Source organism: Natronomonas sp. CBA1123, assembly GCF_009741925.1.
GTDB lineage: Archaea > Halobacteriota > Halobacteria > Halobacteriales > Haloarculaceae > Natronomonas.
Genome location: NZ_WPCC01000013.1, coordinates 1 through 53,230, shown reverse-complemented (window position 1 = coordinate 53,230; position 53,230 = coordinate 1). Strand labels below are relative to the sequence as shown.

60 protein-coding genes, 2 tRNA genes and 3 pseudogenes (1 of these 65 cut by a window edge) are annotated in these 53,230 nt (G+C 64.8%); 36 read left to right on the top strand and 29 right to left on the bottom strand.

What is annotated here, in order from left to right; translation table 11 throughout:
- The 3 genes in view from GJ631_RS08230 to GJ631_RS08220 are tightly spaced (at most 49 nt apart) and all read right to left on the bottom strand, a layout consistent with a single transcriptional unit that may run on beyond the window.
- On the bottom strand, window positions 1-1,020 hold the 5' portion of the coding sequence (locus GJ631_RS08230) for a beta-ketoacyl synthase N-terminal-like domain-containing protein (RefSeq protein ID WP_156708690.1). 147 nt of this gene lie to the left of the window's left edge; 1,020 of the gene's 1,167 nt are visible here — the first part of the coding sequence; the start codon lies at window positions 1,018-1,020; the stop codon falls past the left edge of the window.
- A 49-nt stretch (window positions 1,021-1,069) separates the two neighbouring features.
- Window positions 1,070-1,309, bottom strand: a complete 240-nt coding sequence (locus GJ631_RS08225; protein WP_156708689.1) for a hypothetical protein — start codon at window positions 1,307-1,309, stop codon at window positions 1,070-1,072.
- Complete coding sequence (locus GJ631_RS08220) at window positions 1,309-1,704, bottom strand: nuclear transport factor 2 family protein (RefSeq protein ID WP_156708688.1); 396 nt, start codon at window positions 1,702-1,704, stop codon at window positions 1,309-1,311. Before GJ631_RS08220 ends, GJ631_RS08225 begins: the two co-directional genes overlap by 1 nt.
- Before the next feature lie 306 nt (window positions 1,705-2,010).
- On the opposite strand from GJ631_RS08220, the gene GJ631_RS19225 reads away from it, so the two are divergent.
- Window positions 2,011-2,136, top strand: coding sequence for a hypothetical protein (locus GJ631_RS19225; RefSeq protein ID WP_255453921.1), 126 nt, complete (start codon window positions 2,011-2,013; stop codon window positions 2,134-2,136).
- 69 nt (window positions 2,137-2,205) lie between these two features.
- Here the strand turns inward: GJ631_RS19225 and GJ631_RS08215 are convergent, their stop codons facing one another.
- Window positions 2,206-3,984, bottom strand: a complete 1,779-nt coding sequence (locus tag GJ631_RS08215; protein ID WP_156708687.1) for an acyl-CoA dehydrogenase family protein — start codon at window positions 3,982-3,984, stop codon at window positions 2,206-2,208.
- A 141-nt stretch (window positions 3,985-4,125) separates the two neighbouring features.
- On the opposite strand from GJ631_RS08215, the gene GJ631_RS08210 reads away from it, so the two are divergent.
- From GJ631_RS08210 to GJ631_RS08195, 4 genes are read left to right on the top strand one after another with little or no spacing between them, the layout of a single operon-like run.
- Complete coding sequence (locus GJ631_RS08210) at window positions 4,126-4,944, top strand: enoyl-CoA hydratase/isomerase family protein (RefSeq protein ID WP_156708686.1); 819 nt, start codon at window positions 4,126-4,128, stop codon at window positions 4,942-4,944.
- A gap of 36 nt (window positions 4,945-4,980) precedes the next feature.
- Window positions 4,981-5,871, top strand: coding sequence for a 3-keto-5-aminohexanoate cleavage protein (locus tag GJ631_RS08205; protein ID WP_156708685.1), 891 nt, complete (start codon window positions 4,981-4,983; stop codon window positions 5,869-5,871).
- A 49-nt stretch (window positions 5,872-5,920) separates the two neighbouring features.
- On the top strand, window positions 5,921-6,655 hold the full coding sequence (locus tag GJ631_RS08200) for an ABC transporter ATP-binding protein (RefSeq protein WP_370518598.1): 735 nt from the start codon (window positions 5,921-5,923) through the stop codon (window positions 6,653-6,655).
- Window positions 6,646-8,244: a hypothetical protein gene (locus tag GJ631_RS08195; protein ID WP_197424913.1), complete on the top strand. Its 1,599-nt coding sequence runs from the start codon at window positions 6,646-6,648 to the stop codon at window positions 8,242-8,244. Before GJ631_RS08200 ends, GJ631_RS08195 begins: the two co-directional genes overlap by 10 nt.
- Window positions 8,245-8,253: 9 nt before the next feature.
- Here the strand turns inward: GJ631_RS08195 and GJ631_RS08190 are convergent, their stop codons facing one another.
- The gene (locus GJ631_RS08190; RefSeq protein ID WP_370518597.1) at window positions 8,254-10,908 is read right to left on the bottom strand and encodes an AAA domain-containing protein; all 2,655 of its coding nucleotides are present in this window, start codon (window positions 10,906-10,908) and stop codon (window positions 8,254-8,256) included.
- An 84-nt stretch (window positions 10,909-10,992) separates the two neighbouring features.
- Between GJ631_RS08190 and GJ631_RS08185 the strand changes: the two genes are divergently transcribed.
- Window positions 10,993-11,544 carry a hypothetical protein gene (locus tag GJ631_RS08185; protein ID WP_156708683.1) on the top strand — a complete coding sequence of 184 codons (552 nt, stop codon included), beginning with the start codon at window positions 10,993-10,995 and terminating at the stop codon, window positions 11,542-11,544.
- Window positions 11,545-11,548: 4 nt separating this feature from the next.
- Here the strand turns inward: GJ631_RS08185 and GJ631_RS08180 are convergent, their stop codons facing one another.
- The 3 genes from GJ631_RS08180 to GJ631_RS08170 form a co-directional block, all read right to left on the bottom strand.
- On the bottom strand, window positions 11,549-12,067 hold the full coding sequence (locus tag GJ631_RS08180) for a hypothetical protein (RefSeq protein ID WP_370518596.1): 519 nt from the start codon (window positions 12,065-12,067) through the stop codon (window positions 11,549-11,551).
- A gap of 59 nt (window positions 12,068-12,126) precedes the next feature.
- Window positions 12,127-13,380: a type III ribulose-bisphosphate carboxylase gene (rbcL, locus tag GJ631_RS08175; RefSeq protein ID WP_156708682.1), complete on the bottom strand. Its 1,254-nt coding sequence runs from the start codon at window positions 13,378-13,380 to the stop codon at window positions 12,127-12,129.
- Window positions 13,381-13,545: 165 nt separating this feature from the next.
- Window positions 13,546-13,701: a hypothetical protein gene (locus GJ631_RS08170; RefSeq protein ID WP_156708681.1), complete on the bottom strand. Its 156-nt coding sequence runs from the start codon at window positions 13,699-13,701 to the stop codon at window positions 13,546-13,548.
- A 178-nt stretch (window positions 13,702-13,879) separates the two neighbouring features.
- Between GJ631_RS08170 and GJ631_RS08165 the strand changes: the two genes are divergently transcribed.
- Complete coding sequence (locus tag GJ631_RS08165) at window positions 13,880-16,711, top strand: penicillin acylase family protein (RefSeq protein WP_156708680.1); 2,832 nt, start codon at window positions 13,880-13,882, stop codon at window positions 16,709-16,711.
- Between the two features lie 3 nt (window positions 16,712-16,714).
- Here the strand turns inward: GJ631_RS08165 and GJ631_RS08160 are convergent, their stop codons facing one another.
- The 6 genes from GJ631_RS08160 to GJ631_RS08135 are packed head-to-tail and all read right to left on the bottom strand — an operon-like array spanning window position 16,715 to window position 22,308.
- Window positions 16,715-17,497, bottom strand: coding sequence for an HAD-IIA family hydrolase (locus GJ631_RS08160; protein WP_156708679.1), 783 nt, complete (start codon window positions 17,495-17,497; stop codon window positions 16,715-16,717).
- 24 nt (window positions 17,498-17,521) lie between these two features.
- Window positions 17,522-17,878, bottom strand: coding sequence for a hypothetical protein (locus GJ631_RS08155; protein WP_156708678.1), 357 nt, complete (start codon window positions 17,876-17,878; stop codon window positions 17,522-17,524).
- Window positions 17,875-20,298, bottom strand: a complete 2,424-nt coding sequence (locus GJ631_RS08150) for a penicillin acylase family protein (RefSeq protein WP_156708677.1) — start codon at window positions 20,296-20,298, stop codon at window positions 17,875-17,877. The genes GJ631_RS08155 and GJ631_RS08150 overlap by 4 nt, the downstream gene beginning before the upstream one ends.
- Before the next feature lie 40 nt (window positions 20,299-20,338).
- A complete protein-coding gene (locus GJ631_RS08145) occupies window positions 20,339-20,569 on the bottom strand; it encodes a CDGSH iron-sulfur domain-containing protein (protein WP_156708676.1) in 231 nt (76 codons plus the stop codon).
- Window positions 20,570-20,613: 44 nt separating this feature from the next.
- On the bottom strand, window positions 20,614-21,471 hold the full coding sequence (locus GJ631_RS08140) for a hypothetical protein (RefSeq protein ID WP_156708675.1): 858 nt from the start codon (window positions 21,469-21,471) through the stop codon (window positions 20,614-20,616).
- A gap of 42 nt (window positions 21,472-21,513) precedes the next feature.
- Complete coding sequence (locus tag GJ631_RS08135) at window positions 21,514-22,308, bottom strand: hypothetical protein (RefSeq protein ID WP_156708674.1); 795 nt, start codon at window positions 22,306-22,308, stop codon at window positions 21,514-21,516.
- Between the two features lie 50 nt (window positions 22,309-22,358).
- Between GJ631_RS08135 and GJ631_RS08130 the strand changes: the two genes are divergently transcribed.
- Complete coding sequence (locus tag GJ631_RS08130; protein WP_156708673.1) at window positions 22,359-22,691, top strand: VOC family protein; 333 nt, start codon at window positions 22,359-22,361, stop codon at window positions 22,689-22,691.
- On the opposite strand, the gene GJ631_RS08125 is transcribed toward GJ631_RS08130, so the two are convergent.
- The 4 genes from GJ631_RS08125 to GJ631_RS08110 are packed head-to-tail and all read right to left on the bottom strand — an operon-like array spanning window position 22,692 to window position 25,969.
- Window positions 22,692-24,164, bottom strand: a complete 1,473-nt coding sequence (locus tag GJ631_RS08125; RefSeq protein WP_156708672.1) for a PH domain-containing protein — start codon at window positions 24,162-24,164, stop codon at window positions 22,692-22,694.
- A complete protein-coding gene (locus GJ631_RS08120; RefSeq protein WP_156708671.1) occupies window positions 24,164-24,769 on the bottom strand; it encodes a PH domain-containing protein in 606 nt (201 codons plus the stop codon). The genes GJ631_RS08125 and GJ631_RS08120 overlap by 1 nt, the downstream gene beginning before the upstream one ends.
- 52 nt (window positions 24,770-24,821) lie before the next feature.
- Window positions 24,822-25,517, bottom strand: coding sequence for a YqjF family protein (locus tag GJ631_RS08115; RefSeq protein ID WP_156708670.1), 696 nt, complete (start codon window positions 25,515-25,517; stop codon window positions 24,822-24,824).
- A 47-nt stretch (window positions 25,518-25,564) separates the two neighbouring features.
- Complete coding sequence (locus GJ631_RS08110; protein ID WP_156708669.1) at window positions 25,565-25,969, bottom strand: hypothetical protein; 405 nt, start codon at window positions 25,967-25,969, stop codon at window positions 25,565-25,567.
- 104 nt (window positions 25,970-26,073) lie between these two features.
- On the opposite strand from GJ631_RS08110, the gene GJ631_RS08105 reads away from it, so the two are divergent.
- Together GJ631_RS08105 and GJ631_RS08100 are read left to right on the top strand one after the other, a co-directional pair.
- The gene (locus GJ631_RS08105; protein WP_156708668.1) at window positions 26,074-26,586 is read left to right on the top strand and encodes a macro domain-containing protein; all 513 of its coding nucleotides are present in this window, start codon (window positions 26,074-26,076) and stop codon (window positions 26,584-26,586) included.
- Window positions 26,587-26,657: 71 nt separating this feature from the next.
- Entirely contained in the window at window positions 26,658-27,227 is a 570-nt protein-coding gene (locus GJ631_RS08100; protein ID WP_156708667.1) for a hypothetical protein, read from the top strand.
- 12 nt (window positions 27,228-27,239) lie between these two features.
- On the opposite strand, the gene GJ631_RS08095 is transcribed toward GJ631_RS08100, so the two are convergent.
- Window positions 27,240-27,887 (bottom strand): helix-turn-helix domain-containing protein, encoded by a 648-nt coding sequence (locus tag GJ631_RS08095; protein ID WP_156708666.1) that lies wholly within the window; start codon window positions 27,885-27,887, stop codon window positions 27,240-27,242.
- A 117-nt stretch (window positions 27,888-28,004) separates the two neighbouring features.
- On the opposite strand from GJ631_RS08095, the gene GJ631_RS08090 reads away from it, so the two are divergent.
- A complete protein-coding gene (locus tag GJ631_RS08090) occupies window positions 28,005-28,970 on the top strand; it encodes a PGF-CTERM sorting domain-containing protein (protein WP_156708665.1) in 966 nt (321 codons plus the stop codon).
- Window positions 28,971-28,978: 8 nt separating this feature from the next.
- Here the strand turns inward: GJ631_RS08090 and GJ631_RS08085 are convergent, their stop codons facing one another.
- The 4 genes and pseudogenes from GJ631_RS08085 to GJ631_RS08070 form a co-directional block, all read right to left on the bottom strand.
- Window positions 28,979-29,953 carry an aldo/keto reductase gene (locus GJ631_RS08085; RefSeq protein WP_156708664.1) on the bottom strand — a complete coding sequence of 325 codons (975 nt, stop codon included), beginning with the start codon at window positions 29,951-29,953 and terminating at the stop codon, window positions 28,979-28,981.
- A gap of 244 nt (window positions 29,954-30,197) precedes the next feature.
- Window positions 30,198-31,028: pseudogene (locus GJ631_RS08080) on the bottom strand (ABC transporter permease); the annotation flags it as partial.
- Window positions 31,021-32,873, bottom strand: a pseudogene (locus GJ631_RS08075) (PrsW family glutamic-type intramembrane protease). The pseudogenes GJ631_RS08080 and GJ631_RS08075, both read right to left, overlap by 8 nt.
- Complete coding sequence (locus GJ631_RS08070; protein WP_370518595.1) at window positions 32,873-33,760, bottom strand: ATP-binding cassette domain-containing protein; 888 nt, start codon at window positions 33,758-33,760, stop codon at window positions 32,873-32,875. Before GJ631_RS08070 ends, GJ631_RS08075 begins: the two are co-directional and overlap by 1 nt.
- A 52-nt stretch (window positions 33,761-33,812) precedes the next feature.
- Here GJ631_RS08070 and GJ631_RS08065 point away from each other — a divergent pair, with 52 nt between their 5' ends.
- Window positions 33,813-34,217 carry an SRPBCC family protein gene (locus GJ631_RS08065; protein ID WP_156708663.1) on the top strand — a complete coding sequence of 135 codons (405 nt, stop codon included), beginning with the start codon at window positions 33,813-33,815 and terminating at the stop codon, window positions 34,215-34,217.
- 31 nt (window positions 34,218-34,248) lie between these two features.
- Here the strand turns inward: GJ631_RS08065 and GJ631_RS08060 are convergent, their stop codons facing one another.
- The 3 genes from GJ631_RS08060 to GJ631_RS08050 form a co-directional block, all read right to left on the bottom strand.
- Entirely contained in the window at window positions 34,249-34,491 is a 243-nt protein-coding gene (locus tag GJ631_RS08060) for a transcriptional regulator (RefSeq protein ID WP_156708662.1), read from the bottom strand.
- Between the two features lie 144 nt (window positions 34,492-34,635).
- Window positions 34,636-35,205: a flavin reductase family protein gene (locus GJ631_RS08055; RefSeq protein WP_156708661.1), complete on the bottom strand. Its 570-nt coding sequence runs from the start codon at window positions 35,203-35,205 to the stop codon at window positions 34,636-34,638.
- 48 nt (window positions 35,206-35,253) lie between these two features.
- A complete protein-coding gene (locus GJ631_RS08050) occupies window positions 35,254-35,667 on the bottom strand; it encodes a DoxX family protein (RefSeq protein ID WP_156708660.1) in 414 nt (137 codons plus the stop codon).
- A 181-nt stretch (window positions 35,668-35,848) separates the two neighbouring features.
- On the opposite strand from GJ631_RS08050, the gene GJ631_RS08045 reads away from it, so the two are divergent.
- Window positions 35,849-36,628, top strand: a complete 780-nt coding sequence (locus GJ631_RS08045) for a hypothetical protein (RefSeq protein ID WP_156708659.1) — start codon at window positions 35,849-35,851, stop codon at window positions 36,626-36,628.
- Between the two features lie 87 nt (window positions 36,629-36,715).
- Window positions 36,716-37,051 (top strand): helix-turn-helix domain-containing protein, encoded by a 336-nt coding sequence (locus GJ631_RS08040; protein ID WP_156708658.1) that lies wholly within the window; start codon window positions 36,716-36,718, stop codon window positions 37,049-37,051.
- A 6-nt stretch (window positions 37,052-37,057) separates the two neighbouring features.
- Here the strand turns inward: GJ631_RS08040 and GJ631_RS08035 are convergent, their stop codons facing one another.
- Entirely contained in the window at window positions 37,058-38,095 is a 1,038-nt protein-coding gene (locus GJ631_RS08035) for a tyrosine--tRNA ligase (protein ID WP_156708657.1), read from the bottom strand.
- 140 nt (window positions 38,096-38,235) lie between these two features.
- Between GJ631_RS08035 and GJ631_RS08030 the strand changes: the two genes are divergently transcribed.
- The 5 genes from GJ631_RS08030 to GJ631_RS08010 all read left to right on the top strand — a co-directional run bounded on the left by GJ631_RS08030 (window position 38,236) and on the right by GJ631_RS08010 (window position 42,828).
- Window positions 38,236-38,691, top strand: a complete 456-nt coding sequence (locus GJ631_RS08030) for a hypothetical protein (RefSeq protein ID WP_156708656.1) — start codon at window positions 38,236-38,238, stop codon at window positions 38,689-38,691.
- A gap of 70 nt (window positions 38,692-38,761) precedes the next feature.
- Window positions 38,762-39,346, top strand: a complete 585-nt coding sequence (locus GJ631_RS08025; RefSeq protein WP_156708655.1) for a response regulator transcription factor — start codon at window positions 38,762-38,764, stop codon at window positions 39,344-39,346.
- 251 nt (window positions 39,347-39,597) lie between these two features.
- Window positions 39,598-41,148, top strand: coding sequence for a PKD domain-containing protein (locus GJ631_RS08020; protein ID WP_156708654.1), 1,551 nt, complete (start codon window positions 39,598-39,600; stop codon window positions 41,146-41,148).
- Window positions 41,145-42,167: a hypothetical protein gene (locus tag GJ631_RS08015; protein WP_156708653.1), complete on the top strand. Its 1,023-nt coding sequence runs from the start codon at window positions 41,145-41,147 to the stop codon at window positions 42,165-42,167. Before GJ631_RS08020 ends, GJ631_RS08015 begins: the two co-directional genes overlap by 4 nt.
- Before the next feature lie 55 nt (window positions 42,168-42,222).
- Window positions 42,223-42,828 (top strand): CAP domain-containing protein, encoded by a 606-nt coding sequence (locus GJ631_RS08010; protein WP_156708652.1) that lies wholly within the window; start codon window positions 42,223-42,225, stop codon window positions 42,826-42,828.
- Here GJ631_RS08010 and moaA read toward each other — a convergent pair.
- Window positions 42,825-43,782: pseudogene (gene moaA, locus GJ631_RS08005) on the bottom strand (GTP 3',8-cyclase MoaA). The gene GJ631_RS08010 and the pseudogene moaA sit on opposite strands and share 4 nt — an antisense overlap.
- A gap of 156 nt (window positions 43,783-43,938) precedes the next feature.
- Between moaA and GJ631_RS08000 the strand changes: the two are divergent.
- From GJ631_RS08000 to rpsB, 15 genes are all read left to right on the top strand, one after another.
- Window positions 43,939-44,982, top strand: a complete 1,044-nt coding sequence (locus tag GJ631_RS08000) for an Mrp/NBP35 family ATP-binding protein (protein WP_156708651.1) — start codon at window positions 43,939-43,941, stop codon at window positions 44,980-44,982.
- Between the two features lie 2 nt (window positions 44,983-44,984).
- Window positions 44,985-45,224: a hypothetical protein gene (locus GJ631_RS07995; protein ID WP_156708650.1), complete on the top strand. Its 240-nt coding sequence runs from the start codon at window positions 44,985-44,987 to the stop codon at window positions 45,222-45,224.
- A 156-nt stretch (window positions 45,225-45,380) separates the two neighbouring features.
- Window positions 45,381-45,465 (top strand) — tRNA-Ser (locus tag GJ631_RS07990).
- 16 nt (window positions 45,466-45,481) lie between these two features.
- Window positions 45,482-45,997 carry a 30S ribosomal protein S13 gene (locus GJ631_RS07985; RefSeq protein WP_156708649.1) on the top strand — a complete coding sequence of 172 codons (516 nt, stop codon included), beginning with the start codon at window positions 45,482-45,484 and terminating at the stop codon, window positions 45,995-45,997.
- The gene (locus tag GJ631_RS07980) at window positions 45,997-46,521 is read left to right on the top strand and encodes a 30S ribosomal protein S4 (RefSeq protein WP_156708648.1); all 525 of its coding nucleotides are present in this window, start codon (window positions 45,997-45,999) and stop codon (window positions 46,519-46,521) included. The genes GJ631_RS07985 and GJ631_RS07980 overlap by 1 nt, the downstream gene beginning before the upstream one ends.
- Window positions 46,522-46,905, top strand: coding sequence for a 30S ribosomal protein S11 (locus GJ631_RS07975; RefSeq protein ID WP_156708647.1), 384 nt, complete (start codon window positions 46,522-46,524; stop codon window positions 46,903-46,905).
- A gap of 1 nt (window position 46,906) precedes the next feature.
- Window positions 46,907-47,650, top strand: coding sequence for a DNA-directed RNA polymerase subunit D (locus GJ631_RS07970; protein ID WP_156708646.1), 744 nt, complete (start codon window positions 46,907-46,909; stop codon window positions 47,648-47,650).
- Between the two features lie 158 nt (window positions 47,651-47,808).
- Window positions 47,809-47,893 (top strand) — tRNA-Leu (locus GJ631_RS07965).
- Between the two features lie 24 nt (window positions 47,894-47,917).
- On the top strand, window positions 47,918-48,271 hold the full coding sequence (locus GJ631_RS07960) for a 50S ribosomal protein L18e (RefSeq protein ID WP_156708645.1): 354 nt from the start codon (window positions 47,918-47,920) through the stop codon (window positions 48,269-48,271).
- Complete coding sequence (locus GJ631_RS07955; protein ID WP_156708644.1) at window positions 48,268-48,702, top strand: 50S ribosomal protein L13; 435 nt, start codon at window positions 48,268-48,270, stop codon at window positions 48,700-48,702. The genes GJ631_RS07960 and GJ631_RS07955 overlap by 4 nt, the downstream gene beginning before the upstream one ends.
- A complete protein-coding gene (locus GJ631_RS07950; protein WP_156708643.1) occupies window positions 48,696-49,094 on the top strand; it encodes a 30S ribosomal protein S9 in 399 nt (132 codons plus the stop codon). The genes GJ631_RS07955 and GJ631_RS07950 overlap by 7 nt, the downstream gene beginning before the upstream one ends.
- Window positions 49,095-49,106: 12 nt before the next feature.
- Entirely contained in the window at window positions 49,107-49,301 is a 195-nt protein-coding gene (locus GJ631_RS07945; RefSeq protein ID WP_156708642.1) for a DNA-directed RNA polymerase subunit N, read from the top strand.
- A complete protein-coding gene (locus GJ631_RS07940; RefSeq protein WP_156708641.1) occupies window positions 49,298-49,471 on the top strand; it encodes a DNA-directed RNA polymerase subunit K in 174 nt (57 codons plus the stop codon). Before GJ631_RS07945 ends, GJ631_RS07940 begins: the two co-directional genes overlap by 4 nt.
- Window positions 49,472-50,674 carry a phosphopyruvate hydratase gene (eno, locus tag GJ631_RS07935; protein ID WP_156708640.1) on the top strand — a complete coding sequence of 401 codons (1,203 nt, stop codon included), beginning with the start codon at window positions 49,472-49,474 and terminating at the stop codon, window positions 50,672-50,674. It abuts the gene before it with no gap.
- Window positions 50,671-51,507: a 30S ribosomal protein S2 gene (gene rpsB / locus GJ631_RS07930; protein ID WP_156708639.1), complete on the top strand. Its 837-nt coding sequence runs from the start codon at window positions 50,671-50,673 to the stop codon at window positions 51,505-51,507. Before eno ends, rpsB begins: the two co-directional genes overlap by 4 nt.
- Window positions 51,508-51,528: 21 nt before the next feature.
- Here the strand turns inward: rpsB and GJ631_RS07925 are convergent, their stop codons facing one another.
- On the bottom strand, window positions 51,529-52,056 hold the full coding sequence (locus GJ631_RS07925) for an NUDIX hydrolase (protein WP_156708638.1): 528 nt from the start codon (window positions 52,054-52,056) through the stop codon (window positions 51,529-51,531).
- Window positions 52,057-52,158: 102 nt separating this feature from the next.
- Here GJ631_RS07925 and GJ631_RS07920 point away from each other — a divergent pair, with 102 nt between their 5' ends.
- Both GJ631_RS07920 and GJ631_RS07915 read left to right on the top strand, forming a co-directional pair.
- Window positions 52,159-53,034: a hypothetical protein gene (locus GJ631_RS07920; RefSeq protein ID WP_156708637.1), complete on the top strand. Its 876-nt coding sequence runs from the start codon at window positions 52,159-52,161 to the stop codon at window positions 53,032-53,034.
- A 78-nt stretch (window positions 53,035-53,112) separates the two neighbouring features.
- Window positions 53,113-53,230: galactokinase family protein (locus GJ631_RS07915; RefSeq protein ID WP_305079935.1), on the top strand; the 118-nt coding region annotated here is incomplete at its 3' end.

The window sequence follows — 53,230 nt, the reverse complement described above, 5'->3', positions numbered from 1 at the left end:
CGTCGCACCGATGGGGTGACCCTTGGCCTTCAGACCGCCGGAGGGGTTGATTGGCACGTCGCCGTCCCGTGCCGTCCGGCCCGCCTCGGCGGCGGGACCGCCCTCGCCGTCCTCGACGAGTCCCAACGCCTCGCTGGCGAGGATTTCCGCGCCGGTGAAACAGTCGTGCACTTCGGCGAAATCCATCTCCGCAGCCGAGGTGTCAGCCTGCTCGTAGGCTTGGGCGGCCGCGTCGCGGGCAGCCTGGGTGACGTGTGGGGTGTCCTTGTCTCCGATGGGTACCACGTCCGTCGCGTGGCCGACGCCAGAGACGTCGACGGGGGCGTCGTAGGAGTCGGCCAGTTCGTCGCTGACGACGACGACGGCGCTGGCGCCGTCGGAGAACGGACAGCAGTCCATCAGTCGGAACGGGTCGGCGACGATGGGGCCGTCGAGGGCCTCCTCGACGGTCGTCTCCTTGCCGAAGTGGGCGTTGGGGTTCAACGCGCCGTTGCCGTGGTTCTTCACGGCGACTTCCGCGAGTTGCTCCTCGGTCGTGCCGTACTCGTGCATGTGGCGTTTGGTGAACAGCGCGAAGACGCCCGGGAAGGTCAGTCCCGTCGGCTGTTCGTACTGCCGGTGGGATGCGGAGGCGAAGATGCGGGTCATCGCCGCGGTGTCCTGTCCGGTTTCGGGGGTGCAGCGCTCGACGCCGCCGACCAAGACAACGTCGTGGATGCCGGCGTCGACCGCCTCGACGGCGTTCTTGAACGCGTTCGAAGAGGTCGCACAGGCGTCCTCGAAGCGCTGGACCGGAACGCCGGCCATCCCGACGTGGGAGGCGAGTTTCGGGCCGAGGTGGGTGTCGTTTTCGGCCTGTCCGCTCATCGCGTTGCCGAAGTAGAAGGCGTCTATCTCGGACGGTTCGACGCCTGCATCGTCGAGTGCGGGGAGCGCCGCTTCGCCGAACAACTCCTGGAGTGGTTTGTCGTGGACGCCGAACTTCGTCATGCCGGCGCCGACGACTGCTGCGCGTGCCATACTTCACCGTGGGGGAGTGTGACTTATAACGGATGCGGAACTGAAACTGTCATTTCCGGCGGTACTCCCGGTTCGACGCCGGCGACAGCGCCTCCGTGTCGGGGAACAGATACCACACGAGCGCCATCCCGACGAGCAGGCCGATTGCAATCGCCCCCGCAACGACTTCGATGGAGGCGTCGCCCTGTAGCGTTATGAGGCCCGCCGAGGCGCCGACGAGCAGGACGGACCCGATTTTTAGCTTGCGCATCGTCCGCTCGCGGTCCTCGTCGGAGATGGGGCCGACCATCAGTTCGTCCCCCCCTCGGTCGAAACATGCATCCCGACGAACCGCCAGTCGGTGCCGAGGTCGGCGTCGTCGCCGCGTCGTTCGAGCGTGCCGCTCCAGCGGGTTTCGAACTCATAACGGATACCGCGTTCGAGGCTGTTCCAGGCCATGAACACGTCGTCGGAGAACCACGCGTGCTCGTCGCGTTCGGTGACGGCCAGTCGGTCGCTGTCGACGACCCAGCCATCGGTCGTCTCGGTTTGCTCGCGGAGGCCGGCTTCGACCTCCTCGTACCCCGTCAGTCGCTCGCCGATGCCGAACTTGACGGTCGACTCCTCGCGGGCGAAGAACGGATACAGCGGCTCGCCCACCCGGAGCGCGTCGTAGTAGGCCCGAATCGTCGACTCGGCGTCCATGCCAGCGCTTTGATTGGCGGGAACTTACTCCTACTGATTGCGAATCGGGGCTTGCGGGAGAAATCGAGGTGATAACTGTAAATCGACCGAATTGACAGGGGCCGGACTGATTTACAAACCACCATTCATTCGTCTGTCTATCGGTATAGAATTGCCATTACGTGTTATTTGTGTCGAGTATAGATTCAATCGTACAAATATCATTACGTCCTTAAGGTCATAGGAGTGTTTTAACATTATCGTTCATTAACTTTATTATCCCTCACTGTTGTTCATGGAGTACAGCGCGAAAGCGCCCGACGACACATGACCCGCTACACCGACGAAACCAACACCGGCGCGCCGATGGTCCCGATTAAGACCGACGAGTCCACTCCCTCGACCCTCGAAGCGGAGACCCTCGAAGAGACCGTATTCAGCCACCGCCTCTGAGCAATCGTTTCGGTATTCTACCGTTTTCACGCCGTCCAGCGACGGCCGACTTCGAAACCGCGAAAGCCGTCAGTCGTTGGCCGGCGCCGCCTCGACTAGCGACTCCGGTTCGACGCTGGCGTAGTGGGCGACGGCGGCGAAGTTCTCGTCGTCCATCGCGAAGCGGTCGCCGGAGGCGACGCCGTAGGCTTCGTCGTCGCCGAAGCGCGTCTCGACGAACCGCTGGGCGACGAGGGCCTTTCGGCCGTCGTCTTCCTCGTCGATTTGCCACTGGGCCTCCTCCAGCAGGAGAGCCGCGCTGACCACGTCGAAGATGAGGTCGGCCAGTCGCTTGGCGTGATATTGGGCGTAGTCGCCGTCTTCGGTCGCCATCGTCGCCAGCGCGTTCTGGAGTTCGAGGAACTCGGCTTCGACATCGTCGGCTAGCTCCTCGAGGAGGGGGTGTTCGACGCCGTCGAGTTTCTCCTGGACGTACGGGAGCAGCGCCTCGTGGGCGTTCTCGCGGTTGAGCGCGCGCAACACGTCCAACGCGAGGATGTTCGAGGGGCCCTCCCAGATGGGAAGCACCTGTGCGTCCCGCAGCAGGCGCTCGGTGGTGTGTTCCCGCACGTAGCCGTTCCCGCCGAGGATTTCCATCGCGTACGACGCCGTGTCGACGGACATCCGCGCTGTCTTGTACTTCGCGATGGGGATGAACAGCCGCATCAGTTTGTACGCATCGGAGTCGTCGCCCTGCCGTTCCCGCTCGTCCAACAGACGCGCACCCTCGAAGGAGAAGACGGTTCCCGCCTCGTAGTCGACGGACATGTCCACGAGGTCCCGACGCATCAGAGGGTACTCGTCGATGGGGTTGCCGAAGGCCTCGCGGTCCGCAGCGCGAACTTTCGCCTCCAGCAGCGCCCGGCCCATGATACCGATTGCGCCCGTCGCGTTCGTCAGGCGCTCGAAGTTCATCATCTCGGCCATGTATTTGAACCCCTCACCCTCCTCGCCGACGAGGTACGCTTCGGCGCCCTCGAACTCGATTTCGCCGGTCGGCACCGAGATGGTACCGAGTTTGTCCTTCAGCCGGCGGAAGTGTGATTCGTTGACCTCGCCGTTCGGTTTCGTCCGCGGGACGAGGAACAACGACAGCCCCTCGGTTCCCTCGGGAGCGTCGGGCGTCCGCGCCAACGCGAGTGCGCCCTCGGCGTCGATGTTCGAACAGAACCACTTCTCGCCGTACAGTTCGTAGACGCCGTCCTCGTCGGTTCGCTCGGCGCGAACTTCGTTTGCACCCACGTCGGAGCCGCCCTGTTCTTCGGTGAGGAACATCGCCCCTTCGATGTGGTCTTCGAGGTCGCGACTGGTGAGTCCCTGGAAGTACTCCTCCAGTTCGCCGTCGTCGAACTTGTCGAGGACGATGGCTGCGCCGGTCGTCATCGACACCGGACAGCAGAACCCGCCGTCGACGTAGGAGAGCAGCGCCTGCATCATCAGGGTGTGGCTCAGCCCGACCGGCTCGTCGCGGCCCGGCGGCGCGTGGAAGGCGTCGTGGGTGACGCCGAACTCCTCGTAGGTGAGTTGCTCCTGTTCCTCGATGAGAGGGTGATACTCCACCTCGTTGAGTCGGTTGCCGAACTTGTCGAACGACTGCAGTTCGTGGCCCTCCTTATCGATTCGGTCGGCGGTGTCGGCCATTCGCTCGCCGAGTACCTCGCCGTAACCCGACAGCACGTCCTCGGCCCACTCGTACTCGTCGTCGGGGTAGATACGCCGCGCTTCGAACTGCAGCGTCGGGTCCAACTCCCAGTAGTTGCAGTACCGCCCTTCGTCGTAGTCGCCGTACCGTATCGGGTCGGTCGCCATACCGGGGCGTTTCGAGTCCCGAAGTATAAACCCACGCCGGACGGCCGGAAAACTTCGATTCCGCATTTCACGGTTAAACTAATTGTTCGTTTACACCCGTCCGAAATCATCATACCGACGCCACCGCATGCCTTCGACAGGATGGCCACGAGCGACGAACTCTCGAACGAGGATTTGGACGTGACGGTCGACGACGACGACCTCGTCGTCCGGGCGACCATCGACCGCCCCGACCAGCGCAACGCATTAAACGGCAACGTCATCGACGGCCTCTCGGCCGTCCTCGATTTCGCCGACGACGGGCCCGCACGCGTGGTCGTCATCCGCGGCGCGGAGGGCACCTTCTGTGCCGGCGGCGACATCAAGTCGATGGCAAGCGCCGTCGGACAGGGGTCGAAGGCCTACCGCGAGGGCTTTGCCGGCATGAAACAGCTCATCGAGAAGGCCGTCGACACCGCCGCCCTCACCGTCGCCGCCGTCGAAGGGTACTGTCTGGCCGGCGGGATGGGGTTGGCCGCCGCCTGCGACGTCATCGTCGCCAGCGAGGAAGCCACCTTCGGCACCCCGGAAGTCGACATCGGCATCTTCCCCGCACAGGCGCTCGTCCCCATCATGCGGACGGTCAACGAGAAACAGGCGTTCAAATACCTCTTCACCGGCGAACACTTCGACGCGGAAAAAGCTCAGGACATCGGCTTCGTCACCGACCTCGTCCCCGAGGCGGCGTTCGACGAGGAACTGAACGGCCTCGTCGACGACCTCGTGACCCCCTCGGAGTTCATGATAGAAATCGGCAAGGAGTCGTTCTACAACCAACGCGAGATGAACTTCGACGAGGCGCTGGACTACATGCGCGAGATGGTGACAATGCTGGCGATGAGCGACGACGCCGAGGAAGGGTTCAACTCCTTCCTCACCGATGGCGAACCAGACTGGAAGGGCCGCCCCGACGAGGAATAGCCCGCTAACCGACCGAAACCACACCACGACACAACCATGACCATCGAACAAGACTCAGTCAAAGGCAACGACCCCGACAAAGCAGTAATCAGTGCGTCGCTTACCGGCGCGCTCACCACTCGCGACCAGTGTGAAGCGATTCCCTACACGCCCGAAGAAATCGCCGAAGACGCCGCTGCGGCCCGCGAGAACGGTGCAGCCATCGCACACATCCACGCCCGCACCGACAACGGTTCCCCGACCTTCGACGAGGAGACGTATCAGGAGATATACGACGAGGTGCGCGCCCGCACCGACATCCTCATCAACTTCTCGACGGGGGCGCTCCACGAACCCGTCGACACCCGCGTCAAGTACGTCGAGGGCGTCCAACCCGATATCGCGGCACTGAACATGGGGTCGATGAACTACGCGAAGTACTCCGAATCGCGAGACGACTTCGTCTTCGACATGGTGTTCGAGAACCCCTTCAACGAGATTCGGGAGTTCCTGCAGGCGATGAACGGCAGCGGCGTCAAACCCGAACTGGAGTGTTTCGACACCGGCCACATCGGTAACATCCGACCGTTCGTCGAGTCGGGCGACCTCGAACATCCCATCAACTTCTCGCTCGTGATGGGCGTCCTCGGCGGCATTCCGCCGACCGTCGAGAACCTCGCCCACCAAGTCCGACAGCTCCCCGACAGCGCCAACTGGCAGGTCATCGGCATCTCCAGAGAGCAGTGGCAACTCGTCGCCGCCGCCCTCGCGATGGGGGGCAACGTCCGCGTGGGCCTCGAGGACAACTTCTACCTCCCGAACGGCGAGATGTCGACGAATCCCGAACTCGTCGCCAAGGCTGCAGAGATGACCCGCAACGTCGGCCGTGAACCCGCCACGCCCGAAGAGGCCGCCGACATCATGGAAATCGACGCCGACCACTTCTGAGTCCCCGCTTTCGACGGTATTTTGCTACCGTGGGCCACAATCCCGAGACGTGTCCTCCAGCCCCGCTATCGCCGCCGACGGTCTGACGAAACGCTACGGCTCGACCGCGGCGGTCGACGGCCTCGACCTCTCGATACCACGCGGCAGCGTCTACGGTTTCCTCGGCCCAAACGGCGCCGGCAAGACGACTACGATGCGGCTGCTGACGACGCTGACCCGGCCGACCGAGGGGACCGCATCCGTCTGTGGCGACCCCGTGACCGACCGCGAAGCCGTAATCGAACACGTCGGCTACCTCCCGGAGGTGCCGCCCGTCTACGACGAGTTGACCGCCAGAGAGGGACTGCGCTACGTTGCTGACCTCCGGCGGCTCGGCGATGTCGACGAGCGCATCGACAGCTATCTCGACCGGTTCGGCCTCGCCGACGACGCCGACCGCCGAATCGGCACCTACTCGAAGGGGATGCGACAGAAGACAGCGCTCATTGCGACCGTGCTGCACGACCCCGACGTGGTGTTCCTCGACGAACCGACCAGCGGCCTCGACCCCCGTGCGGCCCGAACGGTCCGTGACCTCATTTCCGACCTCGCTGACGAGGACGTAACGGTGTTCCTCTCGACGCACATCCTCCCGGTCGTCGAGGAACTCGCCGACACCGTCGGCGTCCTTTCGGAGGGCCGCCTCCTGGCTGAGGGGTCGCCCGAATCGCTCCGACAACGCGTCGAAGGCGGCGAAGGGAGTCTCGAAGACGCCTTCCTCGATATCACCGACGGATGGGAGTGAGAACCGACGCCGCCGTCGCGTGGACCGTCGCGCGGACGGAGACCCGCCGCAGCCTCAGGGCGCTCCTGTCGGACCGACGGCAACTCGCCGCACTCGGGGTCGCCATCCTCGCTATGGCACCCGTCCTCGTCGGCGCTGTGCCGTCGCTGTATCTGACCGGCAGAGCGGTCGCAAACGGTGACGTGACGCTGTCGACGACGGTCGTCCGTGGGCAGTTCGTCACCACCTTCGCCGGCCTCGTCGGATTGGGCGTCATCCGGGCGCTCGAACGCGCCTCGACGGTCGACCACGCCGACTACCTCCTGACGGCCATCTCCCCGCGTGCGCTGACCGTCGGCCTCATCGGCGCCGAGTTCCTCCGCACCCTCGGCGTCCTCGGTCCCGTCTTCCTCGTGGTCTATGGACCCTTCCTCTTCGGTCTCGGCGCGCCAGCGATGGGTGGCGTCGCCGTTCTCGCCGCCGTCCCCGCACTGGCCGCAACGCTCACCGTCGGGTACGCCCTCGGCCTGCTCGTTCGACTGGCGGGGCGACGATTCCGAGTAACCAGACGGCGTGGCCAACTGCTCGGCATCCTCGGTGCGGTCGTGCTGGTCGGCGGGACGTTCGCCCTCACGCCGGAGGCACTCGCGTTCGTCCGGTCGCCACCGCCCGTCCTCGCTTCCTTCCCGCTGTCCCCGTACGCCGACCTGTTCGTCCTCGGGACACCGAATGCACCGCCAGTCGGCGTCGAGACGGGGTTCGGTATCGCCGTTGTGTGTTCGCTCACCGTCGTCGGCCTCGCGGCGTCGATACCGCTGTCGACCAGACTGTGGTTCGGTGACCCCAACCGCCGAACCGACACGGCTGACGGCGACGGAACTGTCAGCGTGCCGGGAGTCCTGTCGGGACGGCCCCTCGGGCGAGCGGTGTTCTGGCTGTGGCTCCGCGGCGTTCGCGCACCTACCGGGTTCGTACACTTGCTGTACGTCGTCTTCGCGACGTTCCCGGCGATGGGTTCGCTCGCTGGCGCCGAAGCGCCGCTGTTGTGGCTTCCGCCCGTCGCCCTCGGCGTCGGTGCGTTGTTCGCCGGTGCGACCTTCGGGCTGAATCCCCTCGGCGACGAAGGAGCTGCGCTGCCGACCGTCGTGCTCGCGGGGACGGCCGGCCGGACGCTGGTCCGTGCTCGTATGGCGGCCGGTATCGCGCCGCTGTTGCCACCGGCGTTGATAATCGCCGTCGTCGCGGGCGTCGTCGGTCCGATGACGCTCACGACCGCCGCACTCGTCGTCGCCTTCGGCATCGTCCTGGCGGGGTTCAGTGCCGCACTCGCCGTCGGCCTCGGGACGCTCGTCCCGAACTTCGAATCCCAGCGCGTCTTCGGCGTCGAGGCGGTCCAGCCGACGCCGTGGGCCGTCTTCGGCCACCTCTTCGGCGTCGGTATCGCCGCACTCGTCGGCTTTCTCGCCATCGCCGCCCCGCACCTCTTCGATACGCCCTCGGTCGCCGTTCGAGTCCTGCCGGTCGGGGTAGTTTCGGCGCTCCTCGCAGTCGTCGGGTTCGTGTTCTATCGCTACGCAATCCGGCGGGTCGAGAGGTTCACCTACGAGTGACGAGGGAACTCAGGCCGCCCACTCTAACATACGTGCGTAGAACGGGTCCGTCGAGAGCGCACCCGAATCGCCGACCAACACGAGCGCCTTCTTCGCCCGCGTCAGCGCGACGTTCACCCGACGGTGGTCCTCGAAGATGGGACTGGTGAGGTCCTCCGTAGCGACGAAGGAGATGACGATGACCTCCTTGGCGGAGCCCTGGAACCGGTCGACGGTGTCGACGGCCACGTCCGGCAGTCGGCGCGAAATCTCGGCGACCTGCGCCCGAAACGGCGCGATGACGCCGATGTCGTCGGGGTCGACGCCTGCCTCGCGGAACGACGCGACGACGTCGGCGACGCGGTCGGCCTCGATGGAGTTCGTGTTCCCGTCGGCGACGCCGTCGGGGTCGACAAAGGAGACGGGGTCTCGGAGTTCGGGCGGTAGCGCGTCCGTCGAGACGCCCGGCAAATCGTCGAGTCGCTGGGCCGCGACCTCGCCGGTCGCCGGGCGGAGCGCCCCGTCGTAGAACTCCCGACTGGAGAAGTACTGCACGCGCTGGCTCATCCGGTACTGCTTGTCGAGCATCACGCCGGCGCCCGGATACGCCTCGATGAGCCGCTGGAACAGCGACTCCTGAAGGTCGTTTTCGGCCCGAACGACCGGCGGCAACTGCTGGTGGTCGCCGACCAACACAAACCGGTCTGCGAGGTTCGCCGCGAGGAACGTCCCCGGTTCGGTCAACTGTCCGGCCTCGTCGACGACGGCGGCGTCGAACTGCTGTTCCTTCAGGACGCGCGACCCGCAGGCGGCGGTCGTCGCCGCGACGACGCTGGCGTCCCGAAGCGCCGCGGCGCGCTCTCGGGGGTCACCGGACCGTTCGAGTCGGTACTCCTGCATGTCCTCCCGAACCCCAGTCTCCGACCCCCAGCGGACGATGTCGGTGAATCCCTGCTCTTCGAGCGCCTCGATAGCGTTGTCGACGGCGCGGTTCGTAAACGCCGACAGCAACACGCGCTCGCCGCGGTCGACGAGGGCGCGAATCGTTCGCGCGAGCGTGTAGGTTTTGCCCGTCCCCGGCGGGCCGTGGACGAGCGCGAAGTCCTCGGCGGTGACCGCGAGGTTCACCGCCTCGTTCTGGGCGTCGTTGTTGTCGATGTAGGTTCGGTTCCCCTCGGCGAAATCGGGGTCGCGACGGCCGAACAGCACGTCCTTGCGGTCGGGGTCGCCACGGAGGATGGCGTCGTGAAGTGCCGTCAACTGCCTGTCGACGCCGATTTCGGAGGGATACACGTCGAGGCGCCGGAGTTCGAGCGGTTCGTCGGCGGTGACGACGACCTCCTCGCCCAGTTCCTCGACGGTCGCCAACTCCGCTGTCCCGCGGGTCGGGTGGCCGTCGCTGGCCAGCACGCGGTCGCCTTCGCGTATCTTCGACACCGCCTCGGAGGTTCGTTGGGCCCGCAGTCGCCAGCGGCCGCCCGAAACCGGTTCTCGACCGAGCGGTTCGAGGTCCAGCAGTGCCCGGTCGTCGTCGGCGCGTTCCTCGGCGGATTGCTCCCACAGTTTGCGGTACTCGCGGTGGACTTCCCGACGTTCCTCCTCGATGGCACGGTAGAACCGCTCGAAGTACGTCCGCTCTTCTTCGGGGAGCGGTTGCCCTATTTGGCCGGCTTTCGACTCCTGGTTGAGGCGGCCGGCGACGACCATGCAGGTGTCCTGTTCGAAGCAGTACTCGCATTTGGCGTCGGCCTCGTACCCGGTGGGCACCGTCAGGTCGTACTCTGCGGCGGCGATTTCGTTGCGCTGCCGAAGGACGAACTTCAGGAAGCCGGGGCCGATGGCGAACTCCTTGGCCGGCGAGAGGTCTCCCGATTCCTCGTTTCGGTCCAGCGCCGTGTTCTTCGTGTACAGAAGCGTCCCCGTATCGGGTGCGTCCGCAACACTGTCGGCCAACAGCAGCGCATAACAGGCCGCCTGCACCTTGTCCTGAAATCGAGGGTCACGCGTCGTGTTCTTGCCGGTCTTCAACTCGACGGGCATCCCGCGTCGGACGGCGTCGGCCCGTCCTTTGATGCCGAATCGCTCGGAGATGAGCGTCTGCTCGGAGCGCCACGAGTCCTCGTCGGAGAGGGTTCCCTGCTGGAGCCACCCCTGGATTGCGGCGGCGTTCTGTCGCACGTCGTCGGCGACCGAATCGGCGGTTTCGCCGAGCAATCCCAAATCGAGTGCGGCCTCCGCGACCCGCTCGTCGATGCTGTCGTCGAGGTCCCGGCCACGGAGCAAGTCGCCGAACACCTCGTGGACGACGGTCCCCTTCACGACCGGATACTTCAGCGGAATCCCGCTCAGTTTGTTGAGATAGTAGACGCGGGGACACTGTACCCACCCGCGGATGTCGGTCACGTCGACGAGGAAGTCGGGTTCGACGACCACCAGCGAGTCGCCGGTCGTCGAGTACTGGGTTTCACCGCGGAACTCACGCTGTTCGGCGTCGGTCACGAGGAGGTCCATCCCCTCCTCCAACAGTTCGGCGGTTTCGGTCCACTTCCCCCACAGCGTCACCTGTACCGCCTCGGCGGCACCTCGGTCGGGGCGGACGAGCACTTCGGCGAGTTCGGAGGTCCCGCGACTCGTCTCGACGGTTCGGGGGTCGCGTGCCTCGACGATGGGGCCTCTGATGTTCACATACTCCCCTGCGTCCTCGGCGGAAAAACGCTATCGGTCGTCGAAGCCGACACCTTCTTTCCGTTGCCCCACCGAGAACGCGGTATGCGCGTCCGTGACTGGCAGGACATCCTCGAAGACGTGGTCGACTCGGGGGCCGACCCGGGCGACTGGCGAGCGGTGGCCGGCGACCGTCGCGGCGGCGTCGGCGAGGACATGTTCCTCGGCCACCCCTCGGTCGGCGTCTACCAACTGAAGACCTACGCGAAGAACCCCTTCGAGGTCCAGGGGGTCGGTTCTCGCGTCGCCCGGAAAATCGACGACGACCTCGACCCGCTGTTCCCCGGACAGGACAGCGGCGGCCGCTTCGGCGTCAATCAGGGCATTGCGGACGAAGACGAAGCTAAGGAGCGCGCGAAGGAACTCGAAACCGTCATCGAGACCCACGCGGAAGCGCCGACGACCGGCGACGCGCTGTTCGAAGACGTGATGGAGGCCCTCGACAGCCCCGCACACGGACCGATGGCCTACGACATGTACGACCGCCCCGAGGGTCTCGACGACCTCTCGGAGACGTTCGATGAAGCCGAGGAACTGCTGACGAAGGAACTGGATGACCTCATCGAGGACGAAGACGTGGGCCGCGGCTTCCAGTAGCGATTTATTCGAGATACGCTCGCAACACAGCGCCGAACCCAGCCGCACCGATTCCGAACGTGACGATGCTGCCGACGCCGGTGAGCGTCAGCGCACCGTTGATTGCCGCCCCGACGAGAAGCGGTTTCGGCCAGCCGTCCTCGTGGCCGACGAGTCGGTCGCCGATAGCGAGGAAGGCGATGGCCGCGCCGACGGCCCAGACTAGATACGAAAGCAGGGCGAACGGAATCGCCACAACGATTCCGATGATGGTGATGGCGAGGACGAACGTGACGAGGACGACGAACACCAGACAGACGAGTCCGTAGAGGAACGAGCCGAGCGGATTATCGAGAACGTCCGCCATCCGAACCTCGGTGTACTCGGGGGCGAGAGCTATCATGATGGCCCCGACGACGAGCGTTGTCAGGAAGGCGCCGGCGGCGCTACCAAGCAAGCTGACGAGTGGATTGGCATCGAATTGCGAGCCGATATCGACCTGTACTGCCAGCGGCACCACGGCGCCAAGGGTGGTGGGAATCACACCACTTGGTGGACACCTGACGGAATAAGCGTTCGTGAGACGTGGCGACTGGTGGCGTGTTATCGCGGTGTCTCGGTGCCCCACTTCTCCAGTGCCGTGGCGAGTTCCGGAACGGACTCGGCGCGCGACTGGAGTGACTCACCCTCGACGGAAGCGTCGACGGCCGCCCGGAGTGCGCGAGCGCCCGCTTCGGTGCCATCGGGGTGGCCGTGGATGCCGCCGCCGGCCTGGACCATGACGTTCGTCCCCAAGGCGTCGAGCAGTTGGTCGACGATGCCCGGATGGAGGCCGCCGCTTGCGACCGGCAGCACGTCGTTGTGACCGTGGAGGTCCGAGCGGAGCCACTCGTTGATGCCGGCGGTGTCTTCGTTTTCCAGTTTGCCGAGTCCAGCGGTCCCCGTGTGGATGTGGTCGACGCCACAGAGGCGCGCGAACTGTGCGAGACAGCGCATCGAGACACCGTGTTGGGGCAGGCGGTCGAAGGCCGCGTGCATCGCGCGGTGGGCGTGAATCGCCAAACCGAGGTCCTCGGTCCGACGGCGGACCGTCTGGAGGCCGCTCCACCCGGCTGTGATGATGTCGACCATCACGAACGACCCGCCCTGGTCGGCGACGTAGTCGGCGCGGCGGACCATCTCGTCGGTTTCGGCGGTGATGTTGACGAGGTAGTCCTTGCGCTCGCCAGTTTCCTCCTCGGCGCGGTCCCGCGCTTCCAGGGAATCGGCAACGCGCGTCTCGAAGGGGTTGAAGTCCTGGTCGGTGAGGTTCTCGTCGTCTTTCAGGAGGTCGACCCCACCGACCCACGCGTCGTAGCCGACCTGGACGTGCTCTTCTGTCGACAGCCCGACTTTCGGCTTGGGAACGGTCGCAAGCGGCGGTCGGTCGGCGGCATCGAGGATTTCGGTTCGGACCGCCGAGCCGTACTGTGGCCCGGGGAACGAGCCGGCGAGACCTTCGGGCCACTCACAGTCGAGCAGTCGGATTGTATCGACGGCTTTCATCCCCATGATGTTGCCGGCGATACAGGACAGCACCTGTGCCATACTGCCGTCCTCGAACAGCGCCTGGGGGTAGGCGACGGTGACTTCGGTGCCGTATTCGCCCTCCCCGCCGATGTCGCAGGCCAGAGCCGAGTACTGCCGGACGTCCGACTCCGGTGAGAGGGCGGCCCACGTGCCGTTGGAACTCTCGGAGGCGACGCGGGCGGCCGCCGCTTCGACCGACAGCCCTTCTCCCGGTACGAGCCGAAACGTACAGACGAGGTCGTCGGGTTGGGGGTCGTAGCTCTCGTCGAGGAAATCGGCGTACTCCATACCGAGAACCTTCGTCGCCCGGTGACTTAATAGGGGTTGCCGGTCGCCGCAATCCCAAACGAAGCGCAACGCTCACGGGGCTCGAAGTTAGTCGAGAACAGTGGTCGTCGTACCGGACCGGCCGTCGGCAGCGACCGGTCGGTGGCCGAATCGCTCGGCCCGGTATCAGTCCGGCTCTTCGCTGGTGTAGCTCCTGTAGCTCATCACCGACCCGTCGACGATGACCGTGTCGACGCCGTGTTGGCGTTCGTGCGGCGGGTCCTCGCCCAGCGCTTCCGTCTCAGCGTCGCCGTACTCGTATGGTGTGTGGTGTTCAACCATACCAGTGTGTCGGCACCCATCGTATATAAATCCTTGTCAGACGTTACCACTCGAAGGTTCCGTGGGTCAGTACCGCGGGTTCGACGGACTCGACCCGCGTCTGCAGGAATCGATATAAGTAACCCACTATCGACGGCGATGAACCTAACAATAGAAACACAAAACGCGGCGTACGTTCATGAAGCGACGCACATTTCTCGGGGCGACGGGGGCGACAGCCGCCGGATTACTGGGAACCGGAACGGCCACTGCACAGGTAGAGAGCCCGATTGAGAACGTAGAGATACTGACCGACTCCTATGGCGTCAGTCACATCTACGCCGACGACGTGTACTCGCTGAGTTTCGGCAACGGCTACGTCCAAGCGCGGGACCGCCTGTTCCAGATGGACGCCGTCCGGCTGCTCGGCCGCGGCGAGAGCGCCGAGTGGCTCGGCCCCGCACAGTTGCCTTCCGACATCGAGGTTCGCCGCGACCTCTACAGCCGCGAGGAGATAAATCAACAGTGGGAACAGGCCAGCGAGACGACCCGAGAGGCCCTCCGCGGGTACGCAGACGGCGTCAATCGACGAATCAGCGAGATGGCGGCGAAGGGGAACCTCCCCGGGGAGTTCGCGGCGCTGGGCCGGGTCCCCGAACCGTGGAAGCCGGAGGACTCCATCGCGTTCATCAACTACGCCATCGGCTTCTTCGGCGTCGGCGGCGGCAGCGAGCTGTCGAACGCGAAGACGCTCGCCGAGATGTTCGAGAACTTCGACAGCGAACGCGAGGCGTGGGAGGCCTACGGCGACTACAACCACGTCGTCGTCCCCGACGACCACTACGGCTCCGTCGACGAGGCCGAAATCGAGACGACGGACGAGGAGGCCCTCGCGTACGACGACCTCTCCGAGGAGCAACTGGAGGTGATTCGAGCCGCCAAGGACATCGAACCCTGGGGTGTCAGCAGTGCCCTCGAAATCCCCGACGGCGTCACCGAAGGGCTCCGACAGTCACGCGGGATGATGGAGGGGTTCAAGTTCGGCTCCAACGCCATCATCGTCGGCAGCGAACTCAGCGCCGTCGACAAACCGATTCTCGGTGCCGGCCCCCAGATGGGGCTGTTCAAGCCGCCGATACCGTACGAAGTCGGCCTCCACGGTGCCGGCTTCGACGTGGTCGGGATGGGTGTCGTCGGCGCACCCGCACTCGTCATCGGTCGGACCCCTGAAATCGCGTGGACGGTCACCACCTCCGGCGACGACATGGTTGACACTATCGCCGTCGAACTCGACCCCGACGACAAACACCGCTACAAGTGGAACGGCGAGTGGCACGAGATGGCCACCGAGCAGGTGACCCACTACACCAGTCCGGTCGGCGGCGTCGCGCAGGGACAGACCGACCCAGGGAGCTACGACGTGGTCCAACAGGAAGTCGCCCGCGTCGAACAGGAAGGCACCTCGATGCCGGTCGTCGCGTGGAACCCCGAAGAGAACATCGCCTACTGTCAGCGCGCGACGACGCGGATGGACGAACTCGACGGCGCCTTCCAGTGGGCCGAAGTCGGCCGCGCAAACAGCATCGACGAGTTCGAGTCGTACCTCTCGGAGTTCCCCTTCGGCTTCAACTTCCACGTCGTCTCCGACGACGAAATCGCGTTCTTCCGGACCGGCAAGCTACCGGACCGCCGCGGCGACGGCGACCCCCGGATGCCAAAACCCGTCTCCGAACACGACTGGGGCGGCGTCGACGTGGGCACGAACATCGGCGCCAGCGTCCGCGACCCCGACCGCGGTTACGTCGTCAACTGGAACAACGCCCCGGCGCCGGGGTGGCGCTCCGGCGACAGCGAACAACAGTGGGGCACCGTCCACCGCGTCGACGTGATGGAGCGACTCATCGGCGAGGCCATCGAGCGCACCGACGGCAACCTCACCAGACAAGACGTCGCCGACATCGTCGAGGACTGCGGGGTCGAACACCCCTTCGCCCCGCGGTCGGTGCCTGCGATGATAGGGGCGACCAAACCAGGATTCGTCGACTCCCAGCTGAAGGCCATGGCCGCGGAACTGGAGACCTGGCAGGAGACGGATTACTCGTTCCGCCCCGGTTCGAACGGCACCTACGACAACGGCGGGATGGCAATCTGGGAGGAGGTCCGCAAAGAACTCCAGGAGTTGGTGTTCGGAGACGAGTTGGGCGAACAGACCCCGTCGCTGAACTACGACCCGACCGCCGTCGACGGACAGGGCGGCGGCGACCCCCACGCCGCCGACCACGGCGCGACGGTCAACGAGGACGTGACGCTCGTCGCCGCTATCGACGGCGACACTGACCACCGGTGGTTCGACGATATCGACGGCGAGAACAAGGCCTCCCGGGACCAACAGCGCAACGCAGTCATCCGGAAGGCGATGCAGCGGGCCGCAGACACGCTTTCGGAGCGTTACGGCCGCGACGACCCCACAGAATGGCTGTTGGAGAACCGACAAAGCGAGTTCTCGCCGCTCGGTGCCGCCAACCCCAGTCGCATCCCGATGTCGAACCGCTCGAGTTTCCAACAGTCCATTGTCATCGGGGAGGGACTGGACGACTCGAAGTCCGTGTTGCCGCCGAGTAACTCCGGTCACCAGAGCATCGACGAACTCCCCTTGACCTTGGCCGGCGACGAACCCGACCGACTGACCAACCAACTCGACCTCTACGTGAACTTCGACTACAAGCCCCACCCCATCACCCGCGAGCAGGTCGAGTCCCGAGCGGTCGAACAGAAGACGGTCCGGACGGGGAGTTCCGACGCGGCGGACATCGCCCGCCCCGCGACGGACCTCGCGGTCCACCTCCTGTCGGTCCCCGGCGGCGGCATCCGCGCCGTTCGGAACGTGCCCGTGCAACTGCAGCGGAGCATCAACGGCATCCTCGACCGCGCGACGGAGGTGCCCGCGGAGGCCGGCGACACCGAAGCACCCGAGACGCCCGAAGCGCCGACCGAGGAACTCTCCGGTGGCCTCGGTGACCTACTGGAGTGAACGTCAGCCGTCCAGTACGGTATCCAACTCGGCCAGCGAGTCGATGACGTAATCCGGTCGAACGTCGCTTTTCTCGATATCATCGTCCGTCGAGACACCGGACCGAACCAGCACCGTCGTCATGCCCGCACGCTCGCCCAAGGCGATGTCGGTGTTCAGTCGGTCGCCGACGACGAGACACCGCTCGGCCGGCGCGTCGAGGACATCGAGCGCAGCGCGTTGAGCCTCCTCGGATGGTTTACCGAGGATTCGCTCGGGGTCGCGTTCGATGATGCCGCCGACGGCGTTGATAACGGCACCCGACCCCGGAATCATCCCGTCGTGATGTGGGACGAGCAAATCGGGGTCCGTCCCGTAGAACGTCGCGCCGGCGTCGAGAGCACGGTAGCCCGCGAGCATGTCGCCGTAGTCGAACTCCCGGTCGTAGGAGGCGACAAGCACGTCGGATTGGGTGGCATCGTCGACGAGGCTGAGACCGGCGGCCTCGAACTGCTCCCGAAGACCCTCCGAACCGACGAGGAACACCGAATCGTCGTCGTGTTCGGTGGCGAGAAACCGCGTCGTGACGGTGCCGGCCGACAGTATCCACTCGGGGTCGACATCGATGCCGAGACCGCGCAGACGGTCGGCGTAGGCCGCCCGCGATTTCGTCGGGTTGTTCGAGAAGAACAGCGTCCGCGTTCCGTCCGTACGGAGGCGGTCGATGGCCGCTGCCGCCCCGGGTATCAGTTCGTCGCCGCGGTACACCGTCCCGTCGAGGTCCAGTACCGCGCCCTCGTATGCCATAGTCGCGGTAGGCGTCGGGCGGTGTTAACCCTCGGTGTCGAGGCGAGTTCCGAGCCGGACTATCGTCGCCGCCACGGTCGGAAGGACGACCGAGACGGCGAGTAGCCCGAGCGACAGCGGAAACGCCGTCGTGACGGCGGCGAGCGTGCCGTACCACGCCAACACGGCGCCGTAAGCCGCGAGAACGAACGCGCCGAAGTACACCCCGAGGACGAACGCCCGGCCGGTCGAGACGGCGACGAGACCGAGGAGTGCGCCGGCGAGGACCAACCCAGCCCAGTGGACGGCGCTGGCGAGGAGTCCGACGACGAAGACGGCGAGGATGGCCGCCTCGGCGCGAGGGCCCTCACGGACGCTGCGCAGACGTTCGGCGGCGCTCATGATTCCCCCTCGAACCGGATGACGACCGGACCACGCTGTTCGAACGGAAGTGGGTCGGTGTCGCCGGCCGCCCACGTCTCGAGTCTGTCGTCGTAATGCGGCGAGTATGGATTGCCGGACTGGCCGCCGGGCAGCGACCCGACGCCGCCGTCGCCGTCGACGACCATCCGGAAGGAGGCGCCGACCTGCGTCGAGCGGTCCGAACGGAAGTTGAACACGGTATTGGGCGAGCCGTCCATCGCGCGCTCCTCGTAGTCGAGGAAGGCAAGCGGGAACGGGTGGTTCAAATCGAGGCGGTTGTAGTCGCCGTAGGTGTCGTAACCCGCACTGTCGATTCTATCCAGCGTCCGGTTGAGCGCCCGTGCGGCGATGTCGGCACGCGTCTCGGTTTCGCGGGTGCGTGGGTCGTCGTACCACTGGCTGTCGGCCGGCAGCGTCTCCAGGGTCCGGTCGGCCGGGAAGTACGACTCGTCGAGGCCGTTGGCGCGGAACTGCGGTCCCCACGTCGCGTTGCGGTAGGCGTCGAGCCACACCCGGAAGACGAGCGCCGCCTCCGAATCGGCGTCCATCCGGCGGTCCCACGCTTCGAGGTCATCGACCGCGGCGCGCTGCTCCGGAGTCATCTCCTCGCGAGCGCCGTTCAGGTGCGGCAGGAACGCTTCGGCCGCCTTCGAGTAGGTATCGCCCTGCAGGTCGGTGTGGAACGACCGGTTCATCGGCTCGCCCGAAGCGGCCCGTTCGTCGAGTCGCTCGTAGATGCGCTCACCGCGGTAGCCGTCGGCATAGCGCGTACTCCGCGTGATGTAGAACGGCGGGTCGTCGGTGGTGCGTTGATTGGCCGTGGCGACGTAGGGGGCGTTTCGGACCTCGGGGTAGTCTTCGAAGTCGGCGAATCCGGCACCGTCGAAGTCGCTGACCCCGTACGGTTCGAACCCGGCCCACTCGCCGTGACCGGCCGACCCGTCGAAGACCTGGTCGCCGGCGACCGTCTCGTTGTCGACGGTCCGAATCGGATACTGGCCGGTGATTCGGAACAGCGTCTCGCCGTCGCGGTCGGCGGCGACGATGTTCTGTGTCGGCAAATCGAACCGTCGCAGCGCCGTTCGCACGTCGTCGACGCTGTCGGCTTGGTTGAGGTCGTAGACGGCCTCGGCCTCCCGCGTTCCGGTGAGGCCGAGCCACGCCACCGAGACGCGTTGCCCCTCGCGTTCGAGCAGCGGCCCGTGGACGGTCTTCTGTACCTCGACGGTTCGGTTCTCGCCGCCGGAGACCGCGATGTTTTCCGTTCGCGATTCGACGGTTCGCGTCTCGCCCTCGTAGCGGTAGGTCTCCTCGTCGACCCACTCGTAGGTGTAGGTGTCGAGTACGTCGGCGCCGACGTTGGTGAACCCCCACGACACCTCGTCGGTCGCGCCGATGACGACCACGGGAAGGCCGGGGAAGGAGACGCCGCGAACGCTCGTTTCGGGCGATTGGAGGTGCATCTCGTACCACGTCGGCGGGACGGTGAGTTGGAGGTGGGGGTCGTTGGCGACGACCGGCGTGCCGTCCGCGGTCATATTTCCGGAGACGACCCAACTGTTCGACCCGATACCGCGTTCGGGTTCGTAGGGTGCGACGGCGTCGTGTATCGCGCCGAAGTCGGCCTTCTCGGGGGCGGGGCGGGCGACGGAGGCCTGGGAGCCGGCGCTGGCCGTCCCGTTGCGGACGATGGGCGTGTCGTGGTCGAGGCGGTCGGGGTACAGCTCGTCGGCACCGTCGACTCGCTCTCGAACGGTCGCCTCCTCGATGTCCGCAAAGGAGCCGGTCAACCCCCAGGAGACGAGTTTGCCGACGAGAAGCGTGTCCTGTGGCGTCCACCGGTCGGGTTCGTAGCCCGCGACCTGGAACTCCACGGGCAGCGGCCGGTCGTCCATGTAGCGGTTGACGCCGTCGGCGTAGGCTTCGACGCCGGCGCGAGTCTCCTCGTCTTCGATGGCTTCCCACGAGGCGTTGGCCGCGGCCGCGAAGTCCATCTGCCGGTGGAAGCGGTCGGATTCGACCTGCCCGGGCCCGAACGCCTCGGCGAGTTCCCCTCGCATCAGTCGGCGCTGGAGGTCGAGTTGGAACAGGCGGTCCCGAGCCTGCACGTAGCCGACGGCGTAGGCCAGCGCCCGGTCGTTTTCGGCCTCGACGTGTGGGACGCCGCGCTCGTCGTACCGGACCGTCGCCTCGCCGTACGGGCTGTCGACGGTCGTCGGACCGGTCGCCGCACGGGAGAGTTGGCTGCCGGCCGAATCGGGGTTCGCTTCGTCGGTCAGTGCCCACGCGTCGCCGCTGAAGGGCGCAACGAGGGCGATTGGGCCACTGGCGACGACGAGGCTACCGACGAGGACCGCCGCGAGGAGGACTGCGAGAAGCCGCTGTCGAGTCGGGCGCATACCCTCCGGACACGGCCGAGGGTCAAAAATCTACGTCGCGTTACTCCTCGGAGAGTTCGAGGGCCTCGACGATGCGACGACTCTCGCCGTCGGCGTCGTACCGGTAGACGACACCCTCGGCTTCGTCTTCGGTCGCCCGATGGGAGCCGTCACACAGCGGTCCCTCCGATGAGAGCCCACATCGACAGATGAACAGTTTGCCGTCCTCAGCGAGGTCGGACTCGTCGAACACGGCCGGAGCAGTCGCCTCGTGGCGTACTTCGCGTGCCATACCGCAACTCCGACGCGAGCGGGAAAAAGGGTAACGCGGCGCGCTCAGGAATCGTTGGCCTGCTCGAACCAGTCGGGGCGGTCGACGCTCGTGTCGTTGATTTCACCGAAGCCCATCTGGACGGAGACCGTCCGGTCGGACTCGACGACGAACGCCGCTCGCCGGATGGTGCCTCGCTCGTCGATGACGATGCTCGTCTCGAAACTGTCGATTTCGCTTTCCTCGACATCGCTTCGGAGGATGGCACCGGGGTCGGTCACGTTCTCGCTGGCGTAACTGTAGAACGTCCCCTGGTCGGTTTCGTGGACCGTCGCGTCGCCGTACTCGACGTTTGCCAACAGCGGCCCGACGAACTGGATGCCGCTGAACTCGGACATGTTGTACGCCCGGCCGGAGTCGTTGTACCGGACCTCGTCGCCGGATTCGACCCGGATGTAGACACGGTCGTCCTCGAAGTACGACACCTGCGATGCTTCGCCAGTGTCCTGAATGACGTAGGCGCGTTCGTCGTCGCGGTCGACGATTTGCTGGTAGGTGAACGTCGTGTTCGCCTCCCCTTCCTGGATGAGGCTGTCGTAGCTGAAGATGTAGCCGTCGTAGCCGGCGAGAGCGTCGAGATGCGTCGTTGCGGCCGTTCCCGCATCGGTGACGCCGCCGGGACCGTAGCCGTCTGGATACGTGGCGTCGGCCGGTCCCTCACCGGGTTCGGCGTCGGGGTCCGCCGACGGGACGCTGTCGCTTGATTCGCCGGTCGGTGTCGGCGTTGCTGTCGGGGTCGGTGTCGCACCGTCCGCCTCAGGCGTCGTGTCGGTGCCGCCTTCGTCCCACACTGGAAGCGCGGAACAGCCGGCGAGCGACACGAACAACACGAGGGCGGCGAGAACTCCGAGTCGGCGGTTCATGCCGATTCCTGTCACCGAGAATGTAAAAACGCTGTGTTCGGTTCAACTACTGTCGACCCACGATGGGCGTTCGACGGTTGTCTCTCCGAGCGACGAGAGCTCGAATGACATGTCGACGGTCCGCTCGGAGCCGTCGACGGTGTAGGTGATTTCGTACTCCGCGGTGTGGATGAGCCCCTCGCTGTCGACGACGAAGCTCGCGTCGAACGAGGAGACGTTCTCGGCACTGTCGACGCCGAGGAAGCTCCCCGCACCCTCGATGTCGCTGGACTCGTAGACGACGACCGTTTCGCCGTCGCGCTGTTCGACGCTCGCGTCGTACTGGGAGGCGTTGAGCAGGAACGGCTCGACAGCCTCCGAGGCCGTCAGCTCCGAGGCCGGGAACGTCTCGTTCGAGGAGGCCACGTCGCCGTACTGGCCGTTGTAGGAACTCCGGTTGTACTGCTTGCCGTCGCCATAGTAGGTTTCGCTCGTCCCGTTAGCGTCAGCAGTTTCGACTGCGACGGTTCGCAGCGCCTGTTCGTTCTCGAAGTCGACGCGGTAGTCACCCTCGACGAGGGTCTGGCCGTCTTGGGTGTCGATGGTGTACTGGTAGTCACCGGTGTAACTGCCCTGCGATTGGACGGCGGCATCGTAGCTCTCGACGGCCTGCTGTCCGTCAGTGATGCCGTCGGAGCCGAACCCGTCGGCGTAGTCGAACTCCGAGGGGTCTTCGGGGACCGGCGTCCCCTCGGGTTCGGGCGTTCCGTCGCCGCCGCTGTCACCGACGAGTCCGGAACATCCGGCGAGTAACACGACGACCACGACCGAGACGGCTAGTGTCGAACGGGATACCATATTCGACGTGGTTGCGTACCACGTATAAGGGTAGTGGCCATACCGCGAATATGGACGGTATCGTCTTCTTTCGGACGCAGCGACTCGACGAGGTCATCGAATTCTACACCGAGCGTCTCGGCGCCGACGTGTGGCGCGAACAGCCCGACTGCACCATCCTCGAAGTCGGTGGGTTCCGGTTCGGGTTCTGTGAGCGCGAGACGGCCGAAACCGACGGCATCCTCACGTTCGTCGTCGACTCCAGGGCGGCAGTCGACCAACTCTACGCCGAACTGGAGTCCGTCGGGGAGTCGCCGCCGACCTACAACGACCGCTACGGGATTTACCAGTGTTTCCTCACGGACCCGGAGGGCCGAACCGTCGAGATACAGGTCTTCGAGTAGTCACGCTGCCGCTTCGATGGAGTCGAGTCGCTCACGGCGCCGCTGTTCGCGTCGCTCGACGAGCTCCTGCTGAAGACGGTCGGCGACGATTTCGCGGAGTTCGCTCGCCCTCGCCTCGTCGATGTCGAGTGCGCGGGTAGCCCCGCTCGTCAGGCCGCTGGACCCGGCGGTATCGACGACGAGCGTCGCCAGTCGACGGCGGCGCTGGAAAACCGTCTGGGAATCGACGACGGTCTGGACCCGATAGTAGGGAACGACCGAAATCGTTCGCGTCCAAAACCCTTCCCGGAGGACGATGTACTCCGACTGGAGGTCGTAGCCGAGGTTGCGCCACTTCAGGTGTGCGGCCACCGGCGCAGCGACGACCAACACGGCCGTCGCGTACCACGCGAAGGTGAATCCCGTGAACCGGTCGACGGCGAAGGCGGCGGCGACGACGACGGCAGCGACGATGCCGTAGCGGACGACGTACCGCTGGCGGGCGCGTTTCGGCGGTCGCTCGAATGCCACGTCCTCGAAGGACTCGACGGACTGGGCGAGGTCGAACACCCGTCGGCGGTCGGCGAGCGGCACCGCCGACTGTGAACCGGCGTCGTTCGGGGAGTAGCCGGCCGTCTCGACGGCCAGCGAGGCGTAGCCGAGGCGTCGGGCGATGACGTTCTCCGAGATGGAGAGCGTCTGGACCTTCTCCAGCGGGATGGTGCCGCTGAACCGCTGGAGGAGTCCCCGCTCGTAGTGGAGTTCCTCGGACACTCGCGACAGCCGGAACCCGTAGTAGTTCGTCACCGCCAGTGCGCCGCTTATCGCCGCGGTCACGGCGACGATTGCGACGGCCGCAAGCGGCGCCGTCACGGCGAGCCCCACCAGTGGGTCGCCGAACTGCTCGGTGAGCGACGGCGCGACGACCGGCAACAGTACCGTCACGAACGACAACAGCCGGAGGTCGATGCCGATGACGCCGAGCAACGCGAGTTCCTTCGACGTGATGGCGAACAGTTCACGTTCGGTCGGCGCTTCGGCGGTCGTCTCGTCCGTCGAGGTGTCACCTCGTTTGAGCCGGCCGATTTCCGACTGGAGTCGCTTTGCCTCCTCAAAACTGACGTACTTCAGGGAGGCTTCCGTCGAGGAACCGCCGGCGGTTTCGAGGTCGATTTGGGCGATGCCGAGCAGTCGGTGGACGACGTTGCGCGAGATGTCGACGTTCTGGACCCGGCGAATCGGGATTTCTCGGTTCCGCCGGGAGACGACGCCCGACGCGATGTCGAGGGTGTCATCGGTGAGTTCGTACTCGAAACGCTGGTAGTAGACGAGTTGGTACGCGAGCGTGACGAGGAACCACGCGACGACGACCAGTCCGACCCCCGTGAATCCGCCGAACGTCTGGTTGCCGAAGACGAGGAAGATGAGCACCCACGCCAACCTGAGGACCGACTCGCCGGCGCGGTACGGAATCGACAGCGGGTCAAGATTCATTACACTGCGTCCTCGCCTTCGGCGGCGATGGCCAACTGTTTCAGCCGGTTCTGGAGGTCATCGGCCCGCTCCGGGGTCAGTCCGGGTATCGACACGTCGGCGCCGCGAGAGCCGGCGGTGTAGACGACGGTCGTCGCCAACCCGAACGTCCGCTCTATGGGGCCACGACTGGCGTCGACGTGTTGGATGCGGACGTAGGGAACGACGGTTTTTACGCGCGTCACGACGCCGCGTTCGAGATACAGCGAGTCCTCGCGGACTTCGTACGTCCACGACCGATACCGGAGTACCGACAGCGCCGCCGCGAGGAGGAACACGACGGTGAAGACGACGCCGCCGAGCCACGGGGCACCGGGAGAGAAAAACGCGAACGCGACGGCGGCGATGACGCCGAGAACCGCCGCGGAGATGCCGCCCTGCAGTATCCAGACTGCCTGAATCCCCGGTTCGAGCGTCTGCTGCGGTCCGACGAGGGACTCGATGTCGGGGACGCGTTCCTCGGGTGAGCCCTCGGTGTCGGCGTCGGTGCCGGTCGCTACCCGCCGAACAGCCGGCTCCAACTCGGCGCCGAGGGGGCCGTCGCCTGCTGGGTCCGTATCGTCCATTGGGTTTCGTTGCGAGCGGGTCGTATATAGTAGGCCGTGTCCGGTCGCCGTCTCACTCGCGGTGGATGCGGCCGGCAGTCACGTCTATCGGGGCGGCAAAGCGCAGTCGTGGGTCGCCATCGGGGTGCTCGAAGCCGTTGGCCGAAAACAGCGTGTTCGTCCGGATTTCGGCGGTGGCCGGCGCCAGCGACCACGGTTCGTGGTCGATGTCGCCGTAGTACAGTCGGCCGCCGTCGTCGGTCGTGTAGAACCGGTAGCGTTCGGTGAGAAACGCGTCGAGCGAGCCAGCAGCGGGCGTCTCGAAGGCTCCATCCGGGGCGTACGTCGCGTCGAAGGCCGCCGGGGCAGCGTCGGTATCTCGGCGATGGCTCCTGAACGTGACCTCGCGGTCGGCGCCCTCCCCGCGCATTTGAATATCCATCTCGGCACGGTAGTACGGCAACTGGAACAGCGTCCGTGCGAGGCTGACGCCGACGCGGTCGTCGGCATCGAGATTGAAGAAGTACACGCCCGGCCGGCCGTCGACGGTGACGTACGTCCGGAGGTTGAGTTCACCGAACTGGAGGCCGACGGGAACGCCTCGTGGACGAATGTCGGCCATTACGAACGGGACGACGCCGAGGTAGGCGTCGCCGTCGTAGGTGTCGACGGAGACGCCGTCGGGGAGCCGTCGAGCGACGGTTCCGGCGTCTACCGGCCAGTGAGCGAACAGCAGGTCCCGCCACGTCATCGAGAGGAGCGACCGCATAGTCGAAGATACGGCCGGCGTCGGTTTCGGCGTGTCGGTCCCGGAGGTTACAGGAGGTGGGCATCGACGATGTCGACGAGCGGAACCACCGGTTCCTCGGGGTGAAGCGCGAGGAAGACGCCGCTGTGGCCGGCGTAGACCCGAAGTATCTTCACGCCGTCCATCGCGGTCGTCACGTAGTTCACAGACCCCGCAGCAGGGAGGAGTTCCTCCGAGAACAGCGCGATTTCCGCGAAGTCGACGTTGACGTAGTCGTGGAGTTCCGAGAAGTGTTGCTCCATCGCCTCCTCGTCGGGGTACATCGACCGCGTCTCGGAGGCGACGTACAGCGGTTCGAACCGGTCGGGGTCGAACCGAACGACGCTGAACACTGTTTCCTCGGCCCGGTTGCGAATCAGCTCGACGGCGTCCGTCACCTCGCCGTCCGGTCCGGAAGCGTCGGTCGATGCCATACGTGTTGTGAACTGTTGGCACAGTAAAAAGGCGTTGGCGGAATCGAGACTGGAAACGTCCGATTCGGCGAGCGTTTTTGTCTCGGCCGGCCGAACAGTCACGCATGGAGTTCCGCGTCGTACAGGGCGATATCGCTGCACAGTCGGTGGACGCACTCGTCAACGCCGCCGGGACCAGCCTCCAGATGGGGTCGGGCGTCGCGGGCGCACTCAGGCGGGCGGCCGGTCGTGGCCTCAACGAGGCCGCCGTCGCGGAAGGTCCGGTCGACCTCGGAGCGGCGGCCGTCACCGACGCCTTCGACCTCGATGCCGACTACGTGATTCACGCGGCCGCGATGCCGCACTACGGCGACGGTCAAGCGACCGCCGAGAGCATTCGCGATGCGACTCACAACGCACTCGCCGCCGCCGACCGACGCGGCTGTGAGTCGCTCGTGATTCCCGCCCTCGGCTGTGGCGTCGCCGGATTCGACCTCGCAAAGGGCGCCCGCATCATCGCCGAAACCATCGACGCCTACGACCCCGAGTCGCTGTCGGACGTGCGGTTCATCGCCTACAGCGACGAGGTGTTCGAAACCGTTCGAACCGTCGCCGAGTCGGTTCGGAGCGGCGAGTGACCGACGAACTATTTAACGAACCGTTGTATCGCGGCAACAATCACACCCGTTCCGGTGCGTTTGGACGGAACATGAGACGGCTGTTCACGTACGCACTGGCAGTGGTGGGCACGTTCGGGGTCCTCGGTATCGGGTTGGGACTGGCCGGGAACTTCACGCTCAGTTTCTTCATCGAGCAGTTCGTCGACCCCGGAACGAACCCCCTCGACGTGACGCAGGTCGGACTCATGTTCCTCGTCGTCATCGTCATCGTGTACGCGACCGGCCCGATAGCCTCGGTGGTCGCCGGCGTCGTCGTCGGGCAGGTACTCCCAGACAGGGAAGGTGCCGCGGCGGTCGTCGTCGGCATCAGTTCGTTCCTCGGATTCTATCTGTTCGTCGCCCTATCGCTGTTCTTTACGTTCTCCGTCCTCGCCGAGTACGGCGCTTTGGGTGGAGGCGGCGGGAGCGGTGGCGGTGGAGGCGGCCCGCTCGACCCGGCCGGCCTCCTCACGCTGACCGTTCAGGTGAGTCTCCCGGTCGGACTGGTCGGCTTGGTGAGCGCCTACATCACGAGTCGGGTGAGCGAAGGTGAAAAGGTCGCGGCCGTCCCCGCACCCGAGCGCTCGGCGGGGACCGAAGAAGACGAGACCGCCCAGTAGTTCGAGCCGGTCTCAGTGGGCGATTTCCGAGAGCATCCGCGCCTCGATTTTCCGGAGGTGTTCCCCGACGGTCGTTGTCGACACGTCGAGTTCGTCGGCGATGTCCTGGTGGGTCGCTCGGCGGGGCACCTCGTAGTACCCGAGGTCGGAGGCGGTGTTGAGAATCTCCTGTTGGCGGTCGGTGAGCAGCGAGGAGAGTTCCCGGAGTTCGGGGTCGTAATCCGAGAGCTGTTCGAGTTCCAGACGGATGCTGTCGGGAACGTCGTCGATGGCACGGCGGACGGTCTCTTCCTTGCCGATGATGGCGACCTGGAAGCCGTCGCCGCCGTACTCGATGGGCGTGTCGACGACGAACTCGTGTTCCTCGGTGAGGTCGAAGAGGGCGGCGCCGGCCTCCGTTGGCTCCGTGTGTACGTACGCCTGCAGGCCGTCTCGAACCGACGAGACGTTGTACGAGAGGATTTCCTCGCAGTCCTCGAATATCGCTTCGAGTCGTTCGCGGCTCCCCCGAAGTTGGGTCAAAAGCACCGCCGTGCCGTCGTTGAGGCGGTTGAAGTGTAGGATGGACTCCCGCGTCAGCGACGGGTCGGCCTCGATTTCCTCTCCCACGGGGTCGATATCGCCGTCCGTGGGCATGAGAGAGACTTTGACGTACCGCATCAATCCGTCGTTGGCAGGCGGGCTATATATCTTCCCCGCTCGGGTCGAATCGCGTGGAACCGGTCATTGCCGGCAGTAGCCGTAACCGGATTGGACTCCTTTACCCCGATAGAGACGATGAACCGGGGAGTAACCGTCGGATTCGTGACCATCCTGACGCTGGCACTGTTCGTCGGCGCCGTACCCGGCGGTGCCGGCGTCGCGGCCGCGAGCCACGAACCCGAAAGCGCGGATTTCACTGTCGAGCCGATGGGCGACCGCTCGCCCGGCGCGACCGACGTGAAGTACGGCCAGTTCGTCGTCGGGGAAGCCGGAACGGACTTCGAGACGCTCGAAACGCTGTTGGCCATCTACGAGGAGGGGAGTTTCGAGGGCTGTGGACCCTCCAACTCGGAAACGTTCGGTATCGACCGCGGGAGCACCTACGAGGGCCAGAAGGTCGACGAGAGCCTCGAGAGCAACGTCAAGAGCTTCTCCGCCGGCGAGGACCGCTTCGAAGTCGACTTCTACGGCGAGGACGATTTCGGCGGCTCGACGACACACCTCGACGACGGCGACGAAATCGTTTCGGTCGCCACGTGTTACACGAACCCCGACGAACCCGGTTGGTACCAGCTCACCGGGAAAACGACGGGCGTGACCGAAAGCGGCGAGCGGAAGACCATCGAGGGCGAATCCCACTACTTCTGGATTTGTGACTGTGAGAACGAAGCCGAGGCCAGAGAGCAACTCGGGCCGCCGCCGTCGGAACCGGAGCCGACTCCGACGCCGGAACCGACGCCCGAGTCCTCCGAAGAGAGCACGCCGGAAGACGACACGACGAGCGAAGACACGTCGACGACCGAATCCGAATCGACGCCGACCCCCGAGGACACCTCGGCCGAGACGACGCCGAAACCGACGCCCGAACCGACCGCGACGCCGGAGCCGACGGCGCGGCCAGCGCCGACACCGACGCCGACGGAGGCACAGTGGGAACGTGAAGTCGTCCAGTCACCGACGGCCGGCGACGGCGCGGGCTTCGGCAGCGGCGTCGCCATTGTGGCGTTGGTCGGTGCGGCGTTGCTCGCTCGTCGGCGCTGAGTGCCGATTTATTCGTGACCCGAGATGGGAACGGGTTCGTACGGCTCTTCGAGATAGGCGATGTCGCTGGCCGAGAGGTCGATTTCCAGCGCTTCAACGGCGTCTTCGAGGTGCTGAATCTTCGAGGCGCCGATGATGGGAGCATCGACCCAATCCTTGTGTAGCAGCCACGACAGCGACAGCTGCGCCATCGAGATGCCCTTATCAGCGGCCAATTCCTGGACGCGTTCGTTGATTTCCTTCCCGCCGTTGTCGGCGTAGGGGTGTTCTTGGGCGTAGTCGTCGGTTTCGGCGCGCTTCGTCGACATGTACTCCTCGTGGGGGCGAGTGAGGTACCCCCGAGCCATCGGACTCCACGGAACGACCCCGAGCCCCTCCTTCTCACACAGCGGGAGCGTCTCGCGTTCCTCCTCTCGGTAGACGAGGTTGTAGTGGTTCTGCATCGTCGCGAACCGTTCGAGGTCCTCCGCATCACTCGTGTACAGCGACTCGGCGAGTTGGTGGGCCCACATCGAGGAGGCGCCGATGTGGCGAACCTTTCCGCGGCGGACGGCGTCGGTCATCGCCCGGAGCGTCTGCTCGATTGGCGTGTCGTAGTCCCAGCGGTGAATCTGATACAGGTCGATGGTGTCCATACCGAGGCGGTCCAGTGAGGCGTCGAGTTCCTGCTCGATGGCCTTCCGGGAGAGCCCACCGGAGTTGGGGTCGTCGTCGCGCATTCGGAAGAAGCACTTCGTCGCGACGACGCTCTCCTCGCGGTGGCCTTCGAGGGCGTCCCCGAGGATGCGCTCGCTCTCGCCGCGAGAGTACATGTTGGCGGTGTCGAAGAAGTTGATGCCGAGGTCCCGCGCCCGTTCGACGAGTTCGTGGCCGAACTCCTCGCCTTTGACCCACTCCCGCCAGTCGGAGTCGCCGAAACTCATACAGCCGAGACAGAGTCGTGACACTTCCATGCCGGTCGAACCCAGTGTGGTGTACTCCATAGCGGGTCGACGCTCGCCCCGAGCAAAAAGCTACCCGAGCGTTTCGGGGTCGATTCGGTCGATTCCAACCCGGAGAGCGACGGCCGAAACGGCCGCGAGGACAGCATATCCCCCCGACGTGGGCGTATGTCACGAGCGTCGGGCTGTCGATGGCGAGCAGGGCGACGGTCGTCCCCGGGTGTTCTGGAAGCGCCGTCGCCGCAGCGAAGGCCGCGAGCGCGCCGAAGGAGTAGGTCAACTGGGCGCGCTGCCGGACGGGAATCGTGACCGCCAAGCCGGCAGCGAAGACTGCGGCGAGGACTGCTGCTGCCGTGGTGAGAACCACGAGCGCGACGACGTTCGAGATGGCGATGCCGTTGGCACCCAAGAGGACGACCCAGAGCAGCAGTTGTAACGGCGCGAGGACAGCCATGATTCCGGCTTTCCCCTCGACGATTTCGACGAGCGAGGCCGGCGTGACCCGAAGCAGTTCGAGCGTCCCGCGTTCGACCTCCTCGGTCACCGAGTCGACGACGACGGCGCCGCTGATGAACACCGGCAGGAAGACGAGCAACGGAACGAGGATGGTGTAGGTAAAGCCGAAGTACGGGCTGGCGTCGACCGACGGCGGCAGCGGTATTGGGTCGAAGTCGAGAGACCCCACGCGGTCCCGTCGTTCGCTACGTTCGAGTTGCTCCAGCGCCGCCCGGAGGCGGACGACGACGAGCGTCTTCTGGAGACTCGACTGCGGTGCCTCCACCGACACGTCGATGCGGCCGTCTCGATGTTCGGCGATGGCGATGGCCGCCGCATCACCCCTGTCGAAGCCGTCGCGGGCGTTGGAACGGTCCCGGTACTCGACGGGGTTCAGCCCCTCGACCTCGTTGCCCGCCGCAATCAGTTCGTCGGCGGCCTCGCCCGTGACGGCGACCTGTATCTCCTCACCGCCCCCGCCGGGGTCGTACAGCGACGTGAGCCCGACGACGAGGAACGACGAAAAGCCCGCGATAATCAGTTGGATGAGAATCGCGAGGACGATGGTCTTCTCGCGGGACAGCGAGCCGAGTTCCCGTCTGGCGATGGTCGTTCTAGACAAGGCGGCTCACCACCGCGAGGTTGTAGACGAGATGAACCGCTATCGCGGCGAAGAGGCCGACCACGAAGCCAGTTCGGTCACGGCTCGCGCCGAATGCCGACAGTATCGAGGTGAGGACGTGCAGCGCCAGCGGCGCGACGGCGAGCAGTGCGATAATCGCGGGGTTTTGGGTTCCGAGGCCGGTCTGGAAGGCCGCGTCGGCCACCTCCGTCCCCGGGAGCCCGACGAGTTGGACGGCGAGCGAGACCTTCTCGGCGAGGAAGAAGCCGACGCCGGCGGCCGCGCCGACGACGACGGCGACGGCCATCGAGCGGTCGTAGCGACCGTGGACGTAGCCGGCGTAGATGGGCAACCCCTTCGCCAACTCCTCGATGACGGCGATTGTGGCGAAGACCAGCGGCACGGAGACGGCGACCGGGAGGGCAAACAGCAGCGCGACGGCGAGCAACTCGGCGACGAAGACGAACGGGACGAGCAACGCGACGACCAAGAGGAGACTCCGGGGTCGCCGGATGCGGCCAGCAAGCGCGTCGAGTGCCTTCAGGTGGACCGGCCGCTGGGTGAAGAGGTCCTCCTCGCGGTAGACGCCCAACCCCAGCAGAAAACAGACCCCGGCGACGAGCGTGACGGGGCCGGTCGCGAAGGCGAACTCACCTGCGGTGACGCCCGCCCCGGTGAGGTCCCGAACGGCGACGGTGAGCGGCGAGACGAACGCGACGGGACTGGTTTGAGTGAAGATGGCCGGGACGAACGCATACGAGGTCAACACCGTACTCGCGGTGACGGTGACGAAGGTGAGTTCCTTGAACGAGCGGGCGAACATCGACCCGAGGAACGTCGTCGCGAGGAACAGCAGTGCCAGCGGCAGGACTGCCAACACCGACAGCGGCCCGGCCTCCCCGCCCAGCGCCCACAGACCGGCGACGACGGCAGTAGTGATAGCCAGCGACGCAGCGAGATACGGAAGCGTCTTCCCGAAGACGATTTCGGCGGGGCTGACGGGCGCGACGAGAAGCAGTTCCCCACGGCGGTTCAGTCGCTCCGAGAGCATCGAACTGCCGTAGGCCTGGATGACGAAGTTCAGCGGCAACACGAAGAGGAAGGCCAACACGAGCGACTGGAAGGGAAACGGTGGCGAGATGTCCGAGGGAGACCCCGTCGATTCGGTCGTGCCGAACAAATCGAAGGCACCCAGCGACGGTGCGCCGATGGACCCGTCGTCGGTCGTCTCCCCGTCGGGGTCGCCAGCATCTCCACTGCCGGTGTCACCGCCGCCGGTGCCGCCGGTTCCAGTACCACCGGAGTCGCCCCCATCGTCGGAGCCACCGCCGCCCCCGTCACCCCCCCGCATCGAAGCCCCGTTCGACGTACCGAATCGTCACCGTCACCGGGAAGGCGGCCGTTTCGTTGTCCTCCTCGTACATCCGCCGGTCGTTGTAGCGGTCGACGGACTCCCGTAGCGCAGCGACGGCCGCACGGCTCTTGTCAGTCGGCGCTCCCCCCTTCGGCCGCCAGATACAGCGTCGTCTCGTCGCCCCGCACCTCGATGTAGAGGTCGTATCGGCCGCCTGCCGGCAGCGTGCCGCTCTCGATGGCTGTGGGGTCCGGTTCGACGACGGTAAAGGAAGAATCCGCCGCGATGGGGTCGTGAAGCCGACTATCCTCGGAGACGCCGACGCGGTAGATGCCGTCTTCGAGGGCGACGCCGCCGCCAGCGACGGCGACGCCGACAGCGAGAACGAAGGCAGTAGCGGCGACGGCAACTGCGACTGCTCCGCGGTCGAGACCGCCGACACCCTTGGTCGTCTCCCAGCGCGCGATGCGGAGGAGTTTGCGCGGCCGCATCAGGCCTCCGTCTCCCGGGCGTCGTCGGCCTCGGCGAGGTCGAGAAACAGCCGTTCGAGGCTCGGTTCGACGGTTCGGATGTCGTCTATTTCGCCACCGCGGGCACTCGCAGTCTCCCGGAGTTCCTCGACCGATTCCATGTCCTCGACGACGCTGCGATAGCGGCCGTTCTGGGCGACTGCGTCGGGAACGTCGACGGTCGTGAACACGTGGTACTCGGTGTCGCCGTATCGGTCCCGTAGGTCCTCGAGTGGGCCCTTCGCGACGATGCGGCCCTCGTTCATGATGGCGACGCGGTCACAGACCTCCTCGACGTGATAGAGGTTGTGCGCCGAGAAGACGACGGTCCGGCCCTCCTCGGCCAACTCGCGGGTGAACTCGATGATGTAGTTGGTCGTCAGCGGGTCCAGTCCCGAGGCCGGTTCGTCGTAGACGAGTACGTCTGGGTCGTTGACGAGAGACCGGGCGATGGCGACTTTCCGCTTCATACCCTTCGACATGTCGCCGAGGGCGCGGTCGCGGTGGTCGAGTTCGAGGCGGTCGAGGGCGTCGTGAATCCGGTCGTCGGCGGTCGACCGGGGAACGTCGTAGAGGTCGGCGAAAAAGCGGAGATACGACAGCGGCGTCATCTCCTCGTACAGCGGTGACTCCTCGGGGAGGAAGCCGAGGTTCCGCCGGGTCTCGCGAGCGCCCGCGGGAGCGCCATCGATTTCGACGTGGCCGCTCGTCGGTTCCAGCAGTCCGGCCAGCGTCTTCAGCGTGGTCGTCTTGCCGGCGCCGTTCGGCCCGATGACGCCGAACACCTCCCCCGAACCCACGGCGAAGGAACTGCCCTCGACGGCGACGAACCCGCCGTACTCCTTCCGGAGGTCGCGTACGTCTATCACGGCCGAGGGGTAGAGCGGCGGTTACAAAAATCCGGCCCGCGAATCGGTAGGTATGGACCTCGAACGGACGCCGGACGGACGTCGGTGGGTCGTCGGTCGAGACATCGACGCCGACCCCGAGGCCGTCTGGGCAGTGTTGTGCGACACCGCGCGGTGGCCCGAGTGGGGCGTCTCTATCACCGACGTCGAGGCCTCCGAGCGGCATATCCGGATGGGAACGACGGGACGCGTTCGAATCCGAGGCGTCGGGGCGTGGATTCCCTTCGAGGTGACGACGGTCGACGACGAGCGTCGACGGTGGACGTGGGACGTAGCACGGATACCCGCGACGGGCCACCGCGTCGACGAACGGGCCGGCGGCTGTCGAGTTGTTTTCGAGATACCGCTTGCGGCCGTCGGCTACGCGCCGGTGTGTCGGGCGGCGTGTCGGTCCATCGCGGCGCTCACCGAACAGTGAGAACGGCTTACGTGGTCCGGGTCAGCCGTCGTTACTGGACGCGCTTTTCGAGGCTGAAATCGCCGACCGAGTGGAGGTCCTCGCCGAGTCCGTTCCCGTCGCAGTCCTCGTTGGGACAGGCGTAGTGCCACCCGTCGCGGGTGGCGCGGCGCTCGGAGAACTGCTCGCCGCAGGCCTCACAGATGAGCGCCTCCGAGGAGCAGACGTCTCGGTGGAGTTCGTACTGAAGTTTACTTGTGAACGTCCGTTTGCAGTTACGGCACGTGTGGGTCATATTCGAACGTCTGACGTGGAGGGTAATAGAAGTGCCCCTTCGTTCGTTGACGGTCGAGAGGGCCGTAAAGCGGCGTTAGAGCTGCTTCGAGAAGCCAGTGGACGAACGTCCACTCCGAATCGAGACCACCGTCTGTGCCGACGGTCAGTCGGGGCGTTCGAGACCGAATCGGTCGCGCGTGTAGGTGTACTGGCTCCCGGCGAGTCGGCCGAGGGCGTCGAACTTCTCGACATCGAGTTTGCCGTCGGTGAGCAGTTCGTCGTCGACGTGGGCGTAGACGACTTCGCCCAGCACCATCGTCGACGTGCCGACCTCGACAGTGTCGTAGAGGACACACTCGAAGCTAATCGGAGAGGCCCCGACGCGGGGTGCGTCGACGACTACTGACGGCGCGCGCTCGACGCCCGCGTGGTCGAACTCGCTTGCATCGGATGGGAGCGTCGCTGAGGAGGCGTTCATCGATTCCGCGAGGTCGGGCGTGACGACGTTGACGACGAACTCCTCGGTTTCGACGGCGTTTCGCGGCGTGTCCTTCATCGACGCCGGCGCGAACATCACCACCGGCGGGTCGATACCGACGACGTTGAAGAAACTGTAGGGCGCGAGGTTGTCGGTCTCACCGTCGGTCGAGGACACCCACGCGATGGGGCGGGGAACCACGGCGGTCGAGAGGGTGCGATACATCGAATCGACGGAATCCGGGTCGAGTTCCATGGAGTAAGGTAGGTGTACCGTGGTGTCGAGTACCTAAAAGGGGCGCACTTAGAGGCCGACGTTGACCGCGTAGGGCCACGGCGCACTCGCGAGTGCGAGGAACACCAAGGCGCCCGCGGCACCGTAGAGGTTCTTCAGGAAACCGGTCATCTCGTTTTGGACGTCCTCACCCTCCACGTTCCAGAAGTCGTGCATCGTCACCGCGGAGACGACGAGGAACACGGCGATGGCACCCGCTCCGATGGTGGGGAGAATCCCGGCGGCAATCGAGATGCCGCCGAAGACGAGCAGGCCACCGCTGAGGAGGACCGAGACCTTCGGCGCGGGCAACCCTTTGAACTCGGCGTAACCGGTCATCCCCTCGGTGTCCATGAAGTGGTTCAGTCCCATGAAGGCGAGGACGCCACCGAAGAGCACTCGAGCGACGAGGAACGCGACGTCGGCACCGGCGCTTTCCAGCATCAGTTCGCCTCCGTAACTGCGGGCGTTCGTGGGTCGATGCGGTCGGGCCGCGAGGTTAGTAACATTACACAACCAAGTACGAATTCGAACCTTTATATCACTTCGCGAACACTGGTGTCACCGGGTAACATCGATGTTAGGTGCCACGAAACTTATGTAGACAGGAAAACACTTACTGGCAATGTCACGGGAGCGAAGCCGTCAATCCCGAGCGAAGCGACTGCTTGCGGCTGGAAGCGTCAGTCTGGTTGGTCTGTTGCTCCTTGCCATCCCCGGCTACGACATATACAGCGACGCCTGGATGGAGGGGAAGTCGCTGTGGTCGACACTGCTCGAAAACTCCATCCTCGTCGCGCTCGGACTCGTCGTCGTCGCCACGGGTATCTGGCTCTACACCCAAGAGTGGACCGACGCACGCGTGGTGCGAACCGCGGGCTGGTGTGTCGGCGGAACCACCGTTTTCTCGATAGCGCTGGCGTGGATTCTCGGCATCCAGCAGTACGTTCAGGGCGAGTACAAGCCGCTCGTCATCGCCGGTGGTGCGGTCGTCATCGGGTCGATGGGGACCTTCGCGGCCGGTATCTACGACTCCGGCCAGCGGGAGAGTCGCGCCAAGCTCCAGATGGAGCGCGACCGGTTTTCGGCGCTGTTCAGGAACACGACCGACGCCATCGGGTCGGTCGCCTTCGCCGGAAACGACGTGACGCTGTTGGAGACCAACCGCGAGTTCGACCGCGTCGTCGACGATGTCGACCGCGTCGTCGAACGCATCGGGGAGGCCCACGACGATGTCCGAGGGTACCGTGCGGTCCACGAAACCGTCGCCCGCGGGGAATCCTTCAAGGTCAATCTCCAGTTGACCGTCGACGGCGAGGACTGCGAGTTCATCGTTCAGGTGGTCCCCTACGGCGACAGCGGTGCCGAGGCGTTCCTCGTGTTGACCGACGTAACCGACCAGTAGTGCTCGACACCCACGTCCCAGTTCGAGTGTCACCAACTACCACACTGCCGGCGTGAATATTTATTGGAGGGCCTCGTACGGAGCGATATGTCGAACGTTCCCCAAGCGCCAGTCGAGGCGGCCTGTCCGGTCGTCGAGTCGATGGAGCAGATCGGCTCGAAGTGGCGTCTGCTCGTCTTACACGACCTCCAGGACGGCGAAAAGCGGTTCAACGAACTGAAACGCTCGACGGAGGCCAACGCGCGGACGCTCTCGCGCGTGCTCGACGACCTTCAGGAGACCGGCTTCGTCGAACGTCGACTCGAGGAGGACGCCCCCGTGGCGACGTACTACTCGCTGACCGACAAGGGACAGTCGCTGTGTCCGGTGTTCGACGAAATCGAAGCGTGGGCCGACAACTGGCTCGAAGCCGAAGCGGAGTAAGAGCCCTCAGGCGTACTTTTCGGGGTATGCGTCTTCCAGGAGTTCCGGATTATCGAGCAGTTGCTCCCGAACCGGGGCGATGACCGCCGAAATCGCGGCGGCCGCAGCGGGTTTGAGGTCCGCGGGGTGGAGTTCGCCGGAGACGAAGTCTTCCTCGACCGCTTCGTAGTCGTCGTAGACGAGGTCGCCACCGTACTCCTCGGGCCGTTCGACGACGAACTGCTCGCCGCGCTCCTCGAAAACCGGGAACACGAGGAATCGGAGGTACTCGAGGACACCGTTGTCCTCGACCTCCCCCGCGGGGCAGTACGCGCCGTTGATTTTCTCTTCGACGGCGTCGTCGTCGTCGGTGAGGTTGACCTTCGAGGACGCCTCGGAAGCGGACATCTTCCCGCCGGAGAGCCCCGATAGAAGCGGTGCGAACACACACGCCGGCTTGTCGTAGCCGGAATCGGGCAACTGCTCGCGGGCGAGCATGTAGATGCCGCGCTGGTCGATGCCGCCGTAGGCGATGTCCGCATCGAGTGCGGCCACGTCGAGCGCCTGCATCAGGGTGTAAACGAGTCCCCCCAACTTCGGGTTCTCGGACTGTCGAACGACTTCACTGCCCGCGCGCTTGGCGCGCGAGAGCGTCGTCTCCGCGAGCATGCGATAGAGGTCGAGCGTGTAGGGCTCTTCGAGTTGGTACTCGGTGCCGCGGACGAAGGTGACCGAATCCGGGTCGGCGCCGGCCGCCTCTATCATTCCCACGATGGCCGCCTCGTAGTACGCCGAGCGAGCCTCGAGCAACTCGAATGGGCTCTTGGCGTCGTCGAGGTGGGCGTGGAGGTCTGCGACCAACACCGTCACGTCGAGGCCGGCATCGATGAAGTCGGCGAGTTTGCGCATCGTCGTGAAGTGGCCGATGTGCATCTCACCGGTCGGGGCGTAGCCGATGTAGGCGGTGGGGTTCTCGCGTTCCTCGAACAGCGCCTCGATTTCGTCGACCTCTACGACCTCTTCGGTGAATCGCGTGACCAGTTCGGTCCGCTCGGCCGTGTCCATGCGTTCGCTACCGTGAGACGGCCGATAAAACGTTCGGGTACGTCCAGTAGCGGTACCGACCCACACGGACTTCGGCACCCAACGCGAGTACGGATAGCCGGTTACATTACATCCAAACGTCTTCCCACCCAACTTCGAATATGTACACCGGGCGAACGGAGAAACCCTGCTGTCTCTGCGGCCGACCGGAAACCGCCCACCGAATCGACATTCCACCGCGTGCGGTCCAGTTGCTGAAGCACTCCGAGCCAATCGCGTGGCGAGACATCGAAGGCGAGGTGTCGCTACATTTCTGTGCCGACGACTGGCACACCGTCCGTGACCTCGTCCTCGAAACGGGGATGAGCCCACTCTCGCGGTGTAACGCCGCCCGGGCCTCCTTCGTCCTCCGTGAAGACTTCGAGGCGCTGTTGAACGCGACTCGAGAGGAACCCGACCAGCGACCGCTGGAAGCCGAGATGCTCAACGACGCTCGCGAAACACTGGAGCGCTTCGGGGACGGGGACGACCTCGTCGAGACACGCGATGTCGTCGAAGCCCGCATCGTCTCGTGGGCGCTCGAAGACCTCGGCTCGCCGAAACGTCCTGTTTCCTAGCCGACTATTGTCTGACGAAAAACATATTTTACCGCGTGAAGACAGGTGTGTTACTGAGGACCACACCGAGATGGGAGAACACGAAACGGCGACGATACTCATCGTAGACGACGACCCGGGGCTCGCGGATGGGTACGCGGCCCGGCTGCAGAAACACGACGTTCGGACGGCCTACGATGGCCGAGAGGCACTCGACGCCCTCGATGACGCGGTCGATATCGTGTTCCTCGACCGACGGATGCCGGGGCTTTCGGGCGATGAAGTGCTCGAAACCGCACGCCAGCGCGGCTTCGATTGCCGCATCGTGATGCTCACCGGCGGTGAACCGTCCGCCGACATCGTCTCGATGGGCTTCGACGAGTACCTCAGAAAGCCCGTGGACAGAGCGGAACTCCGGGAGACGGTCCAGCGGATGCTCAGACGCGCCACCTACGACGAGAAGCTTCAGGAGTACTTCTCGCTGTCCGCCAAGCGAGCGACGCTGGAAACCGAATCAGCTGACGCCGTCGAAGGGACCCCGAAGTACGAGGAACTGTGTCGCCGACTGGAGACCGTCGAGCGGGAACTTGACGAGGCCCTCGAAGACCTTCCGGACGACGACGGCTACGTGGTCGCTACCGACGACCGGGTCCGCGCCGACAGCGCGACTGACTGAGGCCCATCACGGTCGAAACTCGAACCGTCCGCCATCGTCGCCGTCCTCGAGGTTTCACCCGTGTCGCCGCCGATGCGAACCTGTTGTGAACCGATAGACACACCTCTCCAGGATAACGGAACAATGATGGACGATATAGGTACTGTCGTGGGCGAGCGCTGTATTTTGGAAGGGTACATCCGCTCGATTCCGATGCGAAACTTTTTGAATAAAACCAATATTAATCCGACCCAGTTCGAATGAAACGATTGGTGTTGCTCCTTGCCGTTTCGCTCGCTTTCTGTGGGATTGTGGGTACCGCTGCCGCCGCCGCTGCCGATGGACCGATGGCCGACGGTGGCCTCGACCAGACGGTGACCGTCGATACGACGGTCCAACTCGACGCGACCGGTTCGACGTACCCCACCGGAGATATCGAAGCCTACCGATGGGAAATCGACACCCCCAGTGGCCGTCAGATTACGCCCGACTGTGCGGACTGCAGTCGGACGTCGTTCGTCCCGACGACACCCGGCCGATACGAGGTGAACCTCACGGTTATCGGCGATGATGGCGCTCGGAGCGCCGACACGCTGTACGTCTACGTCAACGACGCCGGACCGTCAGTCTCGGTTACCGGCGCGACGACACCGGAAGCCACGAATCCGACCGAGTACGTCGCTACCGCGGAGAGCCCCGATGCCGAACTCGAGGAAATCGCGTGGGCGGTCGACGACGAAATCGTCGCGACACGGTCCCTCGACGGAACGGCCGCTACCGATGACCTCCGAATCGCGTTTCCGGGAGCGGGACCGTACCGCGTACAGGTCGTCGTAGTGGATACGAACGGCCGAACGGCGTACGACGACATCCTCGTCCGTCCCGGTCGAGAATCGACACCGGACACCGAATGGGACGACATCGACCCCGGCCCGTCGTCCCCGGACTGCAGCGACCCGGAGTACCTCGCCTCGAACTCCGATGCCTGCCTTTCGAGTGAACCAACTTCGGGCGGCCCACCGACGCCGACACCGGCCGCACCGACGACCGATTCCGAGACGCCCGAACCCACGCCACAACCTCCGAAAGACGAGGAGATATTCTACGACACCGATGGATACGCCTCGACACTCCGTGTCGGGTCGCGAATCGCCGATTCGTCGTATCTCGGGAGTACGGCGGACGCCGTCGGCCTCGACGGAGGAGAAAACGCTCCGTGGAAACAGGACCTGGGCGAGCAAATCTACGAGGACACTGTCGGCGCCGCTTCGACGTTCGTCTTCGGACAAGAGCAGAAAACCGTGACCTGCGAGACGACTGGCGGGGAGTGGAACGCCTGCGACGAGAAGATACGGCAACTCGAACACGAAGGCGGCACGACGAACACGTACTCTCCGTCGGAAGGGGGGGCATATCATCAGTACGGGTTGGAGAATGCGGAACGTGTCTATGGCTCAGACCCCACTGAACTTAAGAATGGCCAAGAAGCCGATGTGACAGTTGTTATTCAAGGAGAGAAAGACAATATTATCGAACGGAGCTTGGATAAAGCAGAAGAGGTCAGCGATATTGCTAGCGGTGACACCAATCAAGACGAACCTGATAGAGTGACGACTACACCGGTTGCGGTCAACGATGGTCCGCCTGATGAGGAATCGTCCGAATCGACAACTCTCGCGTCGGACCTGCACTCACGGTTGCCCGAGACTGACCTCAGTGGGGACGAAGACGATACAGAGGATGAAACTGACAACGGACCCGGACCAACGCTGCCCGACGATGTGGGTGGCCTGAACGGTATCGGAGGTGGGTTGGTAGAATGAGCCGACAGGACTCCGAACGTCATGAGTGGACGCGCCGTGGGGTCGTTTCTGCGATAGCAGCGGTCAGTTGCGGACTTGCTGGATGCGGCAATGGTCAACCTCCAGAATCCGACAAAAACGAGAGTTCGGCACAGCCGTTCGAAGGAGAACAACGCTCCGAGCAGGTGTTGGCCGTCGAATCTCGGTTGGAGCGAGTGTACGAACGTCTCAGAACCCTTCCGATTGCCGACGATGGCGACTTCGTCTTCGATGTCACTGCCTTCGAAGATGAATTCGACCATCGAGCGATTTCTGACAGAACCGACGAGATAGTGGCAGAAATCGCGGAACTGGACGAAGGCGAGGAGATTTCAAGCAATCGGGAAGAAACGCTATCTACGCTGGCACGGTTGGCCGACGACCGCGCTTCACAGCGATACCTACTCCACCAGGCCATCGCAGCCACGTTCGCCTACGACGAACGGATTCGTGACACGAGATACGACGCAGCGAGAGAGCCAGTGATTTTCGCCAGCGATAGGCTCGAAGAGTTATCCACGGTCGGACAACGAATCGAGAGCCATCAACAGCGACTCAACGATACGAGCGTGAATATGGACGGCTACAGTCACGAGGCGGTGAAGAGAGAGCAAGCAATGTTGCTCGATGTTGCGGCGTGGCTCTCCCCGGTCAGCAGAGCACTACACGAGATGGCGCGTGGATACACCTTCCTCGCCGATGCGAACCAGTCACTGGAAAACGACGCCCCCTCTACGGCGTCGGAGCAGTATCGAACAGCCCACGCTCGATTCGAAACTGCAAACGAGGCCTTCGCAGAGGCGCGCGGTCGAGGACAGCGAGTCGGCTACATCGTCCCAATCGCCGAGCAATCTCGCTGTTCGTTGTCGGGACTGCTGGACGGGACGGATACGCTTGCCGAAGCAATCGAAGAAATCGAAGCCGGCAACGAACAGGAAGGGAAGGCGCTCGCCCAGGAAGCTATCGAACGGATGGAACAACAGCGAAACCGATGTGACTGAACCACAATCAATTTGAGTAAACGAATTATTTATCACCGTAAATTAGCTTTGAAAAATGGTGTGGAAGCGAGTCCTCAACGTCGTTTCGGCGGTTATTCTGCTCACCCTCGCCGGCGCGCTGGTCGTGACCTTGGCCGTCACCTTCGGTCCAGTTGACAGAGCGTCCCAACCGGATGTCGACGCCCCCGAAAACACCACCGGTGTACCGGAGGTCGAAGCGTCGGCACATCCCGACATCGACGGTGAGCGACTGGAGATGGAAATCTTTGAAGCGGTCAACGAGCGACGGTCGGAGTACGGTCGGGAACCGTTCGTCCATTCCGAGCGAGTCCGGTTAATCGCACGCCTCCACAGCAAGGACATGGCCGACCGAGATTTCTACGACCACCGGAATCCGGACGGACAGGGCTCCGAAGAGCGCCACGAGGAGTACGACGGATGCGACAGCACCAACGAGAACATCGCGTATCTAACTCCACGTCAGGTGAACGAAACGGACGACGTTGCAGCGAAGTTCGTCGAAATGTGGGCGAACTCACCGGGGCATAACACATCGATGCTAACACCATACGGTCGGGTTAGCGCCGTCGGCGTCTACGTCACGCAGAAGGGAGAAATCTATGCGACGCAGAACTTCTGTCGCGAGCATCCGAACGTCTAGGCGCCGATATACTCCTCGTTGAACACCCATTCGCCGTCCTCTTGGACCATGTACTCGCCGTAGTACGGCACCCGTTCGGCGACGGTGTCGCGGAACGCCTCACGGATTTCGGGTTTGGACATCTCGCCCATCGATTTGAGGTCGTCGTTTCGGTTGAGACAGCCCTTGAGGTAGCCCTCGTGGGTGACCCGAACGCGGTGGCAGTTGGCACAGAAGTCCGCATTGCCGACGGGGTCGACGATTTCGACCATCCCGCCGTCGACGAAGTAGCGGTTTCGGCCGTGCATCTCCCGGCGTTCGACGCGGTCGGCCTGCTCTTCGAGCCAGCCATGGACGCGTTCGATGTCGACGGCCCAGTCGGGGCGGCCCGCGAGTTCGGGCATGTACTCGATGAGTTGGAGTTGGAGGCCGTCGTTCTCGGCAACGTGGTCGACCATCTCGGGGACGTAACCGGCAGTCTGCTCGAAGACGACCATGTTGAGCTTGACGGGGGGCGAGGCCGGCATCGAGGGCCGCATCGACCCCTTCGAGAACGTCCTCGTAGGCGGTGCTCTTGGTCACCTCCGCGAAAGCCTCCGGGGAGAGGGCGTCTTGGGAGACGTTGACGCGTTCGAGTCCGGCGTCGGCGAGGGCGTCGGCGCGTTCGGGGAGGAACGTGCCGTTGGTCGTGAGCGACGTTTCCATCGAGTCCGGCGTCCGGCGGACGATTTCTTCGAGGTCCTCTCGAAGCATCGGTTCGCCGCCGGTGAACTTCACCGAGTCGACGTCGAACTCCGCGGCGACCTCGAGGAAGCGGACCACGTCGTCGGTGGACATCTCGTCGTCGGCGGGTTCCATCGGCCCCCGGGTGTCGCCGAGCCCCTCGTTGTGGCAGTAGACACAGTCGAAGTTACACCGGTCGGTGAGAGAGACGCGAACACCGGTGACTTCCCGTCCGAACCCGTCTTCGAGCATGCCCGAGAGTTCGGTCACACGTGCTTAAATTCGACGCTAGATTGAGTCGTTACGTAACCAATAGTGGTTTCTCAGATAGCGCCGAACACCCGACACAGCTCGAACCGTGGGATTCGGTGCACAACTCTTATCGGCGCTACGGGGCCTACCGAAGGTATGGACGAAGACGCTATCCTCGACCGCCTGTCGGCCGTCGAAGACCCCGAACTCGGAGACGATATCGTCTCGCTCGGATTGGTCAACGACGTGACCGTCGAGGGTGATACGGTTCGTATCGACCTCGCGCTCGGAGCACCCTACTCGTCGACGGAGACGGCAATCGCAGCCGAGGTTCGAGAAGTTCTCGCCGACACCGGGTTAGAAATCGACCTCTCGGCGAGCATCGACACCGGGCTGGGTGACGACGAGCAGGTGTTGCCGGGCGTCGAGAACATCATCGCCGTCGCCTCCGGAAAGGGCGGCGTCGGGAAGTCGACGGTCGCGGTCAACCTCGCTGCGGGGCTCTCGGAGATGGGTGCCCGCGTCGGCCTATTCGACGCCGACATCTACGGCCCCAACGTCCCGCGGATGGTCGAAACCGACGAGCGGCCCAAGGCGACCCACGAGGAGACCATCATCCCACCGGAGAAATACGGAATGAAACTGATGAGCATGGACTTCCTCGTCGGCGAGGACGACCCCGTCATCTGGCGGGGGCCGATGGTCCACAAGGTGTTGACGCAGTTGTGGGAAGACGTGGAGTGGGGTTCGTTGGATTACATGGTCGTCGACCTGCCGCCGGGGACCGGCGACACGCAGTTGACGCTGTTGCAGTCGGTGCCGGTGTCGGGGGCGGTCATCGTGACAACGCCACAGGAAGTCGCCCTCGACGACGCCCGGAAGGGACTTCGGATGTTCGGCAAACACGACACCCCTGTCCTCGGCATCGTCGAGAACATGTCGGGGTTCGTCTGTCCGGACTGCGGAAACGAACACGACATCTTCGGCAGCGGCGGCGGCCGGGAGTTCTCCGACGAGGTGGAGATGCCATTCCTCGGAGAGATACCGTTGGACCCCGCAGTCCGAAAGGGCGGCGACTCCGGTGCACCAATCGTCCTCGACGAGGACAGCGAGACGGGGGAGGCGTTCCGTTCGTTCGCCGACGAGACGGCGAAGATGCAGGGCATCGTCCGCCGCCGACAGGCGAGTAGTCAGCGGTAACCATGCCGAGTGACTCCGATAGCGAGTGCGAGGGTGAGACCGACCGTGCCGCCTTCCTACGGGACATCGCCGAAGACGTTCGCGGCGACTCTTCGGAGAGCGAACAGCTTGCTGCCATCCTGTATCGCGTGTCGGACCTCTACGACCCCGACGAGGAGACGACGGTGCCGGAAATCTATCGGAACGTCCAGAACATCCTCGAAATCAAGGAACGGGGCGGGTTACCGGAACGAGACGGCTGACGGAGCGGGGTCTATCCGTATTTCTCAGCCTACGCGAGTCGCTCGCACGCGACCCAACTATCGTTGTGCTTAAGTACGGTGGTCGGGTAGCGAAGAACGCAATCGATGTAGGGGTGTCGGCCCCGAGTCCGAGAGGGCGAAGATACACGCACGCGAGTCGTGGTAGCCAAGCATGGCCCAAGGCGCAGGGTTGCTAACTCTGTGGCGTACAGCCTCCGGGGTTCAAATCCCCGCCACGACGCTAACACAACCCACATATGAGTGCAGAAGAACCCCCGGCGGACGAGGAAGACGAGGACATCCAGTACTTCGTCCGCATCGGACAGACAGACCTCGACGGGACGAAGAGCGTCGAGCGAGCGTTGACCGACATGAACGGTATCGGTCGACGCGTCGCTCGCATTATCGCCGAGAAAGCCGACGTGGACCGAACCGCGGTGCTCGGGAAACTCGACGAAGACACCATCGACACCGTCGTCGAACACGTCGAGGGGTACGCCGACGAAGTGCCCGCCTGGCTGACGAACCACCAGGACGACTTCTTCACCGGCGAGACCACCCACGAAATCGGCAACGAGCTCAACATGAGTCGGCGACAGGACATCAACCGGATGAAGATGATAGACTCCTACAAGGGCGTTCGCCACAACCGCGGTCAGAAGGTCCGCGGACAGCGAACGAAGTCCACTGGCCGGACGGAGGGCACCATCGGTGTCAACGTCGAGGCCATCAAGGAGGACATGGCCGAGGAAGAAGCAGGTGAGGACGAATAATGGCACTCGGTAACAACACCAAGTTCTACGAGACGCCGAACCACCCCTTCCAGGGCGAGCGAATCGCCGACGAGGGTGACCTCGTCTCCCGGTACGGTCTCGCGACGAAAGAAGAGCTGTGGCGTGCCCAATCGGAGCTTCGCGACTACCGACGGGAGGCCCGCCGACTGCTCGGCGAGGCACAGGGTGACGCCGAGGTTGCGACTGAAGCCGGCAGCGAGTTCCTCGCTCGGCTGAAGCGCATCGGTGTCCTCGACGACGAGGAGAGCCTCGACGACATCCTGTCGCTCGACGTGACCGACATCCTCGAGCGTCGCCTCCAGACGGTCGCCTACCGCAAGGGCGTGGGCAACACCGCAAAGCAGGCCCGACAGTTCATCGTCCACGGACACGTCACCATCGAGGGCGCCCGCGTGTCGGCGCCGTCGTACAAGGTCGACGTGGCCAAAGAGGACAGCATCGAGTTCGACGAGACGAGTCCGCTCGCGGACGACCTTCACCCCGAACGCGCGGAGGGACAGTAAATGGCAGACGACAACACCTGGGGCGTCGCACACGTCTACGCCTCGTTCAACAACACGATAATCACGGTAACGGACCTGACCGGCGCCGAGACGATTACGAAGTCCTCCGGCGGGACGGTCGTGAAACAGAACCGCGACGAAGCGTCGCCGTACGCCGCCATGCAGATGGCGGAAGTCGTCGCCGAGGAAGTGCAGGCCGCCGGCATCGACGGCGTGCACGTTCGCGTTCGCGGTCCGGGCGGCAACCAACAGAAGAACCCCGGCCCCGGCGCACAGGCGACGATTCGTGCGCTTGCCCGTGCCGGACTCGAAATCGGTCGTATCGAGGACGTAACCCCCATCCCGCACGACGGCACTCGCGGGCCGAAGAACGCAGGGTTCTGAGATGAGCGAGGAGTACGAGGTAACGTTCATCGACCGCGACGACCGGAGCGCGAGGTTCCTCGTTCGCGGCGTCACGCCCGCGTTCGCCAACGGCATCCGCCGTGCGATGCTCGCCGACGTGGAGACGCTGTCGATAGACACGCTTCGCGTCATCGAGAACTCGTCGGTGATGTTCGACGAGCAAATCGCCCTTCGACTCGGCCTCGTCCCGCTGACGACGCCGGACGACTACGAACCGGGCGATACGGTCACGCTCGCTATCGACGTGGAAGGCCCGGCGACCGCGTACTCGGGCGACCTCGTCTCCAGCGACGAACAGGTCCAGCCGGCAGAGGAGAACGTCCCCATCATCGAACTCAAGGAGGGCCAGCGGCTCGAACTCGAAGCCGACGCGGTCCTCGGGCGCGGCAAGGACCACGCCAAACACCAGGGTGGCGTCGCCGTCGGCTATCGACACCTCCAGCGTGTCGAAGTCGTCGGCGAGAAAGGCGAGTTCGAAGACGACGAACCGGAAATCATCCGGGGCGTCATCGAGGAAGACGGCGAACTCGTCCCCACCGAAGAGTTCGACAACGACCTCAGCCAGCGGTACCCCGGCAAGGAAGTCGAAATCGAGGAGGTTCCGAACGCGTTCGTCTTCAGCGTCGAAAGCGACGGGTCGTTGCCCGTCGACGAACTCGTCCTCGCGGCCGTCGAGAGCATCGAGGCCCGCGCGGAAGAACTCGAAGAAGCGGTCCAACTGTAAGCAAATGACACCCCACACCCCTACCACGACGCTCGCCACGACGGAGAGCGTCGCAACCCGACCGACGAGCGGCGGTGCGGCCGCGCGTTCCTCGGTCGGAACCGGCATCCGCCGGACCGAAAGGGGCTTTAGTGGGGGCGAAGAACACGAAAACGCGCGCAGGGATAGCCAAGTCAGGCCAACGGCGCAGCGTTCAGGGCGCTGTCCTGTAGAGGTCCGCAGGTTCAAATCCTGCTCCCTGCATTCGTTTCTCAGGAGAGATAACCGATGAGTAGCAAAACGAACCCGAGGCTTTCCAGTCTCATCGCTGACCTGAAGTCGACCGCCCGCAACGGCGGTGGCGAGGTCTGGAACGATGTGGCCGAGCGCCTCGAGAAACCCCGGCGCACGCACGCGGAGGTCAACTTGGGACGCATCGAGCGATACGCCCAGGAAGACGAGACCGTCATCGTGCCCGGCAAGGTGCTCGGGTCCGGTGCCCTCCGCAAGGAGGTCACCGTCGCAGCTGTCGACTTCTCGTCGACGGCCCAGACGAAAATCGACACGGTCGGCGAAGCGATCGAACTCGAACAGGCACTCGAAGACAACCCCGACGGCTCCAACGTGCGGGTGATTCGATGAGTTACGCTGAATTCGACGCCGACGTCGTCGTCGACGCCCGTGACTGTATCATGGGTCGTGTCGCCTCGAAGGTCGCCCAGCGCGCCCTCGACGGCGAGACGGTCGCCGTGGTCAACGCCGAACGCGCGGTCATCACCGGCAGCGAAGACGACGTGATGAGCGTCTACCGCCAGCGTGCGGAGGTCGGCTCCGACCGCGGGCCGAACTACCCGAAGCGACCCGACCGCATCTTCAAACGCGCCATCCGCGGGATGGTGCCGTACAAGGAGACCCGCGGCCGGGAAGCGTTCGAGAACGTCCGCGTCTACCTGGGCAACCCCTACGAGGACGCGGAGGTCCTCGACGACACGTCGCTGGACCGACTGTCGAACATCAAGTTCATCTCGCTCGGCGAAGTCAGCGAGAACTTGGGTGCTAACGTCACATGGTAACTAACACGTCCGGTAAGAAGAAGACAGCTGTCGCCCGTGCGACGGTTCGCGAAGGCTCCGGCCGGGTTCGGATCGACTCCAAACCCGTCGAGCTGGTCGAACCCGAGCAGGCGCGACTGAAGATGCTCGAGCCGTTCCGCATCGCCGAAGAGGACCTCCGAGACAGCGTCGACATCGACGTGGTCGTCTCCGGCGGTGGGTTCTCCGGGCAGGCCGACGCGGTCCGTACGGCCATCGCCCGCGGCCTCGTCGAGCACACCAACGACGCCGAACTGCGCGATGCGTTCATGTCGTTCGACCGGTCGCTGCTCGTCAACGACGTGCGGCAGTCCGAACCGAAGAAGTGGGGCGGTCCCGGCGCTCGGGCCCGTTACCAGAAGTCCTACCGCTGAGGTGATTCACAAATGATGGTACCGGTCCGGTGTTTCACGTGCGGTAAAGTCGTCGGCGAGCACTGGGAAGAGTTCAAAGCTCGCGCCCGAGAGGGCGACGAAGACCCTGCCGAGGTGCTCGACGAGCTCGGCGTCGACCGCGCGTGCTGTCGACGCATGCTCGTCTCACACAAGGACCTCGTCGACATCGTATCCCCCTACCAATGAGAGGCGCAAACCGCTACGAGAAGGCGCGTATCCTCGGGGCACGAGCCCTGCAGGTGTCTTACGGGGCGCCGGTGCTCATCGACACCGAACAGACGGAACCGATTCTCGTGGCCGCAGAGGAGTACGACGCCGGCGTGTTGCCGTTCACCGTCCGGCGGGGTGACGAGTAGATGACACTCATCACGGAGGTTCGGCTGCGCCGGATTCTCGACAGTCGAGGCAATCCGACCGTCGAGGCCGAGGTCCGCACCGAAAGCGGCGGCTTCGGCCGCGGTGCGGCTCCCTCCGGTGCGTCAACCGGCGAGTACGAGGCCGTCGAGCGACCGGCCGAGGAGGCCATCGCGGCGGCCCGCGACCTCGCCGTTCCGCGGCTCGAAGGACAGGTGTACGCCGGTGACCAACGCGGCGTCGACCGGACGCTCCGCGGCGCCGACGGCACCGACGACTTCTCGGAAATCGGCGCCAACAGCGCCGTCGCCATCTCGATGGCGGCGGGCAAGGCTGCCGCCGACGTCCTCGGTGCGCCGCTGTATCAGCATCTGGGTGGTGCGTTCCGGGGTCGGGACTTCCCGACGCCGCTCGGCAACGTCATCGGCGGCGGCGAACACGCCGCCGACGCGACCCACATCCAGGAGTTCCTCGCCGCGCCGATCGGAGCGCCGTCGGTCGCCGACGCCGTCTTCGCCAACGCGGCGGTCCACGGCGAGGTCGGCGACATCCTGAGCGAGCGGGGCGTCCCAGCCGCAAAGGGTGACGAGGGCGCGTGGGCGCCCTCCATCGACGACAGCGAGGCGTTCGAAATCGTCGAGGAAGCCGTCGAGACGGTCGCAGACGATGTCGGCTTCGACATCAAGTTCGGACTCGACGTGGCCGGCGCGGAACTGTACGACGCCGACGAGGGCGTCTACCGCTACGGCGACGACACCCGAACGCCCGACGAGCAAATCGATTACATCGCCGAGTTGGTCGGCGAATACGACCTCGCCTACGTCGAGGACCCCCTCGACGAGGACGACTACGACGGCTTCGCCGAGTTGACCGACCGAGTTGGTTCGGAGACGCTCATCTGTGGTGACGACCTGTTCGTCACGAACACCGAGCGACTCGCGGAGGGCATCGAGCAGGGTGCGGCCAACAGCATCCTCGTCAAGCCCAACCAAATCGGCACGCTGTCGGACGCCTTCGACGCAATCGAGTTGGCCGTCGAGAACGGCTACGACCCCGTCGTCTCCCACCGCAGCGGCGAGACGGAGGATACGACCATCGCACACCTCGCCGTCGCGACCGATGCCCCGTTCATCAAGACGGGCGCGGTCGGTGGCGAGCGCACCGCAAAGCTGAACGAACTCATTCGAATCGAGGCAAACGCATGAGCGATAACGACGAGGGGCTCGACGCCTCCGAACTGGACGAGGAACTCGACGAGCTCGAAGACGAGCTCGAGGAGGAACTCGACACAGAGGTCGAGGAGGCCGACCCCACCGATGACGAACAGCCCGCCCCCGAGGCCGAGGAGGCCGACGAGGCAGAACCAGACGACGCGGAGGACGCCACCGAGGCGGCCGACGAGGACTCGGAGGCCGAGGAGGCCCCCGTCCTCGACGAGGACGTCATGCCCGACGACGAGGCGGACCTCCTCATCCCGGTCGAGGACTACCTCGCGGCAGGTGTCCACATCGGGACCCAACAGAAGACGAAGTCCATGGAGCGGTTCATCCACCGCGTCCGGACCGACGGTCTGTACGTGCTGGACGTTTCCCAGACCGACAGCCGAATCCGGACGGCGGCGTCGTTCCTCGCGAACTACAACCCCGAGCAGATTCTGGTGGCGTCCAGCCGTCAGTACGGTCGGTTCCCGGCCGAGAAGTTCGCCGACGCCGTGGGCGCTCGCGCCCGCACCGGCCGCTTCATCCCCGGCACGCTGACCAACCCCGACTACGAGGGCTACATCGAACCGGACGTCGTGGTCGTTACCGACCCCATCGGTGATTCCCAAGCGGTCAAGGAGGCCATCACGGTCGGTATCCCGGTCATCGCGATGTGTGACTCCAACAACACCACGTCGAACGTCGACCTGGTGGTGCCGACGAACAACAAGGGTCGTAAGGCCCTGTCGGTTATCTACTGGCTGCTCGCAAACGAGACCCTCGACCGCCGCGGCGCCGAACCCGCCTACGCGCTCGAGGACTTCGAAACCGAACTGTAACGGCTTTCGTTTTCGTGTTTCTCAGCCGCCCAGTGACAACTCCGCGAGTTCGTCGTACAGCAGGTTCTCGGGGACCGAATCGGCCCACTTGAGTGCCGCGACGCCGTCGCCGGGGGTCGTTTCGAGTTCCCCACCAACCGGCCGGCCGTCGAAACAGACGTAGGGGTTCGGGACTGGTTGGCGGTCGGTCCAGTCGTCCATGTAGAGGAGATGAACCTGTGCGAGGCCGGCGATGTCGGCGTCGATACCGGCGACTTCCTCGAGTGCCCGTCGGGCACACTCACGGTAGGACTCACCGGGCAGTCGTCCATCACCGGGGTCGACCCACCCCTCAGTTGCCTCGAAACGGGCGAGGAGGACACGACCGTCGTCATCGCGGACCCGGACGCCGGCCCCGCCGACGACGCCGAAGGACTCGAAGGACTCTACCAAGGCGTCGCGGTCGTCCGGGTGACAGTCCACGCGGCGACCCACGAGGTCGACCTCGCCGTGTTCGGCCGCGAGGTCCGCGACGAGCGCGTTGACGTGCCGGTGGAGTTCGGCGGACACACCGTCGAAACGGGACCGAGCGGTTTGTGCATTACTGATTTCGGGGCAGCCATGGGGACGGCAAAAGAACTATTCGTGCCGTCGTCGTCGGCATCGGCGTGAATGCTGGTCGCGTTCGTCGGTGGCTGGTTCGGCGACATCCTCGGTGAACTCGCCCTGTGGAGCGGCGTCCTCCTGGTGTTCGCGAGCGTTCTCGCACTGTACTCCGCCTGGAAGCGAAGGGAGATAGCCACACTCGTCGACGAGACGCCGCGTGTCGACATCGGCGACATCGAATCACCGGGACTCGTTCGCGTCCGTGGGACGGTCGCGCCGTCGGCAGAGGGGACGTTTATTTCGCCCATCGCCGGCGACCGGGAGTGTGTGCTGTCGGCGTGGGAAATCGAAGAGCAGTACGACACCCCCAAGACGAACAGTTGGGAATCCGCCGCGTGGGGCGTTCGCTCCGAGCGGTTCCACATTGAGGACGCGACGGGAACGCTGTCGGTGGCCATCAACGACCGGACGGTCGGAAACGAGACCGGCGACGTGTTCACCCCGGAGAAGTTGCTCGTCTCCGATGGCGTCGCAGTCGACGGATTGCAGTGTGCGTTCGGCACCTTCGAGACGGAAGTCGAAACCGACTACGAGGAGTCGCCACCGAAGCGAATACGAGACTTCCTCGCTGCTACCCCGGGCGTATCGGTCGACCCGATGGCGACGGACCTCGTCGTCGATGCGAGCAAGCGGCGCTACAGCGAGGCGACGCTCCAACCGGGCGATTCGGTTAGCCTTCTCGGCCATGTGAGTCGTCAGGACGATTCGGTGGCACCGCAAGGCGAATCCGAACGCTTCGTTATCACCCCCTCAGAGGAGTCGACGCTGTATCTGTCGACGGAGCCGTTCGACGACGTGCCCGATGGGAGTGGCGCTGTGCTGTTCGGCGTGCTCGTCGGCGCGGTCGGCATCGGCCTGTTGATTGTCGCCTTCCTGATGTAGCCGGGGGGTACGCGCGACCCGCAGCAGGGACCCGACCGGTTCGGATACGCTTTTTATCGGCCGGCCAGACACTCGGGTATGACCACTTCGAGTGCGCCCGGGAAGGTGTATCTCTTCGGCGAGCACGCCGTCGTCTACGGCGAGCCGGCCGTCCCGTGTGCCATCGAGCGCCGCGCGCGGGTGACCGTCGACCCCC

What these genes read in the sequence shown, in the direction of transcription:
- GJ631_RS08185 (WP_156708683.1), top strand. Translation starts at nt 10,993, where the DNA reads ATGCGCGTCCGTGACTGGCAGGACATCCTCGAAGACGTGGTCGACTCG.
- GJ631_RS08170 (WP_156708681.1), bottom strand. Translation starts at nt 13,701, where the DNA reads ATGGTTGAACACCACACACCATACGAGTACGGCGACGCTGAGACGGAA.
- GJ631_RS08060 (WP_156708662.1), bottom strand. Translation starts at nt 34,491, where the DNA reads ATGACCCACACGTGCCGTAACTGCAAACGGACGTTCACAAGTAAACTT.
- rbcL (WP_156708682.1), bottom strand. Translation starts at nt 13,380, where the DNA reads ATGGAGTACGCCGATTTCCTCGACGAGAGCTACGACCCCCAACCCGAC.
- eno (WP_156708640.1), top strand. Translation starts at nt 49,472, where the DNA reads ATGACACTCATCACGGAGGTTCGGCTGCGCCGGATTCTCGACAGTCGA.
- GJ631_RS07950 (WP_156708643.1), top strand. Translation starts at nt 48,696, where the DNA reads ATGGTAACTAACACGTCCGGTAAGAAGAAGACAGCTGTCGCCCGTGCG.
- GJ631_RS08155 (WP_156708678.1), bottom strand. Translation starts at nt 17,878, where the DNA reads ATGAGCGCCGCCGAACGTCTGCGCAGCGTCCGTGAGGGCCCTCGCGCC.
- GJ631_RS08110 (WP_156708669.1), bottom strand. Translation starts at nt 25,969, where the DNA reads ATGGCATCGACCGACGCTTCCGGACCGGACGGCGAGGTGACGGACGCC.
- GJ631_RS08105 (WP_156708668.1), top strand. Translation starts at nt 26,074, where the DNA reads ATGGAGTTCCGCGTCGTACAGGGCGATATCGCTGCACAGTCGGTGGAC.
- GJ631_RS08205 (WP_156708685.1), top strand. Translation starts at nt 4,981, where the DNA reads ATGACCATCGAACAAGACTCAGTCAAAGGCAACGACCCCGACAAAGCA.
- GJ631_RS08010 (WP_156708652.1), top strand. Translation starts at nt 42,223, where the DNA reads ATGGTGTGGAAGCGAGTCCTCAACGTCGTTTCGGCGGTTATTCTGCTC.
- GJ631_RS08100 (WP_156708667.1), top strand. Translation starts at nt 26,658, where the DNA reads ATGAGACGGCTGTTCACGTACGCACTGGCAGTGGTGGGCACGTTCGGG.
- GJ631_RS08125 (WP_156708672.1), bottom strand. Translation starts at nt 24,164, where the DNA reads ATGAATCTTGACCCGCTGTCGATTCCGTACCGCGCCGGCGAGTCGGTC.
- GJ631_RS08000 (WP_156708651.1), top strand. Translation starts at nt 43,939, where the DNA reads ATGGACGAAGACGCTATCCTCGACCGCCTGTCGGCCGTCGAAGACCCC.
- GJ631_RS07970 (WP_156708646.1), top strand. Translation starts at nt 46,907, where the DNA reads ATGAGCGAGGAGTACGAGGTAACGTTCATCGACCGCGACGACCGGAGC.
- GJ631_RS08035 (WP_156708657.1), bottom strand. Translation starts at nt 38,095, where the DNA reads ATGGACACGGCCGAGCGGACCGAACTGGTCACGCGATTCACCGAAGAG.
- GJ631_RS07980 (WP_156708648.1), top strand. Translation starts at nt 45,997, where the DNA reads ATGGCACTCGGTAACAACACCAAGTTCTACGAGACGCCGAACCACCCC.
- GJ631_RS07945 (WP_156708642.1), top strand. Translation starts at nt 49,107, where the DNA reads ATGATGGTACCGGTCCGGTGTTTCACGTGCGGTAAAGTCGTCGGCGAG.
- GJ631_RS07985 (WP_156708649.1), top strand. Translation starts at nt 45,482, where the DNA reads ATGAGTGCAGAAGAACCCCCGGCGGACGAGGAAGACGAGGACATCCAG.
- GJ631_RS08120 (WP_156708671.1), bottom strand. Translation starts at nt 24,769, where the DNA reads ATGGACGATACGGACCCAGCAGGCGACGGCCCCCTCGGCGCCGAGTTG.
- GJ631_RS08210 (WP_156708686.1), top strand. Translation starts at nt 4,126, where the DNA reads ATGGCCACGAGCGACGAACTCTCGAACGAGGATTTGGACGTGACGGTC.
- GJ631_RS08055 (WP_156708661.1), bottom strand. Translation starts at nt 35,205, where the DNA reads ATGGAACTCGACCCGGATTCCGTCGATTCGATGTATCGCACCCTCTCG.
- GJ631_RS08085 (WP_156708664.1), bottom strand. Translation starts at nt 29,953, where the DNA reads ATGGAGTACACCACACTGGGTTCGACCGGCATGGAAGTGTCACGACTC.
- GJ631_RS08150 (WP_156708677.1), bottom strand. Translation starts at nt 20,298, where the DNA reads ATGCGCCCGACTCGACAGCGGCTTCTCGCAGTCCTCCTCGCGGCGGTC.
- GJ631_RS08030 (WP_156708656.1), top strand. Translation starts at nt 38,236, where the DNA reads ATGTACACCGGGCGAACGGAGAAACCCTGCTGTCTCTGCGGCCGACCG.
- GJ631_RS08095 (WP_156708666.1), bottom strand. Translation starts at nt 27,887, where the DNA reads ATGCGGTACGTCAAAGTCTCTCTCATGCCCACGGACGGCGATATCGAC.
- GJ631_RS19225 (WP_255453921.1), top strand. Translation starts at nt 2,011, where the DNA reads ATGACCCGCTACACCGACGAAACCAACACCGGCGCGCCGATGGTCCCG.
- GJ631_RS08130 (WP_156708673.1), top strand. Translation starts at nt 22,359, where the DNA reads ATGGACGGTATCGTCTTCTTTCGGACGCAGCGACTCGACGAGGTCATC.
- GJ631_RS08115 (WP_156708670.1), bottom strand. Translation starts at nt 25,517, where the DNA reads ATGCGGTCGCTCCTCTCGATGACGTGGCGGGACCTGCTGTTCGCTCAC.
- GJ631_RS08045 (WP_156708659.1), top strand. Translation starts at nt 35,849, where the DNA reads ATGTCACGGGAGCGAAGCCGTCAATCCCGAGCGAAGCGACTGCTTGCG.
- GJ631_RS08025 (WP_156708655.1), top strand. Translation starts at nt 38,762, where the DNA reads ATGGGAGAACACGAAACGGCGACGATACTCATCGTAGACGACGACCCG.
- rpsB (WP_156708639.1), top strand. Translation starts at nt 50,671, where the DNA reads ATGAGCGATAACGACGAGGGGCTCGACGCCTCCGAACTGGACGAGGAA.
- GJ631_RS08090 (WP_156708665.1), top strand. Translation starts at nt 28,005, where the DNA reads ATGAACCGGGGAGTAACCGTCGGATTCGTGACCATCCTGACGCTGGCA.
- GJ631_RS08040 (WP_156708658.1), top strand. Translation starts at nt 36,716, where the DNA reads ATGTCGAACGTTCCCCAAGCGCCAGTCGAGGCGGCCTGTCCGGTCGTC.
- GJ631_RS08160 (WP_156708679.1), bottom strand. Translation starts at nt 17,497, where the DNA reads ATGGCATACGAGGGCGCGGTACTGGACCTCGACGGGACGGTGTACCGC.
- GJ631_RS08220 (WP_156708688.1), bottom strand. Translation starts at nt 1,704, where the DNA reads ATGGACGCCGAGTCGACGATTCGGGCCTACTACGACGCGCTCCGGGTG.
- GJ631_RS08225 (WP_156708689.1), bottom strand. Translation starts at nt 1,309, where the DNA reads ATGGTCGGCCCCATCTCCGACGAGGACCGCGAGCGGACGATGCGCAAG.
- GJ631_RS08015 (WP_156708653.1), top strand. Translation starts at nt 41,145, where the DNA reads ATGAGCCGACAGGACTCCGAACGTCATGAGTGGACGCGCCGTGGGGTC.
- GJ631_RS07975 (WP_156708647.1), top strand. Translation starts at nt 46,522, where the DNA reads ATGGCAGACGACAACACCTGGGGCGTCGCACACGTCTACGCCTCGTTC.
- GJ631_RS07995 (WP_156708650.1), top strand. Translation starts at nt 44,985, where the DNA reads ATGCCGAGTGACTCCGATAGCGAGTGCGAGGGTGAGACCGACCGTGCC.
- GJ631_RS08145 (WP_156708676.1), bottom strand. Translation starts at nt 20,569, where the DNA reads ATGGCACGCGAAGTACGCCACGAGGCGACTGCTCCGGCCGTGTTCGAC.
- GJ631_RS08050 (WP_156708660.1), bottom strand. Translation starts at nt 35,667, where the DNA reads ATGCTGGAAAGCGCCGGTGCCGACGTCGCGTTCCTCGTCGCTCGAGTG.
- GJ631_RS08165 (WP_156708680.1), top strand. Translation starts at nt 13,880, where the DNA reads ATGAAGCGACGCACATTTCTCGGGGCGACGGGGGCGACAGCCGCCGGA.
- GJ631_RS08135 (WP_156708674.1), bottom strand. Translation starts at nt 22,308, where the DNA reads ATGGTATCCCGTTCGACACTAGCCGTCTCGGTCGTGGTCGTCGTGTTA.
- GJ631_RS08195 (WP_197424913.1), top strand. Translation starts at nt 6,646, where the DNA reads ATGGGAGTGAGAACCGACGCCGCCGTCGCGTGGACCGTCGCGCGGACG.
- GJ631_RS07920 (WP_156708637.1), top strand. Translation starts at nt 52,159, where the DNA reads ATGCTGGTCGCGTTCGTCGGTGGCTGGTTCGGCGACATCCTCGGTGAA.
- GJ631_RS08140 (WP_156708675.1), bottom strand. Translation starts at nt 21,471, where the DNA reads ATGAACCGCCGACTCGGAGTTCTCGCCGCCCTCGTGTTGTTCGTGTCG.
- GJ631_RS07955 (WP_156708644.1), top strand. Translation starts at nt 48,268, where the DNA reads ATGAGTTACGCTGAATTCGACGCCGACGTCGTCGTCGACGCCCGTGAC.
- GJ631_RS07960 (WP_156708645.1), top strand. Translation starts at nt 47,918, where the DNA reads ATGAGTAGCAAAACGAACCCGAGGCTTTCCAGTCTCATCGCTGACCTG.
- GJ631_RS07940 (WP_156708641.1), top strand. Translation starts at nt 49,298, where the DNA reads ATGAGAGGCGCAAACCGCTACGAGAAGGCGCGTATCCTCGGGGCACGA.
- GJ631_RS08065 (WP_156708663.1), top strand. Translation starts at nt 33,813, where the DNA reads ATGGACCTCGAACGGACGCCGGACGGACGTCGGTGGGTCGTCGGTCGA.
- GJ631_RS08215 (WP_156708687.1), bottom strand. Translation starts at nt 3,984, where the DNA reads ATGGCGACCGACCCGATACGGTACGGCGACTACGACGAAGGGCGGTAC.